The organism is Lapillicoccus jejuensis (assembly GCF_006715055.1).
Lineage (GTDB): Bacteria > Actinomycetota > Actinomycetes > Actinomycetales > Dermatophilaceae > Lapillicoccus > Lapillicoccus jejuensis.
On the sequence record NZ_VFMN01000001.1, the window covers coordinates 3,992,013 to 4,048,696 of the forward strand.

The 56,684-nt window shown below is 75.5% G+C and carries 53 protein-coding genes (2 of these 53 cut by a window edge); 18 read left to right on the forward strand and 35 right to left on the reverse strand.

Annotated elements, in window-relative coordinates:
• A protein-coding gene (locus FB458_RS18480) for a DUF4193 domain-containing protein (protein ID WP_141849794.1) crosses the window boundary here: on the reverse strand, window positions 1-212 show its 5' portion. It extends 88 nt beyond the left edge of the window; the window shows 212 of its 300 coding nt (coding positions 1-212); the start codon lies at window positions 210-212; its stop codon lies off the left edge, out of view.
• Window positions 213-673: 461 nt separating this feature from the next.
• Between FB458_RS18480 and FB458_RS18485 the strand changes: the two genes are divergently transcribed.
• Window positions 674-868 (forward strand): hypothetical protein, encoded by a 195-nt coding sequence (locus tag FB458_RS18485; RefSeq protein ID WP_141849795.1) that lies wholly within the window; start codon window positions 674-676, stop codon window positions 866-868.
• A 20-nt stretch (window positions 869-888) separates the two neighbouring features.
• On the opposite strand, the gene FB458_RS18490 is transcribed toward FB458_RS18485, so the two are convergent.
• Together FB458_RS18490 and FB458_RS18495 are read right to left on the reverse strand one after the other, a co-directional pair.
• Complete coding sequence (locus tag FB458_RS18490) at window positions 889-1,731, reverse strand: inositol monophosphatase family protein (protein ID WP_141849796.1); 843 nt, start codon at window positions 1,729-1,731, stop codon at window positions 889-891.
• Window positions 1,731-2,867 carry a ferrochelatase gene (locus tag FB458_RS18495; protein WP_141849797.1) on the reverse strand — a complete coding sequence of 379 codons (1,137 nt, stop codon included), beginning with the start codon at window positions 2,865-2,867 and terminating at the stop codon, window positions 1,731-1,733. The genes FB458_RS18490 and FB458_RS18495 overlap by 1 nt, the downstream gene beginning before the upstream one ends.
• Before the next feature lie 126 nt (window positions 2,868-2,993).
• On the opposite strand from FB458_RS18495, the gene sepH reads away from it, so the two are divergent.
• Window positions 2,994-4,253: a septation protein SepH gene (gene sepH / locus FB458_RS18500; protein ID WP_170185742.1), complete on the forward strand. Its 1,260-nt coding sequence runs from the start codon at window positions 2,994-2,996 to the stop codon at window positions 4,251-4,253.
• A gap of 60 nt (window positions 4,254-4,313) precedes the next feature.
• On the opposite strand, the gene FB458_RS18505 is transcribed toward sepH, so the two are convergent.
• From FB458_RS18505 to FB458_RS18515, 3 genes are read right to left on the reverse strand one after another with little or no spacing between them, the layout of a single operon-like run.
• Window positions 4,314-5,006 carry a thymidine kinase gene (locus FB458_RS18505; RefSeq protein ID WP_141849799.1) on the reverse strand — a complete coding sequence of 231 codons (693 nt, stop codon included), beginning with the start codon at window positions 5,004-5,006 and terminating at the stop codon, window positions 4,314-4,316.
• Window positions 5,007-5,015: 9 nt separating this feature from the next.
• On the reverse strand, window positions 5,016-6,212 hold the full coding sequence (locus FB458_RS18510) for an alkaline phosphatase family protein (protein WP_141849800.1): 1,197 nt from the start codon (window positions 6,210-6,212) through the stop codon (window positions 5,016-5,018).
• Between the two features lie 17 nt (window positions 6,213-6,229).
• Entirely contained in the window at window positions 6,230-6,847 is a 618-nt protein-coding gene (locus FB458_RS18515; protein ID WP_141849801.1) for a DUF5998 family protein, read from the reverse strand.
• Window positions 6,848-6,933: 86 nt separating this feature from the next.
• Between FB458_RS18515 and FB458_RS18520 the strand changes: the two genes are divergently transcribed.
• Both FB458_RS18520 and FB458_RS18525 read left to right on the forward strand, forming a co-directional pair.
• Window positions 6,934-7,797, forward strand: a complete 864-nt coding sequence (locus tag FB458_RS18520; RefSeq protein WP_170185743.1) for a glycosyltransferase family 2 protein — start codon at window positions 6,934-6,936, stop codon at window positions 7,795-7,797.
• Window positions 7,794-8,207 (forward strand): DUF2304 domain-containing protein, encoded by a 414-nt coding sequence (locus FB458_RS18525; RefSeq protein ID WP_141849802.1) that lies wholly within the window; start codon window positions 7,794-7,796, stop codon window positions 8,205-8,207. Before FB458_RS18520 ends, FB458_RS18525 begins: the two co-directional genes overlap by 4 nt.
• Before the next feature lie 4 nt (window positions 8,208-8,211).
• Here FB458_RS18525 and FB458_RS18530 read toward each other — a convergent pair whose 3' ends face one another.
• Window positions 8,212-10,911 (reverse strand): bifunctional acetate--CoA ligase family protein/GNAT family N-acetyltransferase, encoded by a 2,700-nt coding sequence (locus FB458_RS18530; protein WP_141849803.1) that lies wholly within the window; start codon window positions 10,909-10,911, stop codon window positions 8,212-8,214.
• 66 nt (window positions 10,912-10,977) lie between these two features.
• Here FB458_RS18530 and FB458_RS18535 point away from each other — a divergent pair, with 66 nt between their 5' ends.
• The 3 genes from FB458_RS18535 to FB458_RS18545 are packed head-to-tail and all read left to right on the forward strand — an operon-like array spanning window position 10,978 to window position 15,084.
• A complete protein-coding gene (locus tag FB458_RS18535) occupies window positions 10,978-11,586 on the forward strand; it encodes a nitroreductase family protein (protein WP_141849804.1) in 609 nt (202 codons plus the stop codon).
• A gap of 50 nt (window positions 11,587-11,636) precedes the next feature.
• On the forward strand, window positions 11,637-14,093 hold the full coding sequence (locus tag FB458_RS18540) for a DNA gyrase/topoisomerase IV subunit A (RefSeq protein ID WP_141849805.1): 2,457 nt from the start codon (window positions 11,637-11,639) through the stop codon (window positions 14,091-14,093).
• A gap of 43 nt (window positions 14,094-14,136) precedes the next feature.
• Complete coding sequence (locus FB458_RS18545) at window positions 14,137-15,084, forward strand: ferredoxin family protein (RefSeq protein ID WP_170185744.1); 948 nt, start codon at window positions 14,137-14,139, stop codon at window positions 15,082-15,084.
• 139 nt (window positions 15,085-15,223) lie between these two features.
• On the opposite strand, the gene FB458_RS18550 is transcribed toward FB458_RS18545, so the two are convergent.
• The 8 genes from FB458_RS18550 to FB458_RS18580 all read right to left on the reverse strand — a co-directional run bounded on the left by FB458_RS18550 (window position 15,224) and on the right by FB458_RS18580 (window position 23,730).
• Window positions 15,224-16,165 (reverse strand): aldo/keto reductase, encoded by a 942-nt coding sequence (locus tag FB458_RS18550; protein ID WP_141849807.1) that lies wholly within the window; start codon window positions 16,163-16,165, stop codon window positions 15,224-15,226.
• Between the two features lie 36 nt (window positions 16,166-16,201).
• Entirely contained in the window at window positions 16,202-16,999 is a 798-nt protein-coding gene (locus tag FB458_RS18555; protein WP_141849808.1) for a tetratricopeptide repeat protein, read from the reverse strand.
• Complete coding sequence (locus FB458_RS18560; protein ID WP_141849809.1) at window positions 16,996-18,054, reverse strand: VWA domain-containing protein; 1,059 nt, start codon at window positions 18,052-18,054, stop codon at window positions 16,996-16,998. Before FB458_RS18560 ends, FB458_RS18555 begins: the two co-directional genes overlap by 4 nt.
• Window positions 18,051-19,037 carry a VWA domain-containing protein gene (locus FB458_RS18565; protein ID WP_170185745.1) on the reverse strand — a complete coding sequence of 329 codons (987 nt, stop codon included), beginning with the start codon at window positions 19,035-19,037 and terminating at the stop codon, window positions 18,051-18,053. Before FB458_RS18565 ends, FB458_RS18560 begins: the two co-directional genes overlap by 4 nt.
• Window positions 19,028-19,501, reverse strand: coding sequence for a hypothetical protein (locus tag FB458_RS21470; protein ID WP_170185746.1), 474 nt, complete (start codon window positions 19,499-19,501; stop codon window positions 19,028-19,030). Before FB458_RS21470 ends, FB458_RS18565 begins: the two co-directional genes overlap by 10 nt.
• Complete coding sequence (locus FB458_RS18570; RefSeq protein WP_141849811.1) at window positions 19,491-20,375, reverse strand: DUF58 domain-containing protein; 885 nt, start codon at window positions 20,373-20,375, stop codon at window positions 19,491-19,493. The genes FB458_RS21470 and FB458_RS18570 overlap by 11 nt, the downstream gene beginning before the upstream one ends.
• A 37-nt stretch (window positions 20,376-20,412) precedes the next feature.
• Entirely contained in the window at window positions 20,413-21,498 is a 1,086-nt protein-coding gene (locus tag FB458_RS18575) for an AAA family ATPase (protein ID WP_141849812.1), read from the reverse strand.
• Between the two features lie 105 nt (window positions 21,499-21,603).
• A complete protein-coding gene (locus tag FB458_RS18580; RefSeq protein WP_141849813.1) occupies window positions 21,604-23,730 on the reverse strand; it encodes a DNA gyrase/topoisomerase IV subunit B in 2,127 nt (708 codons plus the stop codon).
• Window positions 23,731-24,069: 339 nt separating this feature from the next.
• Here FB458_RS18580 and FB458_RS18585 point away from each other — a divergent pair, with 339 nt between their 5' ends.
• Both FB458_RS18585 and FB458_RS18590 read left to right on the forward strand, forming a co-directional pair.
• Complete coding sequence (locus FB458_RS18585; RefSeq protein WP_141849814.1) at window positions 24,070-24,285, forward strand: DUF7455 domain-containing protein; 216 nt, start codon at window positions 24,070-24,072, stop codon at window positions 24,283-24,285.
• Between the two features lie 137 nt (window positions 24,286-24,422).
• Window positions 24,423-24,905 carry a DUF456 domain-containing protein gene (locus FB458_RS18590; RefSeq protein WP_246061365.1) on the forward strand — a complete coding sequence of 161 codons (483 nt, stop codon included), beginning with the start codon at window positions 24,423-24,425 and terminating at the stop codon, window positions 24,903-24,905.
• Window positions 24,906-24,992: 87 nt separating this feature from the next.
• On the opposite strand, the gene FB458_RS18595 is transcribed toward FB458_RS18590, so the two are convergent.
• From FB458_RS18595 to FB458_RS18625, 6 genes are all read right to left on the reverse strand, one after another.
• Window positions 24,993-25,403: a DUF3040 domain-containing protein gene (locus FB458_RS18595; protein ID WP_141849815.1), complete on the reverse strand. Its 411-nt coding sequence runs from the start codon at window positions 25,401-25,403 to the stop codon at window positions 24,993-24,995.
• A 159-nt stretch (window positions 25,404-25,562) separates the two neighbouring features.
• Window positions 25,563-26,825, reverse strand: coding sequence for a DNA polymerase IV (dinB, locus tag FB458_RS18600; RefSeq protein WP_141849816.1), 1,263 nt, complete (start codon window positions 26,823-26,825; stop codon window positions 25,563-25,565).
• Window positions 26,826-26,909: 84 nt separating this feature from the next.
• Window positions 26,910-27,749, reverse strand: coding sequence for a methyltransferase domain-containing protein (locus FB458_RS18605; protein WP_211356092.1), 840 nt, complete (start codon window positions 27,747-27,749; stop codon window positions 26,910-26,912).
• A 76-nt stretch (window positions 27,750-27,825) separates the two neighbouring features.
• A complete protein-coding gene (gene dnaE, locus FB458_RS21955; RefSeq protein WP_246061367.1) occupies window positions 27,826-32,931 on the reverse strand; it encodes a DNA polymerase III subunit alpha in 5,106 nt (1,701 codons plus the stop codon).
• A gap of 11 nt (window positions 32,932-32,942) precedes the next feature.
• Entirely contained in the window at window positions 32,943-33,536 is a 594-nt protein-coding gene (locus FB458_RS18620; RefSeq protein WP_170185747.1) for an SAV_6107 family HEPN domain-containing protein, read from the reverse strand.
• A 47-nt stretch (window positions 33,537-33,583) separates the two neighbouring features.
• Window positions 33,584-34,030, reverse strand: coding sequence for a DUF6504 family protein (locus FB458_RS18625; protein ID WP_246061369.1), 447 nt, complete (start codon window positions 34,028-34,030; stop codon window positions 33,584-33,586).
• Window positions 34,031-34,251: 221 nt separating this feature from the next.
• On the opposite strand from FB458_RS18625, the gene FB458_RS18630 reads away from it, so the two are divergent.
• The gene (locus tag FB458_RS18630; RefSeq protein WP_141849817.1) at window positions 34,252-34,785 is read left to right on the forward strand and encodes a YbaK/EbsC family protein; all 534 of its coding nucleotides are present in this window, start codon (window positions 34,252-34,254) and stop codon (window positions 34,783-34,785) included.
• A 30-nt stretch (window positions 34,786-34,815) separates the two neighbouring features.
• On the opposite strand, the gene FB458_RS18635 is transcribed toward FB458_RS18630, so the two are convergent.
• Both FB458_RS18635 and metF read right to left on the reverse strand, forming a co-directional pair.
• Window positions 34,816-35,127 carry a hypothetical protein gene (locus FB458_RS18635; RefSeq protein ID WP_141849818.1) on the reverse strand — a complete coding sequence of 104 codons (312 nt, stop codon included), beginning with the start codon at window positions 35,125-35,127 and terminating at the stop codon, window positions 34,816-34,818.
• A gap of 68 nt (window positions 35,128-35,195) precedes the next feature.
• On the reverse strand, window positions 35,196-36,137 hold the full coding sequence (metF, locus tag FB458_RS18640) for a methylenetetrahydrofolate reductase [NAD(P)H] (RefSeq protein WP_141849819.1): 942 nt from the start codon (window positions 36,135-36,137) through the stop codon (window positions 35,196-35,198).
• 138 nt (window positions 36,138-36,275) lie between these two features.
• Between metF and FB458_RS18645 the strand changes: the two genes are divergently transcribed.
• Window positions 36,276-37,373 carry a polyprenyl synthetase family protein gene (locus FB458_RS18645; protein ID WP_141850705.1) on the forward strand — a complete coding sequence of 366 codons (1,098 nt, stop codon included), beginning with the start codon at window positions 36,276-36,278 and terminating at the stop codon, window positions 37,371-37,373.
• Window positions 37,374-37,416: 43 nt separating this feature from the next.
• On the opposite strand, the gene FB458_RS18650 is transcribed toward FB458_RS18645, so the two are convergent.
• Genes FB458_RS18650 through FB458_RS18660 form a run of 3 tightly spaced genes read right to left on the reverse strand, consistent with a single transcriptional unit; the run spans window position 37,417 to window position 38,556 of the window.
• A complete protein-coding gene (locus FB458_RS18650) occupies window positions 37,417-37,758 on the reverse strand; it encodes a lycopene cyclase domain-containing protein (protein ID WP_141849820.1) in 342 nt (113 codons plus the stop codon).
• On the reverse strand, window positions 37,755-38,135 hold the full coding sequence (locus FB458_RS18655; protein WP_141849821.1) for a lycopene cyclase domain-containing protein: 381 nt from the start codon (window positions 38,133-38,135) through the stop codon (window positions 37,755-37,757). Before FB458_RS18655 ends, FB458_RS18650 begins: the two co-directional genes overlap by 4 nt.
• Before the next feature lie 7 nt (window positions 38,136-38,142).
• Window positions 38,143-38,556: an Rv2175c family DNA-binding protein gene (locus tag FB458_RS18660; RefSeq protein WP_246061371.1), complete on the reverse strand. Its 414-nt coding sequence runs from the start codon at window positions 38,554-38,556 to the stop codon at window positions 38,143-38,145.
• Between the two features lie 154 nt (window positions 38,557-38,710).
• On the opposite strand from FB458_RS18660, the gene FB458_RS18665 reads away from it, so the two are divergent.
• The 4 genes from FB458_RS18665 to FB458_RS18680 all read left to right on the forward strand — a co-directional run bounded on the left by FB458_RS18665 (window position 38,711) and on the right by FB458_RS18680 (window position 43,239).
• Window positions 38,711-39,673: a LysM peptidoglycan-binding domain-containing protein gene (locus tag FB458_RS18665; protein ID WP_170185749.1), complete on the forward strand. Its 963-nt coding sequence runs from the start codon at window positions 38,711-38,713 to the stop codon at window positions 39,671-39,673.
• 123 nt (window positions 39,674-39,796) lie between these two features.
• Window positions 39,797-41,758: a Stk1 family PASTA domain-containing Ser/Thr kinase gene (gene pknB, locus FB458_RS18670; protein WP_141849824.1), complete on the forward strand. Its 1,962-nt coding sequence runs from the start codon at window positions 39,797-39,799 to the stop codon at window positions 41,756-41,758.
• 27 nt (window positions 41,759-41,785) lie between these two features.
• Window positions 41,786-42,721 (forward strand): DMT family transporter, encoded by a 936-nt coding sequence (locus FB458_RS18675; protein ID WP_141849825.1) that lies wholly within the window; start codon window positions 41,786-41,788, stop codon window positions 42,719-42,721.
• 56 nt (window positions 42,722-42,777) lie between these two features.
• Window positions 42,778-43,239: a DUF4440 domain-containing protein gene (locus FB458_RS18680; RefSeq protein ID WP_141849826.1), complete on the forward strand. Its 462-nt coding sequence runs from the start codon at window positions 42,778-42,780 to the stop codon at window positions 43,237-43,239.
• A 3-nt stretch (window positions 43,240-43,242) separates the two neighbouring features.
• On the opposite strand, the gene FB458_RS21475 is transcribed toward FB458_RS18680, so the two are convergent.
• The 6 genes from FB458_RS21475 to FB458_RS18710 form a co-directional block, all read right to left on the reverse strand.
• Entirely contained in the window at window positions 43,243-46,458 is a 3,216-nt protein-coding gene (locus tag FB458_RS21475) for a molybdopterin-binding protein (RefSeq protein WP_170185750.1), read from the reverse strand.
• A gap of 159 nt (window positions 46,459-46,617) precedes the next feature.
• Entirely contained in the window at window positions 46,618-47,679 is a 1,062-nt protein-coding gene (locus FB458_RS18690; RefSeq protein ID WP_246061373.1) for a threonine aldolase family protein, read from the reverse strand.
• A 30-nt stretch (window positions 47,680-47,709) separates the two neighbouring features.
• Window positions 47,710-49,137: an acyl-CoA synthetase gene (locus FB458_RS18695; protein WP_141849827.1), complete on the reverse strand. Its 1,428-nt coding sequence runs from the start codon at window positions 49,135-49,137 to the stop codon at window positions 47,710-47,712.
• A 20-nt stretch (window positions 49,138-49,157) separates the two neighbouring features.
• Entirely contained in the window at window positions 49,158-49,991 is an 834-nt protein-coding gene (locus tag FB458_RS18700) for a DNA-formamidopyrimidine glycosylase family protein (protein WP_141849828.1), read from the reverse strand.
• Window positions 49,992-50,029: 38 nt separating this feature from the next.
• Window positions 50,030-50,770: a VOC family protein gene (locus tag FB458_RS18705; protein ID WP_141849829.1), complete on the reverse strand. Its 741-nt coding sequence runs from the start codon at window positions 50,768-50,770 to the stop codon at window positions 50,030-50,032.
• A gap of 43 nt (window positions 50,771-50,813) precedes the next feature.
• The gene (locus FB458_RS18710; protein ID WP_141849830.1) at window positions 50,814-52,169 is read right to left on the reverse strand and encodes a class II 3-deoxy-7-phosphoheptulonate synthase; all 1,356 of its coding nucleotides are present in this window, start codon (window positions 52,167-52,169) and stop codon (window positions 50,814-50,816) included.
• A gap of 180 nt (window positions 52,170-52,349) precedes the next feature.
• On the opposite strand from FB458_RS18710, the gene FB458_RS18715 reads away from it, so the two are divergent.
• The gene (locus FB458_RS18715; protein ID WP_141849831.1) at window positions 52,350-53,186 is read left to right on the forward strand and encodes a DUF1028 domain-containing protein; all 837 of its coding nucleotides are present in this window, start codon (window positions 52,350-52,352) and stop codon (window positions 53,184-53,186) included.
• Between the two features lie 10 nt (window positions 53,187-53,196).
• Here the strand turns inward: FB458_RS18715 and FB458_RS18720 are convergent, their stop codons facing one another.
• Window positions 53,197-54,105, reverse strand: a complete 909-nt coding sequence (locus FB458_RS18720) for a lysophospholipid acyltransferase family protein (protein ID WP_141849832.1) — start codon at window positions 54,103-54,105, stop codon at window positions 53,197-53,199.
• Between the two features lie 174 nt (window positions 54,106-54,279).
• Between FB458_RS18720 and FB458_RS18725 the strand changes: the two genes are divergently transcribed.
• Both FB458_RS18725 and FB458_RS18730 read left to right on the forward strand, forming a co-directional pair.
• Complete coding sequence (locus FB458_RS18725; RefSeq protein ID WP_246061635.1) at window positions 54,280-55,026, forward strand: alpha/beta hydrolase; 747 nt, start codon at window positions 54,280-54,282, stop codon at window positions 55,024-55,026.
• A 3-nt stretch (window positions 55,027-55,029) separates the two neighbouring features.
• Complete coding sequence (locus tag FB458_RS18730; RefSeq protein WP_141849834.1) at window positions 55,030-55,746, forward strand: hypothetical protein; 717 nt, start codon at window positions 55,030-55,032, stop codon at window positions 55,744-55,746.
• A gap of 4 nt (window positions 55,747-55,750) precedes the next feature.
• On the opposite strand, the gene FB458_RS18735 is transcribed toward FB458_RS18730, so the two are convergent.
• Both FB458_RS18735 and FB458_RS18740 read right to left on the reverse strand, forming a co-directional pair.
• Entirely contained in the window at window positions 55,751-56,446 is a 696-nt protein-coding gene (locus FB458_RS18735; RefSeq protein WP_141849835.1) for an endonuclease/exonuclease/phosphatase family protein, read from the reverse strand.
• Window positions 56,443-56,684 carry the final stretch of an ROK family glucokinase gene (locus FB458_RS18740; RefSeq protein ID WP_141849836.1) on the reverse strand. The gene runs 757 nt beyond the window's last position, so the window shows 242 of its 999 coding nt (coding positions 758-999); its start codon lies off the right edge, out of view; the stop codon is at window positions 56,443-56,445. The genes FB458_RS18735 and FB458_RS18740 overlap by 4 nt, the downstream gene beginning before the upstream one ends.

Below are 56,684 nucleotides of genomic sequence, written 5' to 3' on the forward strand. Positions count from 1 at the left end.
GTGAACTCGTCGGCCTGCCGGGGGATGACGGTGACCGACAGCTCCTCACCGGAGAGGTCGGCGCCGGGGAGCTCGAAGCCCTCGGCCTGCTCGGTCTCGTCGACGTCGACCGTCGAGGCCGACTTGTCGACGCGGCGGGACTTCAGCTCCTCGAGGGAGTCCTCGTTGAGGTCGTCGTCGGTCTTGCGCGGGGCGTCGTAGTCAGTCGCCATGGGTGGTTCGCTCCTCGGGAACGGTGGTGCGGAGGGTGGCTCGGAGGTCGGTGGGGGGTCGGACCGGGGCTCCGGCCGGCGCGTCCGGCCGGTAGGAGCCCGGGACGAATCGTGTCGTCCGGGGGTCTTCCGTCGGTCGGTGCGCCGTGGTAACGCAGGAGGTCGGTGGTTTGTGCCCAGCGGCGGCGATGGGCACACCTGCGCGCGAAGTGTGCCCTAGTTCGGCTCCCGCGTCACCTTCCGGGTCGAGCGGCGGCCGCCCCGGTGTGACCCGTCGCACACTCCGGGGCCGACGAGGCGCCGTCCGCCGCACGGACCTTCCCGGGCGTTGGGCTTCCGTTGACCGAGTGTTTACCCGCACCGGCGGGCGCAGGGCCCCGTGGGGGCCGTGCGACGCCTACAGTCGTCGCGGCGGCCCACCCCGCCGACACCGAGGACGACGCGACCCGGAGGTGCCCCCCATGACCGAGTTCCACGCCGGCCTGCACGAGCGGGCCCGAGAGGCCCTCACCGCCCTCACCGAGGCCGAGACCAGCGGCGACGACTTCTCCGTCGACATCCACACCGAGGAGCTGGGCTCGCTCCTGCGCCTCGCCGACGAGCACGGGGTGCGGTTGCCCGAGCTCGACGGCTGGCGCCGCGACCACGCGGCCTGACCGATCGCCGTACGGCGTCCTCAGTCGTCCAGGAGGGCGGCGAGCCCGGCGTGCACGGTGGCGTTGCCCGCCACGGTGAGGGCGGCCTGCGGTCCGCCGCCGCGGGGGCCGGTGACGACCCCGCCGGCCTCGGTGACGACGAGCCAGCCGCCGGCGAGGTCCCACGGGTTGAGGCCGACCTCGAAGTACCCGTCGAGACGTCCCTGCGCGATGGCGCACAGGTCGAGCGCGGCGCTGCCGATGCGACGGATGTCGCGGATCTCCGGCAGCACCCGCATCAGCAGCTCGCCCTGCTCGCGGCGGCGCTGCGCGGTGTAGCCGAAGCCGGTGCCGACGAGCGCGCGGTCCAGTCCGTCGGCCCGGCCGACCCGCAGCGTCGTGCTGCCGGCGGGCCCGGTGGTGCGCGCTCCCCCGCCGAGGTGGGCGTGGTGGACGGTGCCGTGGGCGGCGTCGGCGACCGCGGCGGCGAGGACGCCCCACGCGCCGGGGGTCCGCGGGTCGCCGTACGCGACGGCGACCGAGACCGCGTAGGCGGGGATCTCGTAGAGGTAGTTGACCGTCCCGTCGATGGGGTCGACGACCCAGGTGAGCCCGGACGTGCCGGGCTGGTCGTCCCCCTCCTCGCCGAGCACGGCGTCGTCGGGACGCGCCTCGTGCAGCCGCCGGCGGATGAGCTCCTCGGCGCGGGTGTCCATGACGGTGACGACGTCGGTCGGCGACGACTTGGTGGCCGAGGCGCCCAGGCCGTCGGGCCGCTCGTCGACGACGAGCCGGGCGGCCTCGGTGGCGATCTCGACGGCGAGCGCCTCGAGCGCGGCGAGGTCGAGACCCTCGGGGAGGCCCTCGGGCCGGGCGCCGGGCATCAGTCGCTCCCGCACAGCGCGGGTCGGGCCTGACGCAGGTTGGGGCAGCAGCCGGGGGCGCACACGGAGGGGCGCACCCACTCCCCCGTCGGCACCGGGCCGCCGCGGGCCTCCTCGGCGCGCTCGAGGAGCAGGTCGGCGAGGCCCGCCACCCACGCCGGGTCGACACCCACCGTCGGCACCCGGGTGAGGGTGAGGCCGAGCCGGTCGGCGGTCTCCTGCGCCTCGGTGTCGAGGTCGTAGACGACCTCCATGTGGTCCGAGACGAAGCCGACCGGGGCGACGACGACGGTCGTGACGCCGGCCGCGGCGAGCTCCTCGAGCCGGTCGTTGACGTCCGGCTCGAGCCAGGGCTGCGACGGCGGGCCGGAGCGGGAGCAGTAGACGACCTCGGGGGGCAGGTCGCGACCGGTCTCCTCGGCGACGCGGGCGACGACCCGGCGGGCCAGCTCGTGGTGCTGCGCGGAGTACAGGTTGCCCTCGCCGTCGCCCGGGCCGGACGTGTCGTCCATCGCCTCGGGGATCGAGTGCGTGCAGAACAGGAGCGCGAGCTGCCCGTCGGGGACGTCGGCGTGCCCGCGGACGGCGTCGAGCACGAGGGCGGCGTTCGGGTCGACGAAGGCCGGGCGCAGAGCGTACTGCGCGACCTTGTCGACCTCGAGGACGTGGCCGAGCTCGCGGACCTCGGCGACGGCATCCGCGAGGTTCTCGCGGTACTGCCGGCACGAGGAGTAGCAGGAGTAGGCGCTCGTCGTCACCGTGAGGAGGCGGTGCCGCCCCGCCTCGACGGCCTCGCGCAGGGTGTCGGCGAGGAACGGCTCGGAGTTGCGGTTGCCCCACAGCACGGGCACGTCGAGGCCGCGGCCGGCCAGCTCCTTCTCGAGGGCGGCGAGCAGCGCGCGGTTCTGGTCGTTGATCGGGCTGCGACCACCGAAGTGGTGGTAGTGCTCGGCGACCGACTCGAGCCGCTCGTCGGGGATCCCCCGACCCGCGGTCACGCGGCGCAGGAACGGCATGACCTCGTCGGGCGCCTCGGGGCCGCCGAAGGAGAGCAGCAGCACGGCGTCGTACGGCGCGAGCGCGTCGCTCGGCTCGCTGGTCACCTCGGTGGGGTCGGGGGTCGCGGCGGCGGTCATGGGAAAACGCTACCTCCCGGGCGTCCGCGCGGCGTGGGCGCTTCCTCCTGCGCCGCGCGGATGGCAGGCTCGTCCGGGAGGCGCCGGCGACGGCGTCGCACACGAGGCGGCCGCGAGGAGCGACACATGCAGGACCTTCGGCTCGTGGGGGTCCACGACGACGGCACCCACCTGCTGCTGGAGGGGAGCGACGGCGAGCGCTACCGCACCCCCTTGGACGACGCGCTGCGCGCGGCCGTGCGGCAGGACCGCTCCCGGCTCGGGCAGCTGCAGATCGAGCTGGACGGCGGCCCCCGGCCGCGCGACGTCCAGGCGATGGTCCGCGCCGGCGCGTCGGCGCACGACGTCGCCAGCCGCTCCGGGTGGCCGGTGGAGAAGGTGCGCCGGTACGAGGGCCCGATCCTCGCCGAGCGCGCGCACGTCGCCGAGCTCGCCCGCAAGGTCCGGCTGCGCAGCACCCGCGGCTCGGGGTCGGGGCAGTCGCTCGCCGCGCGGGTCGGGGACCGGATGCGCGTGCGCGACGTCGACCCGACGACGAGCGACTGGGACTCGTGGCGCGACCCCGAGGCCGCGCACTGGACGGTCGTCGTGCGCTTCACGGCGGGCGGTCGTGAGCGCCAGGCGCTGTGGTCGTTCGACCTCGCGACGCAGACGGTGTCCGCGCTCGACGACGAGGCTCGTTGGCTCAGCGAGGACGAGCCGGCCGCGACCGCCGACGGGCCGCTGCCCGCCCCCGCCCGGGTCACCACGGCGGTGTACGACGTCGAGGCCGAGGGCGGCGTCACGGCGGCCCGCACCCGCGGCGAGGGGCCGCTCGACCTCATGACCGCCATGCGCGAGCGGACCGCGGGTCGCGGTCGGCGCAAGCGTGGCCGGACCCCCACCGACGTCCCCGTGGAGGGGCCGCCCGCTGACGCGCTGCCGCTGGCCGGGCTCGGCTACGACCCCGACGTGCACGGCCTGCCCCCGGCCGCCCGCAGCCTGCCCGAGGAGCGCTCCCGTCGCGCCCGACCCGAGCCGGTCGCCGAGCCGGCCGTCGAGCCCGTCGCCGAATCGGTCGTCGAGCCGACGCAACCTGAGCCCGAGGCCGTCGTGGAGCCCCAGACGGTCGTCGAACCGGAGCCGGTCGTCGAACCCGAAGCCGTCGTCGAACCCGAAGCCGTCGTCGAACCGGAGACGGTCGACGAGCCGGAGACGGTCGACGAGCCGGAGACGACGGCCGCACCCGAGCCCGAGACGGCCGAGGCCGCGGACGAGCCGGAGCCGGAGCCCGAGCCGGTCGCCGAGACCCCCGTGCCCGAGCCGCCCAAGCCCGAGAAGCCGGCCCGCAAGGGCCGCCCGTCGGTCCCGTCCTGGGACGACATCATGTTCGGCGGCCGCCGCTGACCGAACCGTCTCGTCCGCATCGCTCAGGCACCGGTGCCTCGTCGGTGCGGACGCTGGGGGTCAGGCGGGCGGGACCGCGCAGACGTCGAGGTCGAACGGGAGCACCTCGGGGCTGATCGCGGCGGCGCGGGCGGCGTGCGCGGTCATTCGCCGCATGTAGTGCCGCCGGCACAGCACCTCGTACTCGACGCTCGCGCCGAGCGCGGCGGGCAGGGCCGGCAGCGGGTGGGTGTCGCCGACGACGACCTGCTCGCCCTGGACGACCATGGCGCCGCCGACGACGCGCGCGTTGTGGGTGGCGCGCTGGCCGCACCAGCACAGCGCCTCGACCTGGAGCACCTGGACCCGGTCGGCGAGCTCGATGAGCCGCTTGCTCCCGGGGAACAGCTCGGCGCGGAAGTCGGTCGTGATGCCGAAGGCGTAGACGTCGACGGACATCTCGTCGACGAGCCGGGCCAGCTGCTCGACCTGCGCGGGCGTGTAGAACTGCGCCTCGTCGCAGATGAGGTAGTCGACGCGACCCCCGGCGCTGGCCCGACCGACCACGGCCTCCCAGAAGTCGACCCGGTCGTCGACCTCGCGGGCGGGGGTCGACAGCCCGAGCCGCGAGGACAGGACCGACTGCCCGGCCCGGTCCAGCCGGGTGAAGATCAGCCCGGCCCGGCCGCGCGCCGCGTGGTTGTGGTCCATCTGCAGGGCGAGGGTCGACTTGCCGCAGTCCATCGTCCCGGAGAAGAAGACGAGCTCGGCCACGCAGGGACCCTACGCGGTGCGCGGCGGGATCCGCACCAGGGGGATCGACCGCTCGTCGGCGGTCACCGACCCGTGCAGACCGAGCAGCGCGAGCACCTCGGGGCGGGTGCGGCGCGAGTGGACGACGGCGAAGCTCTCGCGCATGAGGACGACGACGTCGCCGACGCGGGGCAGCACGTCCTCGCGCACCGGCCCGAACCAGCCGGCGGCCACCGCCTCCTCGCGCGAGAGCACCCAGGCCCGCGGCGCGAGGCGCTCGCGCCAGGTGGCGAGGACGTCGCCGGCGGCGCCGGGCTCGGCGTACAGCTGCGGGCTGCGCGGCTCGCCGCCGAGGTGACGCACCCCGCGCGACAGCTCCTCGTCGTGGGCGAGGTCGAGCCGCAGCGCGTGCGGTGCGTCGACCATGCCGTGGTCGGCGGTGACATAGACGGCGGTGTCGGACGGGACCCGACGGGCCAGCTCGGCCAGCGCGCCGTCGACCGCCTCGAGCTCGTCGCCCCACTCCCACGAGCCGCAGCCGTGGACGTGGCCGACCTTGTCCAGGTCGCCCCAGTAGAGGTAGACCAGCGACCGCGACGAGGCGCGGACCGCGGTGAGCGCGGCCTCGACCCGCTCGGGCAGGTGCCGGGCGGCGACGAAGCGCCCGCCCCGCAGGGCGGCCTCGGTCAGACCCGAGCCGTCGAAGTACGCCGGCCCGATCCGGGTCACGCGCACGTCGTCGGCCTCGAGCCGCTGGAAGACGGTGGGCGCCGGCTGCCAGGTGCGCGGGTCCGGCCCGCCCTCCCAGGACAGCTCGTTGACGGTGCGGTCCTCACCGGGGACGAGGACCTCGTAGCCGACCAGGCCGTGCGCGCCGGGCGGCAGCCCCGTGCCGAAGCTGCCCATCGACGTCGCCGTCGTCGAGGGGTAGCCGGAGTCGAGGCGGACGGCGCCGGGCAGGTGCGAGCGCAGGAACGGCGCGTGACCGCCGCGGCGACGCAGCAGCTCCAGGCCCAGCCCGTCGACGAGGACGACGACGGCCCGGCGGGCGGGGACGAGCCCGAACGGGTCCGCGTCGCCGTACGACGTCGCGCCGAGGCTCGCCGCGACGGCCGGCAGCACGGACGCGAGGGTGCCGCCGGCGTAGTCCGGCGGGGGCGGGAGCGAGGACGCGGCGGTGGAGGGGTCGTCCGGGTCGCCGGCCGCCACGGGTTCGAGCGGCCTCATGGGTGCGGGCGGCTCGCTCAGCGGGCGGCGGGCACCGGGCCGCCGATCGAGGAGGAGAGGACGCGGGCGAAGTCGAGCGCCTCGGCGAGCGCGGCGTCGCCCTCGGCGGCCGCGCTGATCCGCAGCGAGATGTCGTCGGAGGCGACGGTGCCCTCGAAGCCGTGGTCGGCGTCGCACTCGGGGTCGCCGCAGGTCGCCGGGACCAGGTCGAGGCGGCTGACCGCGCCCCAGCCGATGGTGAGGGTCAGCTCGCGGCCGAGGCGGCCGGCCTCGTACTCGTCGGGCGAGGCGACGACGTGGGTGAGCATGACGCCCCGGACGGCGTGCAGCGGCACGGTCTCGCTCGTCGCGGTGACGACGGCGCGGCCGGGCTCGTGCTCGTCGTGGTCGTCGGCGTGGGTGATGACGAGCGTCGAGCGGGTGACGACGAGGACGGTGAGGTGCCGGCGCACGGTCTCCTGGTCGAACGTGGTCTCCTGGTAGACCAGGTGGGCGACGACGTGCTCCGAGCCGAGCGCCGCCGCGACGACGTCGCCGACGAGGATCGGGTAGTAGCCGGCCTGGTCGATCGCCGTGGCGAGCCCCTCCGGGAGGGGGTGCTCGCGGGCGGCAGGAGGGGTGGGAGTCCGCGACATGCGGAGATTGTGGCACTGGTGCCGCATCGCCGCCGCACAGGCGCTGCGCGGGTCCCGCCCAGGGGTCGGCGGGCTACCCTCGGCGCGTGCCCCCTCGAGCGCCCGTGCGCCTGCTCGTCGTCGTTCCCGCGTGGAACGAGGAGGCCACGCTGCCCGGGGTGCTGGCCGAGCTGCGGGCCGCCCTCCCGCAGGCCGACGTCCTCGTCGTCGACGACGGCTCGACGGACGCGACGGCCGCGGTCGCCCGCTCCGCCGGGGTGCAGGTGGCGGTGCTCCCGGTCAACCTCGGGGTCGGCGCGGCGCTGCGGACGGGGTTCCGCCACGCCCGGCGGGCGTCGTACGACGTCCTCGTGCAGGTCGACGCCGACGGCCAGCACGACCCGGCCCAGGTGCCGGTGCTGCTCACCGGGCTGACCGACGGCGCCGACCTCGTCGTCGGCGCGCGCGGCCGCGGCGACGACGCGAAGCCCGGTCACGGCCCCCGCCGGTGGGCGATGGCCGTGCTGTCCCTCGTCCTGTCCCGGGTGGCCGGCACCCGGCTGACCGACACGACGTCCGGGTTCCGGGCCTTCAACGCGCGGGCCATCGAGCTGTTCGCGCAGTCGTTCCCGGCGGAGTACCTCGGCGACACCGTCGAGGCGCTCGTCGTCGCGGCCCGCGGAGGGCTCGTCGTGCGGGAGGTGCCGGTGACGATGCGCGCCCGGCTCGGCGGCGAGGCGTCGACCGGACCGTGGCGCTCGACCGTGTTCCTCACCCGGGCGCTCACGGCGCTGGGCTTCGCCCTGACCCGGCCCCGCACCCGGCCCAGCTCCCCCCCGCCGGACCTGCTCGACATCGTGCCCGCGGCGCCGCAGCCGCTCGAGACCGAGCCCCTCACAGCCGAGCCCCTCACGCCCGAGCCCCTCACGCCCGAGCCCCTCACGCCCGAGCCCCGGAAGGCGACGCGATGAGCCTGCACCACGTCAGCGGCTACCCCTTCGCCCTCGGGGTCTGCGTCGTCCTGCTCCTCGCGCTCGGGTGGCTGCTGCGCAGCCAGCGGCTGCGTGAGAAGTACGCCGTCGTGTGGGTGGTCCTCGTCCTCGGTCTCGTCGTGCTCGGGTTCGTCCCGCAGATCACGCTGTGGTTCGGGCACGTCACCGGGGTGACGACGCCGGTCAACCTCGTCTTCATCCTCGCGCTGCTGGCGCTGCTCGGCGTGTGCATCCAGCTGAGCCTGGCCGTGTCGCGCCTCGAGGAGACCGTGCGCACCGTCGCCGAGGAGGTCGCCCTGCTCCGGCTCGAGGTCGAGCAGCGCGACGCGATCCGGGAGGCCGAGCGGGACGCGCGCGACCGCGACCCGGGCCCGTCCGCGCTGCGCTGACCGGTCAGGTCATCGCCCGCCGCTCGCCGTCCTTGCGGGTCGCGGCCGGCCGCACGGTGATCTCGGCGTCGAGCACGTCGACGCCGCCGGACCAGGCGTTGACCGGGTTGAGGTGCACCCGCGCGAGCTCGGGGTGGCGGTCGGCGAGGCAGGAGAGCCGGGCGACGAGGTCGGCGAGGGCGCCGCGGTTCACCGGTGCGGCGCCGCGGTGGCCCTCGAGCAGCGGCGCCGCGCGCACGCCGCTCAGCAGGTCGGACACGTCGACGTCGGTGAGCGGCGGGATCCGGTGGGCGATGTCGCCGAGCAGCTCGGTGGGCGGCCCGGCGAGCGAGAAGGACACGACCGGCCCGAAGAGCGGGTCCTCCTGCGAGGTGAGCACGCAGATGACCCCGGGCAGCGCCATCTGCTGGACGACGATCCCCTCGGTGCCGAGGGTGCCGAGGGTGCCGAGACGCAGCCTCAGCGACTCGACGGCGCCGCGCACGGCCTCCGGCCCGTCGAGGTCGATCCGCACGCCCGTCGTCCCCGTCTGGTGGCGCAGCACGGGCGACAGCGTCTTGACCACGACCGGGTAGCCGAGCGCGTCGGCGGCGGCGACGGCCTCGTCGGCGGTGGCGGCGTGCCGCGCCGGCCACAGCCGCACGCCGTACGCCGCGAGGAGCTCGGTCGCCTCCTCGCGGGTGAGGTCGCGCCCGTCCGGCGCCTGCGCGAGGACGCGCTCGACGACGGCCTCGACGTCCTCGTCGTGCAGCCCGGGCGGGTGCACGAGCCGCCCCCGGTCGCGGCCGCGCCACTGCGCGTGGTTGGTCGCGGCGGCCAGCGCCCGCACGGCGTCCTCGGGCATCCCGTAGACCGGGACGGCACGCCGTACGGCGTCCTCCCCTGCCGCCTTCGCGGCCGCGGCGGCGGCGTACGACGACACGGCACCGGTCCCGACCCCCCGCAGCCCGAGGAACGTGGCGACGCAGGGCTTCTCGGAGCCGGCCGACGCCTGGTGGACGGCGTCGACGACGGTCGAGTCGACCGTGGCGAGGGGCGGGATGAAGCCGGTGACGACCGAGTCGACCGCGGGGTCGTCGAAGGCGGCGCGCAGCGCGGCGGTGTACGCCTCGGGGGCGGCCTCGGCGGGCAGCGAGACGGGACCGTGGGTGACCTCGAGCCCCCAGCTGAGCGCGGCCTGCGCCGACAGCGCGCCGAGCGCGTCGGAGTTGCCGACCACGGCGACCCGGCGACCGGCGGGCAGCGGCTGGTGCAGCAGCAGCTGGGCGACGTCGAAGAGCTGGTGGACGTTCTCGGTGCGGATGACGCCGGCCTGGCGCAGCATCGCGTCGAACGCCTCCGGCGGCACCTGGGTGGGCCGGGTGCGGTGGCCGGGCGGGGCGCCGTACGCCGAGACGCCGGAGGAGACGACGACGACCGGCTTGGCGCGCGAGAGCTGCCGGGCGATGCGGGAGAACTTGCGCGGGTTGCCCATCGACTCGAGGTAGAGACCGACGACGTCGGTGTCGTCGTCGTCGATCCAGTACTGCATGAGGTCGTTGCCCGAGACGTCGACGCGGTTGCCGGCCGAGGCGAAGGTCGAGACGCCGAGGCCGCGGCGCGAGGCGGACGCGAGGACGGCGATGCCGAGCGCGCCGCTCTGCGCGAACAGGCCGAGACGGCCGCGGCGCGGCACCTGGTTGGCCAGCGTCGCGTTGAGCAGCACGTCGGGGTGGGTGTTGATGAGGCCGAAGCTGTTGGGCCCGACGACCCGCATGCCGCTGGCCCGGGCGCGGCGGCGCAGCGCCTCCTGCCGCTCGACGCCCTCCGGCCCCGCCTCGGCGAACCCGGCCGACGCGACGAGCAGCGCGCGGACCCCCTTGCGGGCGCAGTCGTCGACGACGTCGAGGACCTTCTCGGCGGGGACGACGACGACGGCGAGGTCGACCTCGTGCGGCACCGCCTCCAGGGTCGGGTAGGCGGTGACGCCGAGGATCTCGTCGGCCTCGGGGTGCACGGCGACGAGCGTGCCGGTGTACTCGCTGACGAGGATGTTGCGCAGGAAACGATGCCCGATGGCGTCGGGGCGGCGGCTCGCCCCGACCACGGCGACCGAGCGCGGCGACAGCACCTGCCGCACGCTCATCGACTCCGCGCGGTGCTCGCGAGCCAGTCGCACGAGCACCGACCGCTCGGTCGGCGCGATGTCGAAGGACAGCGCGATGACGCCGTCCTCGTAGCGGTGCGTGACGTCGTACCCGGCCTCGCGGAAGACGTTGATCATCTTGCGGTTCTGCGGGAGGACCTCCGCGGTGAAGCGGTCGACGCCGACCTCCTGGCCGATCATGGCCAGGTGCTCGAGCAGGACCGAGCCGATGCCGCGGCCCTGGAAGTGGTCGCTGATGTTGAAGGCGACCTCCGCCTGGTGCTCGTCGATCCGGTCGAAGCGGCCCACCCCGACGATGTCGTCGCGGACCGTGGCGATGAGGGCGACCCGGTCGCGGTGGTCGACGTGGGTGAAGCGGTGCACGTCGCGGTCGCTCAGCTCGCGCAGCGGCGCGAAGAAGCGCAGGTAGATCGACTCGGGCGACTGGCGGCGGTGGAACTCGCGCAGCGCCTCGGCGTCGTCGGGGGTGATCGGGCGCACGTGCGCGACGGACCCGTCGCGCAGCACGACGTCGGCCTCCCAGCCGACGGGGTACGTCGTGCCGGGCTCGGTGGGCATGCCGTCATCGTCCCACGGCCCGGCGGCGGCGTACCGGCGCCGGGCCCGGCGTGCCAGCATCACGGCATGGAGCTCGCCGAGGTCGTCCGCCGCCGCCGCATGGTCCGCCGCTACGACCCGGACCGGCCGGTGCCGACCGACGTCCTCGACGCCTGCTTCGACGCGGCCGTCCGCGCCCCCAGCGCCGGCTTCAGCCAGGGCTGGGACTTCGTCCTGCTCACCTCGCCCGAGGAGCGCCGGGCGTTCTGGGAGGCCGCGAGCGAGGACCCGGACGACCCGGACGCGTGGCTGGCCGGGATGATGCAGGCGCCCGCGCTCGTGCTGTGCTGCTCGCACAAGGACGCCTACCTCGACCGGTACGCCGCCCCCGACAAGGGCTGGAGCGACCGCGACGAGGCCCGCTGGCCGGTGCCGTACTGGGACGTCGACACGGGCATGGCCTCGCTGCTCATCCTCCTCACCGCCGTCGACCACGGCCTCGGCGGGCTGTTCTTCGGCGTCGCCCCCGAGATGCACGACGACGTCCACGAGACGTTCGCCATCCCCCGGACCCGGACCATCGTCGGGGTGGTCGCGCTGGGTTACGAGGCGCCCGGGCCGCGCAGCCCGTCGCTCAAGCGGGGGCGTCGTCCCCCCGCCGAGGTCGTGCACCGGGGGCGCTTCGGCGACCACTGAGGCGGCGTGGCGGGTGCGACGCCCCGTCGGGGCTACGGGAGACTGGCCCCATGGCACGTGGCAAGACCCCTCCTCCGCCCCCCGAGGACATCGTCGAGCGCATCATCGACATCGACGTCGAGGAGGAGATGCGCTCCGCGTTCCTCGAGTACAGCTACTCGGTCATCTACTCGCGGGCGCTGCCCGACGCGCGCGACGGCCTCAAGCCGGTGCAGCGCCGGATCCTCTACGCGATGGACGAGCTGGGCCTGCGCCCCGACCGCGCGCACGTCAAGTGCACCCGCGTCATCGGCGAGGTCATGGGCCGCTACCACCCGCACGGCGACACGGCGATCTACGACGCCCTCGTCCGGCTCGCCCAGCCCTTCACGATGCGGCTGCCGCTCGTCGACGGGCACGGCAACTTCGGCTCGCTCGACGACGGCCCGGCCGCCGCGCGCTACACCGAGTGCCGGCTGGGCGCCGCGGCGATGCTCATGGTCGGCAGCCTCGACGAGGACGCCGTCGACTTCGTGCCCACGTACGACGACTCGGGCCGCCAGCCCGAGGTCCTCCCGGCCGCCTTCCCCAACCTGCTCGTCAACGGCGCCAGCGGGATCGCCGTCGGCATGGCGACGAACATGGCCCCGCACAACCTCGTCGAGGTCATCGGCGCCGCGCGCCACCTCATCGCCCACCCGGACTGCTCGCTCGACGACCTCATGAAGTTCGTCCCCGGCCCGGACCTGCCCGGTGGCGGCAAGATCGTCGGCCTCGAGGGGATCCGCGACGCCTACCTCACCGGCCGCGGTGGCTTCCGCACCCGCGCCACCGCCCGGATCGAGAGCGTCACGCCGCGCCGCAAGGGCATCGTCGTCACGGAGCTGCCCTATCTCGTCGGCCCCGAGAAGGTCATCGAGAAGATCAAGGACCAGGTCAACGCCAAGCGGCTGCAGGGCATCGCCGACGTCAAGGACCTCTCCGACCGCACCCACGGGCTGCAGCTCGTCATCGAGGTGAAGAACGGCTTCCACCCCGAGGCGGTGCTCGAGGAGCTCTACCGGCTGACGCCGATGGAGGACTCCTTCAACATCAACGCCGTCGCGCTCGTCGAGGGCCAGCCGCGCACGCTGGGCCTCAAGGAGCTGCTCAAGGTCTACGTCGACTTCCGCACCGACGTCGTGCGCCGGCGCACCCAGCACCGGCTCGACAGGGCGCTGGACCGGCTGCACCTCGTCGAGGGCCTGCTGCTGGCCATCCTCGACATCGACGAGGTCATCCAGCTCATCCGCGGCTCGGACGATGCCGGCGCCGCGCGCACCCGCCTCATGGAGGTCTTCGACCTGTCGGAGCGGCAGGCGACCTACATCCTCGAGCTCCAGCTGCGCCGCCTGACCAAGTTCTCCCGGATCGAGCTGGAGAAGGAGCAGGACGAGCTGCGCGCGACGATCGAGGGCCTGCGCGCGCTGCTCGAGGACGAGAAGCAGCTGCTGCGCACCGTCTCGAGCGAGCTGGCCGACGTCGCCAAGGCGCACGGCACCCCGCGCCGGACCGTCCTGCTCGAGTCGGCCGGCGGGGCCCCGCGCACCGGAGCCGCGGCCGCGGCCGTGCCGCTCGAGGTCGCCGACGACCCGTGCTGGGTGCTGCTGTCCTCGACCGGGCTGCTGGCCCGCACGAGCACCGACGAACCGCTGTCGGACGAGGGCGGGCGCAGCAAGCACGACGTCCTCGTCGGCGCCGTCCGGGCGACCGCGCGCGGCGAGGTCGGCCTCGTCACCTCCGCCGGGCGGATGGTGCGGCTGCCGGTCCTCGAGCTGCCGACGCTGCCGCCGACCGCGGGCGCGCCGGCCCTCTCGGGCGGGGCGCCGCTGGCGGCGTACGTCGACCTGCCCCGCGGCGAGGAGCCGCTCACCCTGGCCTCCCTCGACCCCGAGGCCCCCGGCCTCGCGCTCGGGACGGCCCAGGGCGTCGTCAAGCGGGTCGTGCCGGACTACCCCAAGGGCGACCGGTTCGAGCTCATCGGCCTCAAGCCCGGCGACAGCGTCGTCGGGGCGGCCGTCGTCACCGACGAGGCCCACGACCTGGTCCTCGTCAGCAGCGACGCGCAGCTGCTGCACTTCCCCGCCTCGGCGGTCCGGCCGCAGGGCCGCACCGCCGGCGGCATGGCCGGCATCAAGCTCGCCGCGGGGCAGAAGGTCGTCTTCTTCGGGGTCGTCGACCCGGCCCGCGACCCGGTCGTCGTCACGAGCAGCGGGTCGTCCGGCGCGCTGCCCGGCACCGAGGCCGGGAGCCTCAAGGTGACGCCGTACACCGAGTACCCGGCCAAGGGCCGCGCGACCGGTGGCGTGCGCTGCCACCGCTTCCTCAAGGGCGAGGACGCGCTCGTCCTCGCCTGGGCCGGCGGCACACCGGCGCGGGCGGCGGCCGCCAACGGCGTCGCCGTCGCGCTGCCCGAGGCGACCGGTCGACGCGATGGGTCCGGCGTCCCGGCGAGCGCGGTCATCGCCGCGATCAGCGGACCGCGCTGATCCCCCGTCGGGGCGCTCGGCGGCGCCGGATAGGTTCGCCCGTATGACGCCCCCCACCGCCCGCAGCGCGCCCGACGCGTGCTCGGTGGTGTGGGACGGCGCGGGCGACGCGACGGCGTACGGGACCGCGGCGCCGGCGACGTTCTGGGTCGGGCTCGAGCAGCCAGGCCCGTGGGGGCGTGCCGCGCTGACCCAGTCGCGGCTGCCCGCCGACGTCGGGGTGCGGCTCGGCACCGCCTGCACGTCGCGCGGTGGCCGGCTCGCGCTGCTGCGCGCCCCGGGTGACCACCCCGCGCACGGCGAGGGGCGGCCGCGGCAGGTGTACGTCGCCTGGACCGGCGCCCCGGGCGCGCCCGCCTTCCTCCTGGGGGCGCGGGTGGCACGGGCCGAGGACCTCGACGCGCTCGACGTCGACGCGCTGGCCCGCGGCGACGAGGCCGCCGTCCGGGCGTCGCTGCCCGGGCTCGCCCCGGCCGAGCCGGTGCTGCTGGTCTGCACCAACGGGCGGCGCGACGTGTGCTGCGCGGTGCGGGGCCGACCCGTCGCCCTCGCCGGGCACGCCGCCCACCCCGGCCGGGTGTGGGAGTGCTCGCACACCGGCGGTCACCGCTTCTCCCCCACCGGCGTCCTGCTTCCCTGGGGCCGCACCCTCGCCCGGCTCTCCCCCGACGACGTGACCACCGCCCTCCTCGCGGCCGACGCCGGGCGCCTGGCCCCCGCGCTGCTCGGCCCCTGGCACGACCGCGGCGCGAGCGGCCTGCCGCCGCAGGCCCAGGTCGCCGAGTCCGCCGTACGGGCGCAGCTCGGTGACGACGACCCGGCCTCGCTCGGCGTGGTCCTGACCGGTGACCGGCTCGCCGAGGTGACCCACCGCGACGGCCGCCGCTGGCGCGTCGCCCTGCGGGTCGAGGAGGGCGCGCCCAGGCGCAACTCGTGCGGCGAGGCCGCCGTCGGCGCCCGCACCTGGGCCGCCGACCTCACCCCCCTCTGACAGGAGACGGCCACACGCGTTCCCCCCACGTGCGGACACCCCACTTGTTGCCACTTTTCGACCGTCCCATGGACGGCTCGCCGAGCGCTTGAGCGTCGAAAAGTGGCAACAAGTGGGGTTCTGGGGGTGTGCGCGTCCGTCAGGCGGCGGCGGAGCCGGTGACGACGTCGGAGGCGCTGGTCAGGGCGTCGAGCTCGGTCCGGGACAGCTCGAGGGTCGCCGACTCCAGGAGCGGCGCGACCTGCTCCAGCGTCCGGGCGCTGGCGATCGGCGCGCCGACCGGGTCCTGCTCGCGCAGCCAGGCCAGGGCGACCGCGGCGACCGACACCCCGTGGGCGCCGGCGACGTCGTCGAGGGTGGTCAGCAGCTCGGTCGCGCCCTGCTTGGCCAGGTAGGCGCCGGCGCTCTCCGAGCGGGCCGAGTCCGGCGTCTGCCCGGGCCGGTACTTCCCGGTGAGGAACCCGGCCGCCAACGAGAAGTACGGCAGCTCGACGATCCCGCGCTCGCGCAGCGTCGGCACGAGGGTGTGCTCGAGCTCGCGCTCGACGAGGTTCCAGTGGTCCTGCGCCACCGTGAACGGCGTCCACCCGTGCTCGGCGGCGAGGTCCAGCGCCGACGAGAGCCGGCCTGCGGAGAAGTTCGAGGCCCCGACCTCGCGGACCTTGCCCGCCCGCACGAGGCGGTCGAACGCCTCGACGTACTCCTCCTGCGGCACGTCGTGGTCGTCGCGGTGCGCGTAGAGCAGGTCGACGTGGTCGGTGCGCAGCCGCTTCAGCGACTCGTCGACGGCGAGCGCGACGTTGCTCGCCGACAGCCCCGGCCGGTCGTGCTTGCTGAACACCTTGGTGTGCACCTGGACCCGGTCGCGCACCCCGCGCGACTCCAGCCACTCGCCGATGATCGTCTCGGACTCGCCGCCGGAGTTGCCCGGCGCGCGCTGCATGTAGGAGTCGGCGGTGTCGATCGCCACGCCGCCGCCCTCGAGGAAGGCGTCGAGGACCGCGAAGGACTCCTCGCGCGAGGCCGTCCAGCCGAAGACGTTGCCGCCGAGCACCACGGGACCGAAGGTCAGGTTCGTCATACCGGCGGCAACCCCGCCGGCCCGCCCGGGGATTCCCTACCAGGGCTTGTCGACGTGCGGCAGCCCGTCGCTGCCCGAGTCGCGCTGGCCCTGCGCGCCCTGGTCGCGCTGCTGCTGGTTCTCCTTGGTCTTCTGGTCCAGCTGCTGCTCCTTGCTCGGGTCCGGCTGCTGGCCCTGCTCGCCCTGCTGCTGGTCCTGCCCCGGCTGCGACGGCGTCGCCCGGCTCTTGTCGCGGGCCCGCTGCTGCGCCTGGTCCAGCTGCTGCCCCGTGCCCTGCCCGCCGGGCTGGAAGCAGCCGGGCGGGGCGGCGGCCGCGACCTCCTGCTCGCGGTCGTAGTAGGGCGTGGCCGCGGCCAGCCCGCCGGAGGAGGAGCGCGCCGCGTCACCGAGCTTCTCCAGCGCGGCCGCGAGGTTGACGCGGATCTGGCAGTTCTCCAGCCCGTCGGCGGGCGCCAGGCTCAGCGCCCGCTCGAACTGGGCCCGGGCGCCGTCGAGGTCGCCGGCGAGCACCTTCGCGTCGCCCCGCGCGAACGGCGCCTTGTGCCGCTCGATCAGGTCGAGGAACCCCAGCCGGTCGCCGGCGGACTGCAGCGAGGTGATGTTGCCCTGGTCCCACGCCGAGCGCGCCTGCTGCCCGAGCGCGACCATCGTCAGCAGCTTGAGCGCGACGGCGAGCACGACGAGGACGACCGGCAGCGACCACACGACGAGCCGTCGCCGGCGGGCCAGCCGCTCCGAGCGCGCCTGCGGCGTCTCGGGGGGCGGCCCGTCGTGGTCGGACCCGTCGGGCCCGTCGAGGAACGGGTCGGTCGGCGGGCTCGTGAGGGTGGTCACCGGCGTCCTCCTGCGTTCGCGGGTCGTGTCACGGGCGGCTGCTGCTCGGTCCCGCTCCGCGACCCCGTACGGCGTCGCGTGGTCCACACCCCGGCGAGGGTCGCCGCCGCCTCCCACGCCGCCAGCCCGGCGAGGCCGAGGAGGGCGACCCAGTACAGCTCGACCCGCCCGGCGACCGAGCGCTCGTCGGAGGCGGCGGAGCGGGCGCTGTCGTCGAGCCGGACCCGGGCGACGATGCCGGCGGCGCCGTCGGCGGCGGTGCGGTGCAGGTAGGGCACCTTCAGCTGCCGCGCGATGGCCTGCAGGTTGCTCTCGTCGAGCCGGGACAGGGCCGGCTCGCCGGTGGACGGGTCGTCGACGTAGCCGTCGGCCCCCTGGTCGGTCTGGCGCATCCGGCCGCCCGCGGCGGTGCCGTAGCCGAGGACGGCGCCGCCGCCGACGAGCGCCGGGTCGACCGCGAAGGGCTCCAGCGCGCCGTCGGCGGTCTGCTCCCCGTCGCCGAGGTAGAACACGACCCGCGCCCGCTCGGGGTGGGCGTCCTTCTCGCGCTGGAGCGCCGCGGCGACGTCGGGGCCGGCCACGGTGGTGCTCGACCCGCGCGAGTACGACGACGTCTCGAGGGTGAGGATGTCGAGCGCGGTCCCGAGGGCCTGGGCGTCGGACGTGAGCGGCAGCCGGGTCACCGCCTCGTGGTCGAAGGTGATGAGGGAGTAGTGCGCCCCCGGCAGCCGTGCGGCGATGGCCTCGGCGTCCTGCTTGGCCCCCTCGAAACGGGTCCGGCCCCCCTGCCAGTCCTCGGCGTTCATCGACACCGTCGTGTCCATGACGAGGAAGACGTCGAGGTCGCTGGTCCGCAGGTCGACCTGGCCCCCCGGCAGCCCCGGGCGGGTCGCCGCGACCAGCAGCAGCACGACGAGGCCGGAGCGTCGTACCCGCGCCGTGGTCGGCTGGGCCGGCTCGTCCCGGCCGGGGGGTGCCCAGACGAGCACCCCGGCGACGACGGCGACGAGCAGCAGCACCAGCCACGGCACGACGGGCAGGAAGGTGAGGCTCACGACGACCCCCGGCGCCAGCGCAGCCGCCGCACGAGGAGCAGGGCGAGCAGCGCCGCCCCCGCGAGCACGACCTGCGTGGTGGGCTGGTCGGTGGTGACGACCTGCGGGGTGGCCGGGATCCGGCTGCCCTCGCGCCGGGTCACCTGCTCGAGGATCTGCGGGACGGCGCCGTCGTCGCCGAGCGCGTAGTAGAGCCCGCCGGTGGCGGTGACGACCGAGCGCATCTCGCGCGCCGGCGAGGACGCCGGGCTGTCCGAGGGGTTGATCCCGTAGACCTGCACCTGCTCGCGCTGCGCCAGCTGGCCGGCCTCGGGGAGGCTGAAGAGCGAGCGGCCCGCGGCCTCGTTGTCGGTCGCGAGGACGATCGAGCGGGTCCGCTGCAGCTCGGGGTGGTCGAAGGAGCGGGCGCACGTGGCCAGGCCGTCGCCGATGAGCGAGCTGCCGTCGCCGTTGAGGGTGCCGGCGAAGAAGCTGTCCTCGGGGTCGAGGGTCTGCAGCGCGTCCCGCGCGCGGGCCAGCTGCGCGGTGACGAAGTCGTAGTCGTCGGTGAGCGGGAAGACGGGCACCGCGGTCGAGTTGAAGATGACGAGCGACAGGCGCTCCCCGCGGAAGCCCTCGGCGAGCCGGGAGAAGGTGTCGATGAGCTGCGCGTCGACGTCGATCATCGACCCGGACACGTCGAGGCACAGGACGATGTCGCGGTTGTCCTGGCTGCGCTGCAGCACCTGGCGCTCGACCGGGCGGGCGGCCCCGACGACCGCCGCCGCGGCGACCGCGAGGGCGAGGACGGCGACCGCCGTCTCGCGCAGCCGGTGGCGTCGGACGGCGGCCAGGAACTCGGGCAGCCGGCGCAGCAGCTCGGTGTTGGCGAGCGCGACGGTGCCCGTACGACGTCGTCGCCCCAGCACCAGCCACAGCACCCCGACCAGCACGAGGACGCCCGCGACGGCGGGGACGAGGACCCACGGCTGCCTCAGCTCCACGAGGTCACCGCCCGGCGGGCGCTCTCGGCGGCGTCGGCGACGCTGCCGTCGTGCGGCCCGAACTCGCCGGGGTAGAGCGCGAGGACGGTGTCGGTGAGCGGGCGCAGGCGGGGCTGGCCCGAGCGGCCCAGCTCGGTGAGGGTCATCGTCGTCACGCCGACCCCCGACGCGTCGCTGACGAACTGCCGCACGGTCGCGCTGAGCTCCTGGTGGGCGCGGCGCGGGGTGGAGCGGCCCTCCTGGACGTCGCGGACGATCTCGTCGATGCGGCGCAGCGCCCCCTCCCGCAGCCGGATGACGTGGACCCCCGGGGGGTCCGCCGGCGGGGGCGGGGGCGGAGGGGCCGGGCGGGTCCGCGCCCACACCAGCAGGTACCACCCCGCGACGGCCAGCAGCAGGACGAGACCGACGACGAGCCAGACGCCGGAGTAACCCATCGGGGCGTAGAACCCGTCACCGCCCACGACGTCGCTGCCTCTCCAGGAGCCGGAACACGGCGGCCAGGGCGGCGTCGCTCGAGCCGACCCGGACGTGGACGATGCCGAGCCGCTCGAGCGTGCGACCCAGCGTCTCGCGCCGCTCGGCGACGGCAAGGGCGTAGGCCTGCGCCAGCCGCCGGTCCAGGCGCAGCTGCGGCGGCAGGACGGCGGCGTCCGCGACGTCGTACGCCGTCGCGCCGCGCGCGGTGGTCGTGGGGTCGGCGTCCTCGACCCCGACCCAGAGGATCTCGTGCTGGGCGTGCAGCCGGCGCACGAGCGCGAGCTCCTCCTCGTCCACCTCGTGGTCGTCGGCGACGACGAGGACGAGCATCCGGCGCCGGTAGTGCTCGGCGACGTAGCGCAGCTGCTCGACCAAGCGGCTGTCCCCCGACTCGAGCGTCGTGCGCGTGGCGACGGCGCGCAGCAGCCGCTCGAGGTGCGCCTCGCCGGCCTTGACCGGGTGCGGGCGGGTGGAGCCGGCGTCGCCCTCGACGAGGCCGACGAGGTCACCGTGCCGCAGCGCGAGGTAGCCGAGCAGCCCGGCCGCGCTCACCGCGACCTGCCACTTCGCCTCACCCGACGCGGCCTGCGCGGCCATCCCCCGGCCGGTGTCGACGACGAGGAGCAGCTGGTGCTGGCGCGTGGCGACGTACCGCTTGACCAGCGGCGAGCCGTGCCGCGCGGTGGCCTTCCAGTCGATGTCGCGGACCTCGTCGCCGGGGACGTACTCGCGCAGGTCGTCGTAGTCGAGGCTGCGGCCGCGGAAGACCGAGGTGTACTCCCCGTCCAGCATCCCCCACGTCTTGCGGTGCGCGACGACGAAGAGCCTGCTCTTGACCTTCGTCAGCAGCGCCGTCATCCCGTCCCTCCCCGTGCTCGCCGGACCGTCGCGCCGGTCAGGGCGTGCGCACCGTCGCCACGAGGGCGTCGACGAGGGACTCGACCCGGACGTCCTCGGCCACGGCCTCGAAGCCGAGGACGACCCGGTGGCGCAGCACCCGGTGGGCCAGCGCCTTGACGTCGTCGGGCACGACGTGGTCGCGCCCGGCGAGGACGGCCCGGGCCCGGGCGGCCTGGACGAAGGCGATGCTGGCCCGCGGGCTGGCCCCGATGTCGATGTAGCGGGCCTGCGCCGGGTCGATGTACCGGTCCGCGTGGCGGGTGACGTAGACGACGCCGACGGCGTAGCGCACGATCGCCGGGTCGACGTACACCCGGCGGGTGAGGGCCTGCAGGCGGCGGACGTCGTCGAGGGCGACGACGGCCCGCTGCTCGCCGGTGAAGACGCCCTGGTCGATGCGGTGCAGGACCTCGGCCTCCTCCTCCAGCGTGGGGTAGTCGAGGACGTCCTTGAGCATGAACCGGTCGAGCTGGGCCTCGGGCAGCGGGTAGGTGCCCTCCTGCTCGATGGGGTTCTGCGTGGCCAGGACGAGGAACGGCTCGGGCAGCGGGTAGCCGCGGCCGCCGATCGAGGTCTGCCGCTCCTGCATCGCCTCGAGCATCGCCGACTGGGTCTTCGCGCTCGAGCGGTTGATCTCGTCGAGGAGGACGAAGTTGGCGTGCACGGGGCCGAGGTGGGTCTCGAAGACGGCCTTGCCGGCGTCGTACACCTGGGTGCCTACGATGTCGCTCGGCAGCAGGTCGGGGGTGCACTGGATGCGGCGGAACGAGCCGGACACGGCGTGGGCCAGCGTCGAGGCGGCCGTCGTCTTGGCCAGCCCGGGGACCGACTCGAGCAGGACGTGCCCGCCGGTCAGCAGCCCGATGAGCAGCGTCTCCTGCAGGCGGGCCTGCCCGACGACGCGTCCGCCGAAGGCCGCGGAGACCGAGCGGAGCGTCGTCTGCGCCCAGGCGACCTCGTCGGGGCGCAGCGGGCCGGAGGCCGGCGCAGCCCCCCGATAGGGGACGGCGTCGGCCGGCTCGACCGGGGTCTGCGGTGCCTGCGCGTCCGCGGTCGCCGGCTCCTGGGCGTGGTCGTCCATGGTGTGGCTGGTCCCCCGTCTGGTTCGCTGCTGGCCGACGTCGGCCTCATCGTAGGCACAGGACGCTGTCAGGCGCCCGACCGCCCGAGCGCGGTGCCGCGCTGCTCAGGCGTCGATGCGGGCGCGGTCCAGCGCCGCGGCGGAGTCGATGATGAAGTCCTTGCGCGGGGCGACGTCGTTGCCCATGAGCAGCTCGAAGACCGACTCGGCGCGCTCGGCCTCGGTGAGCGTCACCCGGCGCAGGGTGCGGTGGCGCGGGTCCATCGTCGTCTCGGCCAGCTGGTCGGCGTCCATCTCGCCGAGGCCCTTGTAACGCTGCGGCGGCTCCTTGACCCGCTTGCCGCGCTTCTCCAGCGACGCACGGGTGCGGCGCATCTCGGCCTCGTTGTAGGTGTAGACGTAGTCGTTGCGCTTGTTCTGGTTGATGACCTCGAGCCGGTGCAGCGGCGGCATCGCCGCGTAGACCCGGCCGGCCTCGACCAGCGGACGCATGTAGCGGAAGAACAGCGTCAGCAGCAGGGTGCGGATGTGCGCACCGTCGACGTCGGCGTCGCTCATGACGATGACCTTGCCGTAGCGCGCGGAGTCGAGGTCGAAGGTGCGTCCCGACCCGGCGCCGATGACCTGGATGATCGCGGCGCACTCGGCGTTCTTGAGCATCTCGGCGACGGACGCCTTCTGGACGTTGAGGATCTTGCCGCGGATCGGCAGCAGCGCCTGGTACTCGCTGTTGCGCGCCTCCTTGGCCGTGCCGAGCGCGCTGTCGCCCTCGACGATGAACAGCTCGGAGCGGCCGACCTCGTGGGTGCGGCAGTCCTTGAGCTTGCCCGGCAGCGACGAGGACTCGAGCGCGGTCTTGCGGCGCTGGGTCTCCTTGTGCAGCCGCGCGCTGATCCGCGACTTCATCTCGGAGACGACCTTCTCCAGCAGCAGGGCCGGGCCGCCCTTCTGCCCGCGCGGCGGGTTGGTGATCCGGTCGGTCAGCTCCTGCTCGATGACGCGCGAGACGATCGCCCGGACCGCGGAGGTGCCGAGGACCTCCTTGGTCTGCCCCTCGAACTGCGGCTCGGCGAGCCGGACGGTGACGACGGCGGTCAGGCCGGCGGCGATGTCGTCCTTCTCGACCTTGTCGGTGCCGACCTTGAGCCGGCGGGCGTTGAGCTCGAGCTGCTTGCGGAAGACCTTGAGCAGCGCCTGCTCGAAGCCCTGGACGTGGGTGCCGCCCTTGGGGGTGGTGATGATGTTGACGTAGGACTGCATCCGGGTGTCGTAGCCGGTGCCCCAGCGCAGCGCGACGTCGACGGTGCACTCGCGCTCGAGCTCGGTCGGGGTCATCTGCCCGGTCGCGTCGAGCACCGGCACCGTCTCGCGGAACGTGCCGGAGCCCTGCAGCCGCCACACGTCGGTGACGGGCGCGTCCGGGGCGAGGAACTCGACGAACTCGGTGATCCCGCCGTCGTGGTGGAAGACCTCCTCGCTCGGGCCGGACTCCCCCGGCGTGCCGGGAAGCCCGCGCTCGTCGCGGACGACGAGCTGGAGCCCGGGGATGAGGAACGAGGTCTGCCGGGCGCGGTCGGCCAGCGCGGCGTAGTCGAGCTCGGCGTCCTTCTCGAAGATCTGGTGGTCCGGCCAGAACCGGATGCGGGTGCCGGTGACGCCGCGGCGGGCCTTGCCGACCAGCCGCAGCTCGCTGCCCTTGACGTAGGGCGTGAAGGGCGCGTCGGGGCCGGGCGCACCGCCGGTCGCCGTGTCGTCGTACACCCCCGGCTCGCCGCGCCGGAAGCTCATCCCGTAGGTCTTCCCGGCCCGGTCGACCTCGACGTCGAGCCGCCCGGAGAGGGCATTGACCACCGAGGCGCCGACGCCGTGCAGACCGCCGGTGGCGGCGTACGACGACCCGCCGAACTTGCCGCCCGCGTGCAGCTTGGTGAAGACGACCTCGACGCCGGTCAGCCCGGTGCGCGGCTCGATGTCGACGGGGATGCCGCGGGCCCGGTCGCGGACCTCGACCGAGCGGTCGGGGTGCAGGACGACGTCGATCCGCTCGCCGTGGCCGGCGAGGGCCTCGTCGACCGCGTTGTCGATGATCTCCCACAGGCAGTGCATCAGCCCCTTGCTGTCGCGGGACCCGATGTACATCCCCGGGCGCTTGCGGACCGCCTCGAGGCCCTCGAGGACCTGCAGGTGGCGGGCGGTGTAGGCGCCGGGGTCGGTGCGGGCGACGGTGGACAAGCGGGGGTCCCTTCTGGCCTTGCGAGGTGCTGCACGTGCGTCGGCAGGGTATCCGGCGGCACCGACGCGCCTCCTCAGACTCGCCAGGACCCTGCCGATGGAGAAGGTGGCAGGGTCGTCCGCGCGGCGGCGCCATCGTCCGTCAGGTCACAGCCGGAGGACGGATGGGTCACATCGCGGCACCCTCCCTGCCGGGAAGAGCACGGCGTGTTTGACTGTTGCTACGGCAGTCCGGCGACGCGAACCAGCGGCGCAGGACGGACGTCATAGCGATATGACCCGACGGGGGTGACGGCCGACCACCGTCCCCTCGGAACCGACACCAGAGAGAAGGCAGACGTGAACACGACGCTGGCTCCCAGCCTCAGCGCGGCCGACCGGTGCGACCGTTGCGGCGCCCAGGCCTACATTCGCGCCCGCCTCACGACCGGCGGCGAGCTGCTGTTCTGCGCGCACCACGGGCGGCAGCACCTCCCGCAGCTCCAGTCCCAGGCGAGCGAGATCCAGGACGAGACCGACCGTCTCGGCCGTGACCAGGAGGACGCCGTCCGCTGACGGCCGTCCTCCCCCCGACGATCCGGGGGCGGTTCGGTGACCGCCCCTCCTCCGGCCCCGGCCGGCCCGCACCAGCGGGCCGCGACCGGGGCCTCGTCGTCGGTGGCGGCGGCGGGTCCGCGTGGGAGGGTGGGCGCGTGGGCGTGACGCTGACGGTGCTCCTCATGCTCGTGGGCATGGTCGGCATCGTCGTGCCCGTCCTGCCGGGCCTGGCGCTCGTGGCGGCGTCGACGGCGGTGTGGGCCGGGCTGCACCACGACCGCCGGGCGTGGGTCGTGGTCGGGGTGTGCGCCGTCGTCTACCTCGTCGGCCTCGTCGTGCGGTACCTCGTGCCCGGCCGGCGGCTGCGGGGCGCGGGGGTGGGCTCGTGGACGCTGGCGCTGTCCGTCGTCGTCGCCCTCGTCGCCGGGGTCCTGCTGCCCGTCGTCGGCGCGCCCGTGGGGTTCGTCGGCGCGATCTTCCTCGTCGAGGCGGGCCGGCACCGCGACGCCGCGCGGGCGTGGCGGGTGACCCGGTCCGCCCTGGCCGCCGTCGGGGTGTCCGTCCTCGTCGAGCTGACGGCGGCGTGGGTCGTCGCCAGCACCTGGGCCGCGGGCGTGCTCCTGCTCGGCGCCGCGTAGGCGGCGTCGGACGACGCCGTACGGCGCCCCGCCGGTCAGGTGCGCGGCCCCGCCGGTGAGGGGCGCTGGCTGCTCAGCCGACCGCGGTCACCAGGTGTTGTCGTCGCGACGACGGTCCCAGCGCTCCTCGAGGCGCTGCATGAACGTCGCGCCGCGTCGCTTGGTCGGCCGCGCCGGGCGGCCGCCGGTCGAGGCCCGGCGCACGGTGCCGTCGGCGTCGACGGTGCCGAGGGCGGCCTTCTTGGCCGGGGTGAAGGCGAACGCGCCTCCGGCGACCATGAGGGCAAAGCCGACCGCGCCGAGCCAGATGAGGCCGTTGAGTGCGGAGAGGACCACGAGGGCCAGACCGGCGACGACGCCGACGACGCCGAGGATGAGGCGGCGGCGGTTGCGACCGAGTCCGTGGTTCGTGATGTGCGACGCGAATCGCGGATCCTCGGCATAGAGGGCTTGCTCCATCTGCTGGAGCACCTTCTGCTCATGTTCCGAGAGCGGCACCGCGACCTCCCAACGCACCGGGGCATTCATCAGTAGGACGACTGACGGCCCGGCTGAGTTCGCCGTCTGACTCGTCTACTCGTGCTGCTGTCACTGTAAGTCCTCGGGCTGGGAGCCCGCGACAGAAGTCCCACGGTTGTCTCACGACTGTCGCGGGTGTCACGCCCGTCGGGGCCCGGCGGGGACCGTGCGGCGGCCGGGGACGCCGGGGTCCTTGACCAGGGAGGCCGGGCGGACCGCACCGGCGCCGAACCGGGCGCTGGCCCGGTCGACCGCCCGGTCGGCGTCGCGCCAGCCCTGCTCGGGCTCGTCGAGGGTGGGCTGGATCGGGGCGCCGGCCGCCTCGAGGAGCCCCTCCATCCGGACCCCGACCAGCCGCAGCCGGGCCCGCTGCAGCCCGAGGCCGTCGAAGAGCGAGCGCGCCGTCGCGTAGACGTCGCGGGAGACGTCGGTGGGGTCGCGCAGCGTGCGCGAGCGGGTGATCGTCGTGAAGTCGGAGAAGCGGACCTTGAGGGTGACGGTGCGGCCCACGAGCCCGGCGGCGCGCACCCGCGCCGCCACCCGGTCGCTGAGGCGCAGCAGCTCGCGGTGGATGACGACGGGGTCGTCGACGTCCTGCCCGAAGGTCTCGTCCGAGCCGATGCTCTTCTCTCGCTGGGTGCGCACCACCACCCGTTCGTCGCGGCCCCAGGCCAGGTGGTGCAGGTGGGTGCCGGTGGCGTCGCCGAGCGCGGCGCGCAGCGTCTCGACGGGGACGTGGGCGAGGTCGGCCACGGTCCGCAGCCCGAGCCGCTCGAGGGTCTCCTCGGTGCGCTCCCCCACCCCCCACAGCGCGCCGACGGGCAGCTGGTGGAGGAAGCCGAGCACCTCGGCGACGGGGACGACGATCATCCCGTCGGGCTTGGCCAGGCCGGAGGCGAGCTTGGCGACGAACTTCGTCGAGGCCACCCCGACCGAGCAGGTGATGCCCTGCTCGTCGGCGATGGTGTCGCGCAGCAGCTGGGCGATCCGGGTCGGCGGCCCGAGCCGGCGGGTCGCGCCGGCCACGTCGAGGAACGCCTCGTCGAGCGACATCGGCTCGACGAGGTCGGTGACCGAGCGGAACGTCGCCATGATCGCGTCGGAGATCTGCGCGTACCGGGTGAAGTCCGGGGCGACGACGACCCCCTGCGGGCACAGCCGGCGGGCGCGCGACATCGGCATCGCCGCGGTGACGCCGTAGCGGCGCGCCTCGTACGTCGCCGACAGGACCACCGAGCGGGCGCCGCCGCCGATGATGACGGGCAGACCGCGCAGCTCCGGCCGGTCGATGAGCGAGGCCGAGGCGTAGAAGGCGTCCATGTCGACGTGCAGGACGGTGCACCCGGTGTCGTCGGGCTCCCCCGCCGGGCGGCGCGGCGCGGCGTACTGCCGCCGGCTCACGGCCCGCCCCCCTCGGGACGAGCCCGTACGGCGCCCCGCGGGTCGGGTGCGGTGGGCGTCGGGTCGGTCGCGGTGGGACGCCGGTCAGGCGCGGCGGGCGACGGCGTGCAGGTGCGCGCCGAGACCGCCGAGGACGGCGGCGTGCTCCGGGTGCGTCGTCGCGGCCTCCTCGAGGGCGAGGTAGGCCTCGCGCCGGCGCGGGTCGTCGAGGATGGCCGCGGGGACGAGGTCGCCGAGGACGCGGACGCCCTGGAGGTGGTCCACGGCGAGGCCGGCGCCGTCGAGCAGGCGCTGCAGGCCGGGGAGGTCGAACCGGCGCGGCAGCGGGTCGGCGCTCCCGGCGCGACCGTCGTCGCTGGTGAGGACGGCGAGCGCGGCGTCGAGGTCCCCGACCAGGGCGCGGGCGAGGACGGCGGCCAGCCGGCCGGCCACGGTGACCGACAGCCGTCCCCCGGGCTCGAGGACGCCGGCCAGCGCGGCGAGCGTCGCCGCCGGGTCGTCGACGACCTCGAGGACGCCGTGGCAGCAGACGAGGTCGTAGGGGCCGTCCAGGGCGGCGTCGCTCGTCCCGTCGCTCGTCCCGTCGCTCGTCCCGTCGCTCGTCCCGTCGCTCGTCCCGGCGTGGCCCAGCGAGTCGGCGTCGCCCTGGACCGCGGTGACCCGGTCGGCCACCCCGGCCTCGGCGGCCCGGCGGGTGAGCGCCGCGAGGGCGTCGGGGCTGGGGTCGAGGACGGTGACCGCGTGCCCGAGGCCGGCGAGGTGGACGGCGAGGCCGCCGGTCCCGCCGCCGAGGTCGAGGACGCGCAGCGGGCGCCCGAGCCGCGCCTGCTCGTCGACCAGGAGCCGGTCGAGCGTGGCGCCGACGGCGTGGGTCCGCAGGGCCGCGGCCCCGGCCCGTGCGGCCGGACGTCGTTCCTCGGCCACCGGGACCGCCCTCCGTCCTCCAGCCCGTCGTCACCCGGGCTCCGGGACGGCCCGCTCGCGTACTGGTCCCTCAACACTAGTGCCCCGAGCTTCCCGGGCTGGAGTGCCACAGCTTGCGCGGCGGGACGGCGAGGACGTCGACGTCGTCGTGGCTCTCGCGGCCCTCGTAGCCCTCGCGGCTCTCATGGCTCTCGTGGTTCTCGTGGCTCTCCCCCTCGGGACGTCCGGGGCGGTCGGGCCAGGACGGCGCGACGGCGTCGGGCACGACGTGGGCGCCCGCCATCGCGCGCGAGCCACGGGTGTCGCCGCCGGCCGGGCGCACGTCGGCGTACGGCGACTGCTTGAACCCGGAGGCGTGCAGCAGCACCCGTCGGGTGTGGACCCCGTCGACCTGGTGGCCGACCCCGCCCGACGCCGCCCCGGAGGGCGCCGCGTCGCGAGGTCCGGCGGACGCGGCGGACGCGGCGGGGGGCAGGTGGTCGAGCCGGCCACCGCCCATGCCCCCGGCCCGGCCGGTGCGGCCGACGCCACCGGGACCGACGTCGCCGTACGGCTGCTCCGGCACCCACGCCGCCCCGGCGCGGCGGTCGTCGACCTGGCCGGTGACCCGGTCGCCGCCGGGGGCACCGCGGGTCTCGTCGGTGCGGTCGCCGCCGCGCTCGCGCCCTCCTCCGGCCCGGGTCCGGGCGGCCGGGGTGGTCTGCTCGGGGGCGACGCTGCCGATGCCGGCCGCGGACGCGACCCCGGCGGCGCTGCGGGCGCGGGCCTCGTCGTCGGCGGCCCGGACGGCGCGGTGGACGCCGTCGAGGCCACCGCGGGTCCAGGCCTCCCACAGCGCGGACAGCTCCCACGCACCCGTGGCGCGGACCGACACCCCGCGCGGCCCGGTCCGGCGCACGACCCCGCGGACGAGGAGCATCCAGGAGTGGAAGACGGTGCCGGCGTACGGGCCCTGGACGTCCTCGAAGAACGTCGCGTCCGACGGGCCGGTGGCGTCGTCGAGGGTGAGGAAGACGACCCGGCGACCCGAGCGCACCGGCGGGGTCTGGGTGGCGACCTTGACGCCGGCGATCCACACCTCGCTGCGGCTGCGGGCCCGGAGCAGGTCGCGCGAGCGGGTGACCCCGAGGGCGTCGAGCATCGGCGCGTAGAAGTCGACGACGTGCGCGCTGGCGTCGAGGCCGAGGATGTCGAGCTCGGCGCGCACCCGCTCGGGCCCGGTCATCTCCGGCAGGCCGGTGCCGCGCTCGAGCCGTGGGGTGTCGCCGAGGTCGAGGGTGAGCTGGGCCGCCTGGCGGTCGGCGGGCACGGCCGGGCGGGCGGAGCGCGACTGCGACGCCGCCAGCCGGGCGACGTCGACGTCGCCGCCCCAGCGGGCGCTGCCCCGGCCGGTCCCCGAGCCCGACGGCCCGCCCTCCCGGGCGATGCGCAGGGCGTCGGCGACCGCCGTCCGCGACCCGGGGGTCCCGGGGTCGGGCGCCTCGCCCGACGGGGCGACGCGCTCACCGGGACCCGCACCGGGACGGGCCCCGGCACCGGTCCCGGGGCGCGTCGCGGCCCAGTCGGCGGGACGGGGGCCGGCGCTGGGGTCGCCGTCGGGCACCCGGCTGGTGACGACCGTGCGGGCCGAGGAGGTCGCGGCGGCGACCCGGGACCGTGACCCGCCCCGGCCGCTCCCCGCGGCACGTGACCACCGGTCGAGCTCGGCCACGTGCAGCAGCAGGTCGCGCCGGGTCACCCGGCCGCGGCGACCCGGACCCGTCGCCGACGGGACGGCGGCGACGAGGTCGTCGGCCGCCCGCGGCGCGGGGTCGGTCGCGGGGTCGGTCGCGGGGTCGGTCGCGGGGTCGGTCGCGGGGTCGGTCGCGGGGTCGGTCGCGGGGTCGGTCGCGGGGTCGGTCGCCGGGTCGGTCGCCGGGTCGGTCGCCGGGTCGGGCGCCGGGTCGAGCGAGCCGGCGGAACCGTCCGCGGACGTGGCGGCCGGGAAGGGCGAGACCCGCGGACGGTGGGCGCGCCGGGTCGCCGCCCCGATCCCGTAGACGGCGTCGAACGCCCCGGCGAGGACGAGCCGCTCGGCGACGGGTCGCGAGACCCGGGCGCGGCGCCAGAAGTCGGCGAGGGTGGCGTACGGCCGGCCGGCGACGATCCGCTCGACCTCGGCGGCGCTGATCCCCTTGACGTCGGCCAGCGACAGCCGGATCCCGTAGGCGCTGCCGTCGGGCAGGTCGGGGTTCTCCGGCGCCCGGGGACCACGACGCTCCCCCGCAGCGCCCCGACCACCTCGACCGGCGAGGTCACCGGCGTCGTCGAGGTCGTCGGCGAGCCGCTCGACGACGTACTGACCGCAGGAGGCGTTGACGTCGAGCCCGAGGACGGTGATCCCGAGGCTGCGGGCGTCGTCGAGGATGAGCCGCTTGGGGTACATCCCCGGGTCGTGGGTGAGGACGCCGGACAGGAAGGCCGCCGGGTGGTGGGTCTTGAGCCAGGCCGACTGGTAGGTGGGCAGCGCGAAGGCGGCGGCGTGGGCCTTGCAGAACCCGAACGACGCGAACGCCTTGAGGACCTCCCAGATCCGGTCGGCCACCTCGGTCGGGTAGCCGCGGGCCAGGGCCGCCGGGCGCCACCACGCGAGGACCTGGGCCTGCCCCTGGGGCGAGCCCATGGCCCGCCGGACCTCGTCGGCCTCGGCGAGGGTGACCCCGGTCGTCTCGGCGACGATGAGCAGGACCTGCTCGTGGAAGACGACGACGCCCTCGGTCTCCTGCAACGCCGGGATGAGGGTGGGGTGGAGGAACTCCGGCTGCGCCCACCCCTGCCGGGCGTTGAGGAAGGGCACGATCATGTCCGACTTCACCGGTCCGGGCCGGAAGAGCGAGATGTCGGTGACGATGTCCTCGAACGACTCGGGGCCGAACTTGCCGATGAGCTCGCGCTGGCCGGGGCTCTCGATCTGGAAGCACCCGAGGGTGTGCGTCGTGCGGATCATCCGGAAGGTCGCCTCGTCGTCGAGCGGCACCTGGGCGCGGTCGTCGAGGTCGACGTCCACCTCGTCGACGAGCCGGATCTGCTCGACGGCGTGGGCCATCGCCGACTGCATCCGGATGCCGAGGACGTCGAGCTTGAGCAGCCCGAGCGCCTCGACGTCGTCCTTGTCGAACTGGCTCATGGGGAAACCGATGAAGCTGGCCTCGACCGGGGTGCGGTCGAGCAGACCGGAGTCGGACAGGATCACCCCGCACGGGTGCAGGGCGATGTGCCGGGGCAGGCCGTCGAGCCGCTCGACGAGGTCGAGCATGAGCTGCAGCCGGGGCGCGTCGAAGCCGCTGGCCCGCAGCTCGGGCAGGTCGGCGATGGCGTGCCGGACGTTGCGGGCGGAGATGTGCGGGAAGGCCTTGGCCATCGCGTCGACCTCGGCGGGGGCCATCCCGAGCGCGGCGCCGACGTCGCGGATGGCGTGCCGCACCCGGTAGCTGTCCATCATCGAGACGCAGGTGACCCGGTCGCCGCCGAAGCGCTCGAGGACCCGCTCGTAGATCTCGGTGCGGCGGGCGGACTCGACGTCGACGTCGATGTCGGGCAGCTGCGCCCGCAGCGGGGAGCAGAACCGCTCCATGAGCAGGCCGTAGCGCATCGGGTCGACCCCGGAGATCCCGAGCAGGTAGTTGACGAGCGACCCGGCCCCCGACCCGCGCGCGGCGACCCGGACCCCCATCTCCTTGACGAGGTCGACGACGGTGGCGACGGTGAGGAAGTAGGTGGGGTAGCCCAGACCGCCGATGACACCCAGCTCGTCGTCGAGCCGGGTCTCGACGGCAGCGAGCTCGGACGCCGTCGCCCCGGGGTAGCGGCCCCCGACGGCGGCCCGGCAGCGCTCGGCGAGGACGGCCTGCGGGTCCTGGTCGGGGCGCAGCCCGAGGACCTGCGGCTCGGGCAGGTGCACCCCGCCGATCCCGAGGTCGAGCGCGGGGTCGAGGACGCACTCCATCGCCAGGTCGACCGTCGAGGCGAGCAGCCGCCGGGCGCCCTCGCGGACCCGGGTCGTGCCACCGGCGAGACCCGGGCCGGAGGCCTGGACGACGTCGCAGGCGACGGCGAGCATCGCCGGGGTCGGGCTGAGGTGCCCGGCCGTCGTCACCCGGTCGAGGTGGCGCACGTCGAGGGCGACGAGACGGCGGGCGGCGTCGAGGACGTCGACGGTCGCCGCCTCGTCCGGGTCGGCGTGCCGGACGGCGGCGGACAGGACGACCCGCACGCCCTGCTCGTGGGCGAGGGCGAGCATCCGCGCCGCGTGCCCGAGGTTGCCGGGGGTGCCCTCCGGCCCGCCGTGGCAGACCACCTCGAGGGCGAGGGCGTCGGGGGGCAGCAGCGCCCGCCAGCGCGCGAGCGCCTCGCGGGCCAGGTCGCGGCGACGGGCCAGGGCGGCCCGGCCGACGTCGGAGTCGGGACCGAGCAGGACGACGAGCGGGCTCGGTCCGAGGTCGGTCGGGCCCGTCCCGGACCGGCGGCCGGTCGCGCCGCCGTCCACGTCCCCCGGTGCCCAGCCGGGTGGCGCGGCGTGGTCGAGCAGCAGCTCGGGGGTGGTCACCGGCTCGCCCCGCTCACCGGCGAGGTGGGTGCGGGTGACGAGCCGGCACAGCCGGGCCCAGCCGACCCCCGCCTCGAGCCCCAGCCGCCGCCCCCGGGCGAGGACGGTGACCCGGGGCCAGCGGGCGTCGACGGCCGCGCCGCCGCGGACGGGGGTGCGAGGGGTCGCGCTGCGCCGGGACGTCGTCCGCGACGCCGGCGGCGGGACCCGGCCCGACCGCTCGCCCCAGCCGGGCACCTCGCCCGCCCCGCCGGCGACGCGCGTCCCCGGTCCGCCCTCGAGCCCGGTCCACAGCCCCCGCTCGCTCCAGTCGGCCGGCCCTCCGGCGCGCCCCCAGCGGCCGCTCCCGCCCTCGGGTCGGCGGGGTCGGCCCGAGGGGACCCGCACCGCGAGGTCGACCCCGAGGATCGGTGCGACCCCGGACTCGGTGCAGGCCTGGACGAAGCGCACGGCGCCGTACAGGCCGTCGCGGTCGGTGAGCGCGAGCGCGGGCTGGCCCCACGCGGCCGCGCGCTCGACGAGCGCGGCCGGGGTCGAGGCGCCGTACTGCATCGAGTAGCCGGAGGCCACGTGCAGGTGGACGAAGGTGTCGAGCACGGCTCCCCCGGTCAGGTCGGGAGACCCGGCCGGCGGCCGGAGGGGGTGGCGGAGGTGGTGGGTGCGGTGTGCCCGCCGTGGGCCGCGCGGCCGCCCGTGCGGGCCGGGAGCGGGGCGAGCGCGAGGGGGGCGAGGTAGTCCGGCAGCGGCTGGGCCCGGGGCAGGCCGAGGACGTCCTGGACGATCTCGAGGAAGGTCTCGGCCTGGCGCAGCAGGTCGTCGGACTCGCGGGCGCTCGGGGCGCCGCCGCGCTCGACGACGACCCGTCGGCGCGCCGACCCGGCGAAGAAGGCCGCCCACTCGGCCAGGTCGGGGGCCACGGCCGGCAGCACCTCCCAGACGCTGCGCGGGCGCGAGCGCCCGGTCGGCGCGCTGCGCGCGGCGAGCAGGGCCGCCGCGGCCCGCAGCGCCCCGAGGTGCGCCTCGATGTAGCGCTCGGCCGAGTCGCCGGTGCGGCAGGCCAGCAGCAGGCTGGCCCGGGACCGGTCGAGCAGGTCGAGGACCGGGGTGGCCACCGGCGGACGCCGCCCGTCGCCGAGGGTCGCGGTGCCCACCCGGGCCGGCCGCGGCGCGGCCGCCCGGGGACTGGTGTGGTGGGTGCTCATCGCTCTCCTCGGTCGGGGTGGGGTGGGTGGGTCGGCCGGGGTGGTGGTCAGTCGGAGACGCCGACGAGCACCCACTCCGGCTCACCGGGCTGCGGCGCGTCGTCGTGGACGAGGTCGAAGACCCCCACCCCGGCGAGCCGGCCGGGCCCGGCCTCGACGCGCCACACGTGCTGCTCCCGCGACGCGACGGCGATGCCGGTGGCCTGCCCGGGGCGCGGGTCGAGCGCGTCGCGCCACCAGGCACGGCGCTGTCGCCATCGGCCGAGGACGCGACGGACGACGTACAGCCGGTCGTGCCAGATGAAGGCCTGCGGGGCGAGGACCGGCTCGGCCTCGGACCCGGCCGGGGTGCCGGGCGGGGCGTCCACGCCGATGACGACCGGCTCGACGGGCTCGACGGGCCCGACGCCCTGCTCGTCCTGCTCGCCGGGCTCGGTGGCCGGCGCGGTGACGCGCACCGACCGGACGTCGACGGGATCGTGGTACCGGCGCATGACGGCATCGCCCCTTCCGCGGGCAGCTCTCGGGCATGGTGGGATGAGGGCGGGGACCCGGTCCTGCGACCGGGGGGACCCGCCGTGCGAACGCTCCTCGACCCACCGGGGTCGAACACCTGTTCGATGTCTCCACGGTACAGCCGCCCTCGGACAGCGTGTCAAGCGACGACGGGGACCGTTCTCCTTCCTGCGACCCGCGCGCCCACTACCGTCGGGCCATGACGCCGCCGGAGCCCCTCGCGACGGCGGACGACGACGCCGCGGTGCGCGCCAGCGCCTCGGTCCAGCGGGTCGTCACCGCCCTGCACGAGCTGCTCGTCGACCGCGACGTCACGGTGCTCACGGGTTCGGCCCGGACGGCCGCCGAGGCGGCCGAGCAGCTCGGCGTCGAGGTCGGCCAGATCGCCAGCTCGCTCGTGTTCGCCCTGCGCGAGGAGCCCGGCTCGGAGCCGGTCCCCGTGCTCGTCCTCACCTCCGGCGCGCACCGGGTCGACACCGTCAAGGTCGCCGACGTCCTCGAGGTCGCCGCGCTCGACCGCGCCGACCCGGCGACCGTGCGCGAGGCGACCGGCTTCGCCATCGGCGGCGTCGCCCCCGTCGGCCACCTGCACCCGATGCGGACCTTCGTCGACATCGCCCTGTCCCGCTGGCCCACCGTCTGGGCGGCGGCCGGGCACCCGCGGGCGGTCTTCGCGACGTCGTACGACGAGCTGCTGCGCCTGACCGGCGGCCAGTCCGTCGAGGTCGTCTGATCATTCAGGACGCCTCTTCGTCCCGACGGGCTAGATCGGGGAGTCGGACTCCGCGGGGCTGAGGCGCAGCCACCCACCGGGGTCGGTGAACGCGCCCAGGACGCCTCCCACGATCCGGCACTCGAGGTCGACGTCGTGCTCTCCGGCAGTGATGTCGAACGCCGGGCTGGACATGAAGCTCATGCGCACCTGGACGGCGTGCGCCCCGGGGGACACCTCGATGTCGACGGTCCGACCGTTACGCAGCTTCGCTCTTCGCTCACCGTCGACGAGGACCGTGAACGTCCGTACGGCGGAGTTGTAGGCGTTCTGCCGGTGGACCCGGACTCGTCGGACGCTCACCCGGGCCTCCTTTCGTCGGTCGGCACCCGGTCGCCATCCGCCCCGGGCCGCTGCTCAGTGAACCACCGTCAGTGCGCGGCGGTGACCCCGAGGTTCTCCCACACCTGCAGGGTCGCGGGCGAGCGGTTCATCGTGATGAGGTGCAGCCCCGGTGCGCCCTCGGCGAGCAGTCGCTGCGCGAGCTCGGTCGTGATCTCGACGCCGACCTCGCGGACGGCCTCGGGGTCGTCGCCCGCCGCCTCGAGCCGGTCGGTCACCGACCGCGGGACGGGCTGACCGGACAGCTCGGTCATCCGGGCGAGCTGGCGCACCGAGGTGACCGGCATGAGCCCGGGGACGATCGGCAGGTCGCGGCCTCGGGCGGCGACCCGGTCGCGCAGGGCCAGGTAGGCCTCGACGGTGAAGAAGAACTGCGTGATGGCGAACTCCGCGCCCGCGTCGGCCTTGCGCACGAGCACGTCGGCGTCGTGGTCGAGGTCCGGGCTCTCCGGGTGCCGGTCGGGGAACGCGGCGACACCGACGGTGAACGGCCCGAGCGAGCGGGTCAGGGCGACGAGCTCCTCGGCGTGGTCGAGCCCCTCTGGGTGGCGCACCCACTCCTCCCCCGGGCCGCCCGGCGGGTCGCCGCGCAGCGCGAGGAGGTTGGTGATGCCGGCGGCCGAGAACGCGCCGACGACCGAGCGCAGCTCGGTCATCGAGTGCCCGACGCAGGTGAGGTGCGCGAGCGGCAGCAGGGTCGTCTCGCGGGCGATCCGCTCGGTTACCCGGACGGTGCGATCGCGGGTCGAGCCCCCCGCGCCGTAGGTCACCGACACGAACGACGGGTGCCGCTTCTCCAGCCGGCGCACCGTGTCCCACAGCGTGGCCTCGGCCTCGTCGGTCCTCGGCGGGAAGAACTCGACGCTGATGCTCGGCTCGGGCGCCGCGAGCGCCTGCGGGATCGACCGGGTCGTCGGGGCCGACGTCGGGGCGGTCGTCGGGGCGGTCGTCGTGGCGGTGGGGACCGACATGACGACCAGCCTAGGTGCGCGCCGGGACGCCGTACGGTGCACCGCCGGTCCGGCTGTCAGCGGTGAGCCGTACGCTGGGGGCTCGCCGCCGACCGGGTCCTGACCCCCGGCCCGACGACCGGAGGACCTGTGCCCGTGCTGCCCGACCCGCTGGACCGGTCCGACCTGCGCGCGCGCGTCCAGGCCGTCGTCGACGCCGAGATCGCCCACCAGCGCTCGGTGCTCGCCCCGGTGGGGGCCGACCTCGACCCGCTCGTCGACGCCGTGGCCCACCTGCTCGTCGGCGGCAAGCGGCTGCGCGCGGGCTTCCTCTACTGGGGCTACCGCCTCGCCGGGCGGCCCGACTCCGACGCGCTGGTCCGGATGGCGACGGCCATGGAGCTGTTCCAGGCCGCGGCCCTGCTGCACGACGACGTCATGGACCGCAGCGACACCCGCCGCGGCCGTCCGACCGCCCACCGGGCGCTCGCCGCGCGGCACCGCGAGGCCGGGTGGTCCGGCCCGAGCGACCGCTTCGGCGAGGGCGGCGCCATCCTCGCCGGCGACCTGTGCCTGCAGTGGACCGACGAGCTCGTCGCCACCTGCGGCCTGCCCCCGCAGGACGTGGCCCGGGCCCGGACCACCTTCGACACGATGCGCACCCAGCTGATGGGCGGGCAGTACCTCGACCTGCTCGAGTCGGCCCGCGGCTGGGACGGCCTCGACCTCGACGCCCGGATCGCCTCGGTGCGCCGGGTCGTGCGCTTCAAGAGCGCGAAGTACACGATCGAGCACCCGCTGCTCATCGGCGCCACCGCCGGCGGGCTCCCGGCCCCGGTCCTCGACGCGCTCTCCCGCTACGGCCTGGCCCTCGGCGAGGCGTTCCAGCTGCGCGACGACGTGCTCGGGGTCTTCGGCGACCCCGCCCGCACCGGCAAGCCCGCCGGCGACGACCTGCGCGAGGGCAAGCGCACGCTGCTCGTGGCCCACGCCCTCGACCGCGCCGACACCGACCAGGCCGCCCTCGTCGACAAGCTGCTCGGCCGCCCCGACCTCGACGACGCGGGCGTCGCCGAGCTGCGCGACGTGCTGCGCGCGACCGGCGCCGTCGACGCCGTCGAGGCGGACATCACCGACCTCGCCGCGCAGGCGGCCGCGGTTGTCGACGAGCTGCGCCAGGGCCCGGCGGCCCTGGACGACGAGGCGCTGCAGGTGCTGCGCGACCTCGTCGCGGTCTGCACCGCCCGCGACACCTGAGCGACACCTGAGCGACGACTCAGTTGATGCGGACCGACGCGCGTCAGCCGTCGCGGTCGCCGTCCCGCTCGCGCCGGCCCCACCAGGTCCACAGCACGCAGGTCAGCAGCACGAGCGCGAAGCCGAAGCCGAGGTCCTCGACGGGGGCGTAGGCGATCCGGCCGTGCCCGAGCAGGACGACCTGCCCGTCGCCGATCGTCGCGGCCGGGTCGTAGGTGACGATCCGCCGGCCGGTCAGCCAGCCGTTGGTCAGCAGCTGGAAGACGACGACGATGACGTAGGACAGCCACCACCGGCGCGTCGTCACCAGGCGCGTGCGCAGGACGGCGAGGTCGACGACGAGCGCGACGACGACCCCGAGCAGCGACGCGGTCGTGTAGGTCACGACCGGCCCCCGCGGGTCGGGCGGCGCAGCAGCCGGTCGACCGCCGGCGCCCAGCGGCGCGGGACGAGACCGTCGCGCAGGACGGTGCCGACGGCCTCGTACGTGATGAGACCGGCGAGCGGGACGACGAGGAAGAAGCCGAGCTCCTCCAGCGGCAGCCCCGCGACCCGCGGCGCGAGGACCTGCGCGGCGTCGAAGGCCCAGTGCCCGGCGTGGGTCGCCACGACGTCCCAGGCGACGAAGACGACCGCCACCGGCAGGATCGACAGCGCGAGGCGCCGCGGACGGGTGAAGAGCCTCAGCCGGTACGCCCGGACGAGGGGCAGGACGCAGACGAGGACCGCGACGAGCATCGCCGCGTAGGCGAGATGGCGCACGGGCCGGTCAGAACGCGAGGATCTGGGCCCGGCGACGGACCTCCGTCTTGAACCCCGCCTCCAGCGCGTCCATCGGCGCACCGTCCACCGACAGCGCGTCGTCGGGCGTGAACAGCCAGCGGATGACCTCGAGGTCGTTCATCCCGCCGTCCGCGAGCAGGGTGAAGGTGCCGCGCAGCTCGGGTCGCGGTCCCTCGTCGCCGACGAACCGGGCGGGGATCGAGGCGACGCCGCGCTCGCCGAAGCGCAGCGTCAGCAGCTCGCGGTCGGCCACCCACTGGCGCACCCGCGAGAGCGGCACGCCGCAGCGCTCGGCGACGTCGGGGACGGTCGTCCACGCGCCCACGAGGTCGACGACCTCTTGCACCTCGGACGGGTCGGGCGGCGGCGGGGCGGCGGACGGGCGGGACGGAGGGACCACGCACGACAGCGTAGGCCGTGGCCCCATCCCGTCCCGCGCTCGCCTCGCCACCTCCGCGCGGTTCTCGGTATGGTCGACGGCGGCCCATCCGTCACACCAGCCCCGCCCGCCCCATCCGTCACCCCTCGATCGCCCCCGACCCGAAGGACCCCGCGTGGCCCCCGCCCTCCCCGCCCAGCCGCCCTCCGCCGTCGCGGCCGTCACCAGCGTCGCGAGCGCCGTCCCGTCCGCCGTCCCCACCGGCTGGCAGCAGTACACCGTCCGCTCGGGCGACACGCTCTGGGACATCGCCCGCCGCGCGCACACGACGACCAGCGCGGTCGTCACGGCCAACCGGCTGCCGGCCGGCGGTCGCCTGCTCCAGCCCGGCCAGGTCGTCCTCGTCCCCACCGCCGCCGGCCCGGTCGTGGCCCGCCCCGCCGCGCCCGCGGCGTCACCGAGCCCCGCGCCGGCGACCACGCCCGCCACCACGACGACGTACGTCGTCCGCCCGGGCGACACGCTCTCGACGATCGCGACCCACCTCGGTGTCAGCCAGGCGTCGCTGGCCAAGGCGAACGGCCTGCGGGCGCCGTACCTGCTCGTCACCGGGCGCACCCTCACCGTCGTGCGCGCGGTGTCCGCCGCGCCGGTCCCCGGGCCGACGAGCCTGGCCGGGCGCACCTACCCCGCCGACACCGTCGCGGCCGCCGACCGCTCGCGCGGCCTGCTGGCCGCCGCCCCGGCCCCCAGCCGCACGCAGGTGCGGGCGATCATCGAGGCCACGGCCCGCCAGTACGGCGTCGACCCGCGCCTGGCCCTCGCCGTCGGCTACCTCGAGTCGGGGTGGAACCAGCGGATGGTCTCCCCCGCCAACGCCGTCGGCGCGATGCAGGTCATCCCCGACGCCGGCCAGTGGGCCTCGCAGCTCGCGGGGCGCCCCCTGAACCTGCTCGACGCGCACGACAACGCGGTCGCCGGGGTCGTCATCCTGCGCGCGCTCACGCGCTCGGCCGACTCGCTCGACCAGGCCGTGGCCGGGTACTACCAGGGGCTGGCCTCGGTGCGCGCCCACGGGATGTACGACGACACGAAGGCCTACGTCGCGCACGTCACGGCCCTCATGCCCCGCGTCTGACCGATCCCGTCCCCTCCCGGCGTGACCGACGGGGGCGGGCGATCCCTGTGACGCGTGTGACGCGTGGGATCGCTGGGGCCAGCCTGCACGGGATCCCCGGCCGGCCCGCCTAGACTCGCCCCCATGTCGACGGGCACCTGGCCGGGCGTGCAGCCGGTCGTCGGGCGTCTGCTCGACGGCCGCTACCGCGTGCTCGAGCACCTCGCCGACGGCGGGATGGCCTCGGTCTGGCTCGCCGTCGACGAGCGCCTCGACCGCGAGGTCGCGGTCAAGCTGCCCCGTCGCGACCTCGTCTCCGACCCGACGTTCGCCAGCCGCTTCCGCCGCGAGGCCCGCTCCGCGGCGCGGCTCGGGCACCCGCACGTCGTGTCGGTCCACGACCAGGGCGAGGACGACGGCGACCTCTTCCTCGTCATGGAGTACGTCCCCGGCCGCACCCTGCGCGAGCTCGTCACCGCCGAGGGCCCGCTGCCGGCCCGCCGCGCGCTCGACCTGCTCGACGGGCTCCTGCAGGCCCTCGACGCGGCCCACGCCACCGGTCTGATCCACCGTGACGTCAAGCCCGAGAACGTCCTCATCCGCCCCGACGGGCTGGTCAAGGTCGCCGACTTCGGGCTGGCCCGCGCCGTCACGGCGGCCACGACGACGAACGCGTCGGGCACCCTCATGGGCACCGTCGCCTACCTGTCCCCCGAGCAGGTCGAGCGCGGCATCGCCGACGCCCGCTCCGACGTCTACGCCGCCGGCCTCGTCCTGTTCGAGCTGCTGACCGGGCGCAAGGCCTTCGAGGGCGACTCCCCCATCTCGATCGCCTACCAGCACGTGCACGGCTCGGTCCCCGCCCCGTCGAGCCTGGTCCCCTCGGTCCCCGCGGAGCTCGACGCGCTCGTCGCGCTCGGCACCGCCCGCGACCCCGACCAGCGCCCGACGGGCGCCGGTGACTACCTCGTCGAGCTGCGCCGGGTCCGTCGCGACCTCGGGACCGCCGAGCTCGACGTCCGCCCCGTCCGGCGCGCGCTCGCCGCCCCGACGACCGCGGTCCCGACCGCCCGCCCGACCACCGACCAGGGCGGCGCGACCGGGCCGGTCGGCCACCCGACGACCCGCCTGCCGCGCACCGGGCACGACGGCGACACCGACGCCATGACGCCGTACGGCGACCCGGCGCACCCCGGCGAGCACCCCGGCGGGCGCCCCGCCCGCCGTCGCTGGCCCGCGGTCGCCGCCCTGCTCGCCCTGCTCGTCGCCGCCGGCGGCGGCGCCGGGTGGTGGTTCACCCTCGGCCCCGGCGGGATGACCCAGGTCCCGCGGGTCGCGACGCTCGACCAGGGCGCGGCCACGGCGGCGCTGGCCTCCGCCGACCTCGGCGTGACGACGGAGGAGACGTTCAGCGAGACGGTCGCCGCGGGCACCGTCGTCGCGAGCGTCCCCGCGGTCGGTGCCGAGGTGCACAAGCACAGCAGCGTGCGGCTCGTCGTCTCCCGCGGCACCGAGCGGTACGGCGCCCCGGGACTGGTCGGCACCGCGGCCTCCGCGGCGCAGGGCACCCTCGAAGCCGGCCACCTGCGGCTCGGCGCGGTGACGCAGACCTGGAGCGAGACCGTCGCCGCCGGCACGATCGTCTCGCAGGACCCCCCGCCCGGCGGCCAGCTCAAGCCGGGCACGCCCGTCGCGGTCGTCGTCAGCCAGGGCCGCCAGCCGATCCAGGTCGCCGACTGGACCGGCAAGCCCGCCGACGACGCCACCTCCGCGCTCACGCAGGCCGGCATCAAGGTCGTCACCGGCACCGCGGTCAACTCCGACACCGTCGCGCAGGGCTCGGTCGTCAGCCAGACCCCCGGTGCCTCGACGCTGCACAAGGGCGACACGGTGACGATCGTCGTGTCCAAGGGCCCCGTCATGGTCGCGGTCCCCCAGGTCGTCGGCAAGCAGCGCGACGAGGCGACGCAGCTGCTCAAGGCGGCCGGCTTCCAGGTCGCCTACCAGGAGATCCTCGGCGGCTTCTTCGGCACCGTGCGCGGCTCCGACCCCGGCGCGGGGACGATGGTGCGCAAGGGGTCCACGGTGACCCTCACCATCGTCTGACCCGGCCCGTCTGACAGGCTCGGGAGCGTGACCGCCGCCGCCCCGACCGACACCGGGCGTCGTACCCGCCTGCTTGCCACCGTCCTGCTCGTCGCCCTCACGGCCGTGTGGGGCTCGACGTTCTTCCTCATCCGCGACCTCGTCAGGACCGTGCCGCCGCTGGACTTCCTCGCGCTGCGGTTCACCATCGCCGCGGTCCTCATGGTCGTCGTCTTCTGGCGGCCGCTGCGCGCGCTCGGACGGCGCGAGTGGGCGGCCGGAGCGGCGCTCGGGCTCCTGTACGGCGTCGCGCAGGTCCTGCAGACCATCGGCCTGGCCCACACCGACGCCTCGGTCTCGGGCTTCATCACCGGCCTGTACGTCGTCCTCACCCCCGTCCTGTCGGCGCTGCTGCTGCGCGAGCGGGTCGGGGCGCCGACCTGGGTGGCCGTGCTCCTGTCGACGGGCGGCCTGGCGGTGCTGTCGCTGCGCGGCGTGTCGGTGGGCACCGGGGAGGCCCTCACGCTGGCGTGCGCGGTCGTCTACGCGCTGCACATCATCGGTCTCGGCCGCTGGTCGACCCCGCGGCACGCCACCGGGATGTCGGCGGTGCAGATGATCGTCATCGCCGCGGTGAGCCTCGTCGGCGCCGTCCCCGGCGGGATCACCTGGCCGCAGGGGGGCGGGCAGTGGGCGTCGGTGCTCTACATGGCGACGGCGGCCGGGGTGCTCGCGCTGTGGGCGCAGACCTGGGCGCAGGCCCGGCTGACCGCGACCCGCGCGGCCATCGTCATGACCCTCGAGCCGGTCTTCGCCGCGCTCTTCGCGGTGCTCTTCGGCGGTGAGGACCTCACCGCACGGCTGCTGCTCGGCGGCGTCCTCGTCGTCGCCGCGATGTACGTCGTCGAGCTCGGCGGCCGGTGGACGCCGCGGCGCGGGCGCGAGCCGGTCGCCGTCGAGGCGCTGCACCACGAGGCGGGCTGACCGGTCAGGGTCCTCGGTCCCCTCCCCGGCGGCGCAGGACGCCGTACGGTGCCTGCGTGAGCCTTACCGGGACCCCGCTCGTCACCGATCCCGACCCGGTCGACGTCACCGCCGTCGAGCACGTCGTCGGCGTGTTCTTCGCCGCCTTCACCTCCGGGCCCGACCTCGACGACCGGCTCGACGACCTGCGCTCGGTGCTGCACCCGCGGGCCGTCGTCGTGCGCACCTGCGGGCAGCCGGTGGAGGTGTACGACGTCGAGTCGTTCCTCGCGCCGCGCCGGACCCTGCTCGCCTCGGGCCGGCTGCGCGACTTCCGCGAGTGGCCGACCGGCGGCCGGGTCGACGTCGTCGGCGACCTGGCTCAGTGGTTCGGCACCTACGAGAAGGCGTGGGTCGAGGGCGGTGTGGAGTACGCCGGCCGCGGCGCCAAGTCCGTGCAGCTCGCCCGGCTGCCCGAGGGCTGGCGGATCACCGCGGCCATCTGGGACGACGAGCGCGAGGGCGTGGCGCTGCCCTGAGCGTCAGGGCGCGTAGTACCCCTGCAGGTCGAGGACGATGTCGAGCGTGCCGGCGGAGCCGTTGGTCACCGTGAGCCGGCCCTGCCCGTCGACCTTGACGATCGTCGCCCCGGCCGTGGCCCGCCCCGCGACGAAGTTGACCGACGACGTCCCCGGACGGGGCAGGCCGGTCGGGTAGGCGACAAGGTAGCCCGAGGTGGACGGCGCGACCGCCGTGAGGTTGACCGCGACCGCGGTCGTGCCGAGCGGCAGCCCCGGGACCGTGACGGTGACCGACTGCCCGGCGGCCAGCCGTCCGAGCGGGGCACCGAGCCCGGTCCGGCTGTCCAGCACGCGGGTGGGGGTCACCGCCGTGAGCCGTGCTCCGTCCGGGCCGTAGTAGCCGAGCAGGTCGGCGACGGCGTCGACCGTGCCGGGGCCGCCGTGCCAGAGCTGGAGCCGCGAGAGCGTCGAGGAGGGGAGGTCGACGACGGCGAGGTTCGCGACGTTCCGCCCGGCCGGGAAGTTGACGTTGGAGGTCGTCGGCCGGGTGGCCGTGTCGTCCGTGGTGAGCGACAGGTAGCCGGGCGCGGTCGCGCGGGTCGCCACCACGCCGAGGGCGAGGGAACGGACCGGTCGCTCCGGTCCGCTCAGCTCCGACGGCAGCAGCGTCCACAGGGAGGAGCTGACACCGGCGTCCACGCCGATGGGCCCCCGGACGCCACCGGTCCCCGTGCGGCTGTCGACGAGCCGCACCGGGTCCGTCGGGGTGAAGCAATCTCCCGCCGACGGCGTGAACCACCCCTGGAGGTCCGCGACGACGTCGACGCTGCCCGCGGCGTCGTACACCGCGACCCGGCCGCCGGGGGCGACCCGCACCGTGACGAGGTTGGCCAGCGGGAGCGCGTCGGTGACGTTGAGGTTGGAGACGGTGGGGCGGACGGCGTCGGCCGGGTGCACGGTGAGGTACGTCGGTGAGGTGGCGCCGACGGCGGTGAGGTTGAGGGTGACGGCCGTCGCGTCGGCCGGGAGCCCCGGGACGGTGAGGACCAGGCTGCGCCCACCCGTGAGCCGGCCCCGGGGGGCGCCGACGCCGGTGCGGGTGTCGAGGACCCGCCGGGTCGGGGTGCTGACGAACTGCCCGGTGGACGCCGTCCAGCCGCGGACCGCGGTGCTGGTCGTGCCGTCGGGGGCGGTGGCGGTGACCACGAGGGTGTGTCGACCGGACACGCCGGCGGGGGCGGTCCACGAGGAGCCGCACGGCAGTGGCGCACCCGCGTCCGAGGCGCAGGTCGCCGTCGTCCCCGCGGGGAGGTTCGTCAGGTCCACCCCGTAGGTGGGCCGGTCGCTCGGCCCGGAGGCGGAGAGGACCGGGCCAGGGCCGGTCACGACCGTGTGGTCGGCGGAGCGCGGACCAGGGGTGCTGAGTGCGTAGCCCGACGAGGTGCCGTCCGCGGCCACGGTGACCTCGTGGGCGCCGTACAGGTCGGGGGCGAGCACGAGGTGGCGCGCGTCGCGGAAGACCACGTCGGGCGACGTCGTCGGCAGGTCGTGCGGCGCGCCGAAGTGCAGCGTGCGCGGGTCGAACGACCGCAGCTGCGTCGGGGCGCCGGTGTCGGGCGAGAAGGAGCCGACCGCCACGAGCCGGGCGTCGGGCGACAGGGTGAACCGGGCCGCGTTGATCCCGGTGTGCACGAGCGGCCCGCCGAGCAGGTCGACGAGGACCAGCTCGACGCCGTTGAGCTGTGCAACGAGCAGGGTGCGGCCGTCGGGCAGGAGGGCCGCGTCGCCGAAGCCGACGAACCCGATGTTGCGGCACCGCACCGGGCCGGTAGCCAGCGCCGAGGCCCAGCAGACGTCGCCGATCTGGCTGCCCTTCCAGACGACGGTCGCGCCGTCGGCGGAGACGGCCAGGGGCACGCCGACGGACCGGTAGAGCACCGGTGGGGCGACGGTGCCCGACGCGCGGGTGACCCGAGCGACGTCGACGCCGCCGGTGCCCGGTCGGGACACGAGGACCGTGGACCCGTCCGCGGCGGCGACCGCCGAGGTGATCCCGGGCAGCACCGCGATCGACCCGGTCGCGAGGTCCTGCGCGGCGATGCCTGGCGACGTACTGTCCCACCAGGCCCGCAGCAGGTAGCTGCGGCCGCCCCAGGAGACGGGCGACGTCGTGGCTACCGGGCTGGTGAAGCCGGCCGCCGTGGTGAGGCTGGCCCGCACGAGGAGGGTGGGGCTGCCCGCCGGCCACGGGACCGTGACCGAGTCCGTGGCGCGGGGCGCGGCCACCGACGTGACGACCGACCAGGTGCGGCCCCCGTCTGTGCTCCGCGAGACGTCCACTCTCTGCGGGAGGGCGCCCCCGTCGTCGGCGGACAGCGTCCAGGTGAGGACGGCGCCGAGGACGGTCGAGGCCGCCGAGACGGTCGGGGCCCCCGGCGTGCCGACCCCGTTGGAGCGGAGGGGGGCGACGACCGGGCTACCGCGGTCGCCCAGGTACAGCAGGGCGGCGGACAGCATGGTGTGCCGCGGCGTGAAGACGAGGTCGACGGTGCAGGTGGCGCCCGGGTCGAGAGGGGTCGTGGCCAAGCACGTCGTCGAGTCGGCGACGGCGTAGTCGACCGGCTGCCCGCCCATCGACCGCAGCGAGAGGGTGACGAGAGCCGGCGTCGGCCCGGCGTTGCGCACCGTGACCGCGGGAACGGTCCTCGACTGCCCGACGACGGTGCTCCCGGTGGGCAGGGTCGTGGCCACCAGACCCGACCAGGGCACGTCGCTGGCGATGCGGACGAAGCCCGCGCGCTGCCCGCCGTCGGCCAGCTCGACGTCCCAGGCGGCGGCCAGACTGGTCATGGTGCCGCCGCCGTCCCGGGTCAGCGCGAGGATCGACAGGGTCCCGCCGACGACGGGCGGGGCGGCGGAACCCATCGTGAGGTTCACCCGGCCCACGGCCGGGACGTCACCCACGGTCCACGCGTCGACCCCCTGCAGCGCGACGCCGACGACCGAGCCGCTGAGCCACAGCGAGTGCGAGTCCGGCCCGGTGGCGGCGCTCGTCCCCGGCTTGTCCCAGAACGAGGCGGCGGGGTCGACGCCGGTGAACCAGCCGCCGTCGATCGTCCGCGACGCTCCGAGGACCACGACCGGCGGCGCCGCCGACGCGGCCGTGGCGGGCAGCGTCGTCGCCAGGAGCGCCAGGACGACGACCCACACCAGACCGGCCAGACGTCGCGCGGACATCGTCCCCCTGCTCCCCCGCCGACCGAGCGGTGACACGACACGCACCGGCCTCCCCGGTGGGCCCGACGAGGTGTCGGGCCGCACCACTGTGCACGACGACGGCACGGGTCGCGGCACGCTGCGGTGGATCCGCAGGAAGTCCGACCGAACGGCCGAGGGTCAGTCGCCCTTCGGTCCCTCGCCCAGCAGCGACCCCACGACGTCGATCGCCGCGTCGGTGCCGGCGTCGTCGACGTCGAGGTGCCAGACCAGCCGGACCGCACTCGGGCCGACGGCGTAGATCCGCACGCCCTGCTCCAGCGCCGCGGCGACGAGGTCGGCGGCCCGCCAGCCGGCGACGCCGACGTCCATGACGAGGATGTTGGTCTCGACGGTGTCCGGGTCGAGGCAGCCCGGGGCGGCCTCGGCGAAGACGGCGGCCGCGCGCTTCGCACGGGCGTGGTCCTCCGCGAGCCGCTCGACGTGGTGCGCGAGCGCGTGCCGCCCCGCCGCGGCGAGGATGCCGACCTGGCGCATCCCGCCGCCGTACCGCTTGCGCCAGATCCGGGCCTCGGCGATGCGCTCTCGCGACGAGACCAGCACCGACCCCACCGGGGCGCCGAGCCCCTTGCTCAGGCACACCGACACGGTGTCGAACTCCCGGCCCCAGTCGTCGAGGGCGTCACCGGACGCGACGTGGGCGTTCCAGAGCCGGGCCCCGTCGAGGTGCATCCGGACGCCGACCTCCTGCGTCGCGGCGCGCAGCCGACGCACCTCGTCGAGCGACTGGACGGTGCCGCCCCCGAAGTTGTGGGTGTTCTCGACGACGACCAGCGCCGTGTTGACCTGGTACGCACCGGCGCCCGTCACCATGAGGTCGAGCGGCTGCTGCGCGTCGAGCCGCCCGCGCTGCGAGACCCAGGTGCGCGAGGTGATCGCGGAGAAGACGGCCGCGGCCCCCAGCTCGGCGCGCACGACGTGGGCCAGCGAGTCGCAGACCAGCTCCTGCCCCGGCGCGACGTGCAGCCGCAGCCCGAGCTGGTTGGCCATCGACCCGGTCGGCGTGAAGAGGCCGGCCTCGTGGCCGAGCAGCCCGGCGACCTCCTCCTCGAGCGCGTTGACGGTCGGGTCCTCGCCGAAGACGTCGTCGCCGACCTCGGCGTCCGCCATCGCCCGTCGCATCGCGTCGGTCGGCTTCGTCAGGGTGTCGGACAGCAGGTCGGCGCGCAGGGTGGCGGTCACGTCGCCAACCTACGCCCGCCGGGGGGCGGGTCAGCCGCCGGGGAGCAGCGTCTTCTGCACCTTGCCCATCGCATTCCGGGGAAGCGAGTCGACGAAGCGGACCGCACGCGGTCGCTTGTGGGCCGACAGCTGCTCACCCACGTGGGCGGTCAGCTCCGCCGCAGTGGATTCCTGGTCATCGACCGGGCCGGCCGGCACGACGTAGGCGACGATCCGTTGGCCGAGGTCGTCGTCGGCCTCGCCCACGACGGCGCACTCGCGCACCGCGTCGTGCCCGAGCAGGACGGTCTCGACCTCGCCCGCCCCGATGCGGTAGCCCCCGGACTTGATGAGGTCGGTCGACTCGCGTCCGACGATGCGGTGCCACCCGTGCTCGTCGACGACGGCGACGTCCCCCGTGCGGAACCAGCCGTCGTCGGTCCACGACCGCGCCGTGGCGTCCGGGTTGCCGAGGTAGCCGTCGAACAGGGTGGCGCCGCGCACCTCGAGCCGGCCGACCGAGTCGCCGTCGTGCGGCACGTCGTCACCGTCCTCGGTGCGCAGCCGCGTCTCGACCCCGGCGACGGGCACGCCCACCCACCCGGCGCGCGGCTGCGCGTCCGCGCGCGTGGCGACGGTGATGAGGGTCTCGCTCATGCCGTAGCGCTCGACGACGTGGTGCCCGGTCAGCTCGGCGACCCGCTCGAAGACCGGCACCGGCAGGGCCGCGCTGCCGGAGACGAGCAGCCGCGCCGAGCGCAGCGCCCGCGCGTCGTCGGGCGACTCGGCGATCCGCGACCACACCGTCGGCACCCCGAAGAACAGCGTCGCGCCGTCGCGGGCGGCGGTCGCGTAGGCCTCCGGCCGGGGCCGGCCGACGTGGTGCAGCCCGCTGCCCCGGCGCAGCACCCCGAGCACCCCGAGGACGAGCCCGTGCACGTGGAAGAGCGGCAGCCCGTGGGCGAGGACGTCGTCGGCGGTCCAGGCCCACGCGTCGGCGAGGGCGTCGAGGCCGGCGACGACCGCGGCCCGCGAGAGGACGACACCCTTGGGCAGGCCCGTCGTCCCGGACGTGTAGAGCAGCAGCGCCGTCGCGGACGGGTCGACCACCGCCGGCTCGGTGTCGGCGCGGGCGGCGAGGTCGACGGGGACGACCGGCAGACCGCCGTCGTCGTCCGGCGCCGGACCCAGCCAGGCCTGGGCGCCGGAGTCGGTGAGCAGGTGGGCGCGCTCGCGCACCCCCGAGTCGGGCGGGACCGGCACGACGGCGACGCCCGCCCGCAGCGCCCCGACGACGGCGACGACCGTCGACAGCGTCGGCTCGGCGTGCACGGCCACCCGGGTCAGGCCGGTGAGCGTCGGCGCCACTGCGGCGGCCGCCCCGCGCAGGTCGCCGTACGTCGTCCCGTCGGCGCCGACGCGCACGCGCGTCGGCCCGCCGGCCTCCAGACCGGTCAGCAGGTGCAGCGCGCCGTCCACGCCCGTGAACCTACCCGCGCCTACTCCTGCTCCTGCGCGCACCACCACGTCGTGCGGCCGCCGACGGTGGCCCGGCGCATCTCGGCGCCGCACCGCGGGCAGCGGGCGCCGGCGTGCCGGAAGGGGATGATCTCGCCGGTGTGGACGCCGCCGTGGCGGATGGCGAGGCGCACGCCCTTGCGCAGCTGGCGCCGCAGCTCGTCGAGCTCGTCCTCGTCGAGGCTGCCGCACAGCCGCTTCGGGGACAGGTGCGCCTGCCAGAGCACCTCGTCGGCGAGCAGGTTGCCGACGCCGGCGATCTTGCCCTGGTCGAGCAGTCGCGCCTTGAGCGGCGCCTTCCCCGTGCCGACCACCTCGCGGAACTCCTCGCGGCCGATCTGCGCCGCGTCGGGGCCGACGGCGTCGAGGTCGGGCTCGAGCCGGGCCCGGCCGAGCCGGCGCGGGTCGAGCAGCCGCAGCGAGCCGCCGTCCTCGAACCACAGCGTGAAGCGGAACCACACCTCCTTGCGCTGCCTCCCGCGGGAGGGACCGGAGCCGACGTAGTCGCCGCCCTCGTGCGCCTCGCCGCCGGAGCTCGGCGGGGCGACGAGGATGCGTCCGCTCATCCCGAGGTGCAGGCCGAGCCGGGGGCCGGCGCCGCGGGCGCCGTCCTCGCCCGACGTCTCGCACCACATCGTCTTGCCGCGGCGGTGCGCCGACGTCAGGTGGCGGCCGACGAGCGCGTCCCGGATCTCCCCCGGCTGGTGCGGCCGGCACTCGTAGGTGTCGGTGTCGTCGACGTCGGCGATCCTGCGCCGCAACGCCGCTCGCTCGATGACGGACCGCGCGGACTCGACCTCGGGCAGCTCGGGCACAGGTCGATCCTCGCCCGGCGGCGCGGGCTTCGCCGCCGTCACTGCTGGTCGGCGACCTCGTGGGCCAGCAGGCACACCTCGTTGCCGGACGGGTCCTGCAGCACGGTCCAGGGCAGGTCGTCCGCGGTGCCGGGGGCGGGTCGACCGCCGAGGTCGAGCAGCCGTGCCAGGACCTCGTCGCGGTCGTCGCCGTCGGTGGGACGCACGTCGAGGTGCACCCGGTTCTTGCCGTCGGCCGCCTTCGGGGACGGCTCGGGGCACAGCTCGAGAAGCGGCCCGACCCCGAGCGGGTGGCGCAGCACGCGCCCGTCGCCGTCGGCCGGCTGGACCACCCACCCGCTGGCCGTCGCCCAGAAGGCCGCGTCCCGCACCGGGTCGGCGCTGTCGAGGGGCAGGGCCGCGATCGGGGCGGCCGCGGCGTCGTACGCCGGCCGCTCCTCCATGACGCAGAACGGGTTGCCCTCGACGTCGGCGAGGACCACCCACGGCGCGTCGCGCTGCCCGATGTCGACCCGCCGGGCGCCCAGCGCCTCGGCCCGGGCGACGACGGCGGCCTGCCGCGCCCCGCCGGCGAGGTCGAGGTGCAGCCGGCGCGGACCCGTCCACGGGTCCGGCACCCGGACCAGGCACAGGTCGAGGAACACGCCGTCCGCCAGGGGCATCCGCGCCTCGACGAGGTCGGGGGACGCGAACAGCGGCTCGGCACCGAGCAACCCGGCCCAGAAGGCGCCGAGCACGGACGGGTCGTGGGCGTCGAGGACGACGTTCTCCAGGCGCATGCCCCAGTCCTACCAGCGAGCGGCGACAGCCGGCCCGCGCACGTCACTCCGCGCTGAGCATCTCCGCGACGAGGAAGGCCAGCTCGAGGCTCTGCTGGTGGTTCAGCCGCGGGTCGCACAGCGTCTCGTAGCGCGTCGCGAGGTCGGCGTCCTCGATGTGCATCGTGCCGCCGAGGCACTCGGTGACGTCGTTGCCGGTCAGCTCGACGTGGATCCCTCCGGGGACGGTCCCCAGCGCGCGGTGCACCTCGAAGAAGCCGCGGACCTCGTCGACGACGTCGTCGAAGCGCCGCGTCTTGTAGCCGCTGGCCGACTCGAACGTGTTGCCGTGCATGGGGTCGCAGATCCACGTCACCTCGGCGCCGGCCGCGGTGACCGCCTCGACGACCGCCGGCAGCGCGTCGCGCACGGTGCCGCAGCCCATCCGGGTGATGAGCGTGACCCGACCCGGCTCGTGCTGCGGGTCGACCTTGTCGATGATCTTCAGCAGCTCGGCCGGGTCGGCCTTGGCCGAGACCTTGATGCCGACCGGGTTGCTGATCCGCGAGACGAAGTCGATGTGCGCGCTGTCGAGGTCTCGGGTGCGCTCCCCGACCCACACGAAGTGCGCCGAGGTGTCGTAGGCCTTGCCGGTGCGCGAGTCGACGCGGGTGAGCGGGCGCTCGTAGTCCAGCAGCAGCGCCTCGTGGGCGGAGTAGAACTCCGTCGCGCTCATCGCGTCGACGTCGACGCCGCAGGCGACCATGAAGCGCATCGCCTTGTCGATGTCGTGGGCGATCCGCTCGTAGTGCACGTTCGCCGAGGTCGCGACGAAGCCCTTGTTCCAGTCGTGGACGTGCTGCAGACCGCCGAAACCGCCGGTGGTGAACGCCCGCACGAGGTTCAGGGTGGCGCTGGCCGTGTGGTACGCCCGGACCAGCCGCTGCGGGTCGGGCCGGCGCGCGGTCTCCTCGAAGGCGAAGTCGTTGATCATGTCGCCGCGGTAGGCCGGCAGCGTCACGCCGTCACGGGTCTCCGAGCCCGAGCTGCGCGGCTTGGCGTACTGCCCCGCCATCCGGCCCATCTTCACGACCGGCACCGAGGCGCCGTAGGTCAGCACGGCCGCCATCTGCAGGACGGTCTTGACCCGGTCGCGGATGTTGTCGGCCGTCGCGTCGGCGAAGGTCTCGGCGCAGTCGCCGCCCTGGAGCACGAAGGCCTCGCCGCGGGCCGCCGCGGCCAGCCGCGTGCGCAGCTGGTCGCACTCGCCGGCGAAGACGAGCGGGGGGTACGACGACAGGGTCGCCACCGCCGCCCGCAGGGCCTCGGCGTCGGGCCACTCGGGCTGCTGGCGGGCGACGAGGGAGCCGGCCGCCTTCTCGAGGTCGGCCTGGAGGAGCGCGCTGTCCTGCGGTGTCACCCCAGGAGTCTAGGAGCGTCCGGCATCCGGACGGTCCGAGGTCCGCATCGCGAACCCGCCGGTCCCGGCCCCTGGCGTCACCCGCGGGGACGACGTGGCCGGACGCTGCCACCGGCCACCCCCGGACTGCGCCCGGAAGTCCTCTTCAGGACATCGTTGCGCCCCACTACCGTCCGGGCCATGACCTTCTCCATCGTGGCCCGGCAGGGTGGCTCGGTCGGCGTCGCCGTCGCGAGCAAGTTCATCGCCGTCGGCGCCGTCGTGCCCCAGACCCGGCTCGGCGTCGGGGCGGTCGCGACCCAGTCCTTCGCCCGGGTCGCCTACCGCGAGGAGGTCCTCGCGCTGCTCGACCAAGGGGTCTCCCCCGCCGACGCGCTGGCCCGCACGACCGCGGCCGACGAGGACCGCGACCGCCGCCAGCTGGGGGCCGTGTCCGCCGAGGGCCAGGCCACCTTCACCGGCGCCGGCTGCATGGACTGGGCCGGCGGCGTGACCGGGGAGCTCGCGGAGGACGGCGGGACCACCCGCTACGCCATCCAGGGCAACATCCTCGTCGGCGAGCAGGTCGTCCTCGAGATGGAGCGCGCCTTCCGCGCGGGCGCCGGGCGGCCGCTCGCGCACCGGCTCGTCGAGGCGCTGCTGGCCGGCGACGCCGCCGGCGGGGACGCGCGCGGCCGGCAGGGCGCCGCCGTCGTCGTCGCCACCCCCGGCGCGGGGTACGACCACGCCGGCACCGAGGTCGACCTGCGCGTCGACGACCACCCGCAGGCCCCGACCGAGCTGGCCCGGCTGCTCGACCTCAACGACCTGTACTTCTCCGGACCCGAGGACGTCGTCCCGCTCGAGGGCGACGTCGCCGACGAGGTCGCGACCCGCCTGCGCACCCTGGGGTACGACGCCCCGCAGGTCGAGGCCGCGCTCGGGGAGTGGGCCGGCGTGGAGAACTACGAGATGCGCCTGGTCCCCGGCGGCATCGACACCAAGGTGCTGCAGCGGCTGCGGGACCTCACCGCCTGAGGCCCGCGGGTCAGCTCGCGGCCTGGCGTCCGGCGGCGTCCTCGGGGTCCTTCGCGTGCCCACCCTCACCGTGGGCGAGGTCGCGCACGTGGTCCAGGGCGGCGGCCGGGTCGGTCGTCAGGCCGTCGTACCCCTCGCCCTCGCCCTCGCCCTCGGCGGCGGCCAGCGCCGCCTCCAGCTCGGGGGCGGCGGAGCCGGGCCGGGCCGCGTCCTGCAGCTCGCGGGCCTTGACCCGCGCCGCCTTGAGCAGCCGCTCCTTCGCCGACGTCGCGTACTCGTCGACGTACTCCTGCCCCGACAGCAGCATCAGCTCGTACATGATCTCGTCGGTGATAGCGCGCAGGACGAAGCGGTCGTTCTCCATCCCCTCGTAGCGGGAGAAGTCGAGCGGGGGCCCGATGCGGATGCCGATCCGCATGATCTTGGGGACCTTCTTGCCCGTGGGCTGCGCCTTGTCGGTCCCGATCATCGCGACGGGCAGCACCGGCGCGCCGCTCTCCAGCGACATCCGGGCGATCCCCGTGCGGCCGCGGTAGAGCCGGCCGTCGGGCGAGCGGGTGCCCTCGGGGTAGATGCCGAGCAGGTCGCCGCGGCGCAGCACCCGCAGGCCGGAGCGCAGGGCCGCGTCGCTGGCCTTGCCGCCGGTCCGGTCGATCGGCAGCTGCCCGACGCCCCGGAAGAACCCGGCCGTCAGCCAGCCCTTGACCCCGCGCCCGGTGAAGTAGTCGGACTTGGCGAGGAACGTCATGCGGCGCGGCACGGTGAGCGGCAGGAAGATCGAGTCCGAGAAGGACAGGTGGTTGCTGGCGAAGATCGCCGCCCCCTCCTCGGGGATGTGCTCGGCACCCTCGACCCACGGGCGGAACAGCACGCGCAGCACCGGGCCGAGCACGATCCTCTTCAGGAACCAGTAGAACACCGTCGTCCTCCTCCACGTCCCCGTCCACGTGCTCGGGGTGCCGGGCCTCGGACTCTACGGCACGCGCGGGGCCCTACCGGGCGCCGTACGGGCCGTGCGACGATGGGCCGCCCCACCCCGTCCCGTCCCTGCCCGTCCCGTCAGACCCCGTCGGAGGACCCCAGCGTGTCGGTGATGCCCGGTGCCGAGCCGTACAGCCACGACGGGGGTGAGATCGGTGTCGTCGTGTGCCACGGGTACACCGGCACCCCCCAGGGGCTGCGACCGTGGGCGGAGCACCTGGCCGCCGCCGGGTACACCGTGCGACTGCCCCGCCTGCCCGGTCACGGGACGACGTGGCGGCAGCTGGCCGGCACCCGGTGGCCGGACTGGTACGCCGCCGTCGACAGCGAGTTCCGCGAGCTGCACGAGACGTGCCGCGAGGTGTTCGTCGCCGGGCTGTCGATGGGCGGGCTGCTCGCGACGAAGCTGGCCATCGAGCACGGCCCGCGGGTGGCCGGGCTCCTGCTCGTCAACCCGGTCTTCGCGCACGACAACCGGCTGCTGCCGCTGCTGCCCGCGCTGCGGCACGTCGTCCCGAGCCTGCCCGGGGTCGTCGGCGACATCAAGAAGCCCGGGGTGCGCGAGCTGGGGTACGACCGCAACCCGCTGCAGGCCATGCACTCGCAGCGCCGGCTGTGGGCGGAGGTCGTGCGCGACCTGCCCGAGGTGACGCAACCGGTGCTGCTCCTGCACTCCCGCGAGGACCATGTCGTGCCCCCGATGAGCTCGGCGCTGCTGCTGTCGCGGATCTCCAGCGACGACGTCACCGAGATCTGGCTCGAGAACTCCTTCCACGTGGCTACCCTCGACAACGACGCTCCCCTCATCCACGATGAGTCGGTGCGGTTCATCGAGCGGTTGACCGCCGGGAGAGGCTGAGGCGTGCCCGACAAGGACGTGGACGAGCAGTTCGCCGCGATCATGGCGCACTGGCACGAGGACGCGCTCGGACTGGACCCGTACGGCGACCCGGACCGCGACGAGCGGCCCGAGCGGCCCGAGCGGCCCGAGGGCCGCGACGGACGGGACGTCCGGGACGGCGACGAGGGCCACGACGACCGGGCGCCGGGGTCGGCGACCGCCCACCTGGACGAGCTCGACGCGCTGTCGGCGCGCGACCTCGACGACCTGCGCGACCTCGACGCCCCCTCGCCCGACGCGGCCGCCCCGGCCGCCCCGGCCGCCCCGGTGGTGCCGTCGGCACCGGTGGTGAACCCCGTCAACCCCGCGCCCGCCGTCACGCCGCCCCCGGTCCGCCCCGCCGAGCCGGACGGCGACGAGTCCCGTGCCGGGTCGACGAGCGGCCCCCGCCCCGGCACGGCCTGGCGCGCGCACGTGCCCGTCGAGGACCCGGCGGACGAGCACTACGTCCCGCCGCCGCCGCAGCCGCTCCCCTCGTCCGAGGACAAGCACTTCTGGCTGATGATGCTCGGTCTCGTGGGCGGACCGCTGCTGTTCCTGTGGCTCATCCTCTTCGACCGCGACGGCAACGGCTGGTGGATGGTCGGCGCCATCGGCATGACCGTCGCCGGGTTCGTGCTGCTCGTCCTGCGCCAGCCGTTCGAGCGCGACGAGGACGACGACGGGGTGCGGCTCTAGCCGCTCAGACCTCGACCTCGACCCATACGGGTCGGTGGTCGCTGGCGGCGCGCACGTCGTCCTCGTCGAGGTCGACCGGGTCGCCGGGGCGGACGAGCAGGTCCGGCGTCGCCAGGACGACGTCGAGGGCCTTGTCCGGCGCCCACACCGGGAAGGTGGGGGTGCCGTCGGTCGCGGCGCGGTGGCGCGTCGAGAGGACCCCGTACGCCGCCCCGTCGGGACCCTCGTTGAGGTCGCCGGCGACGAGGGTCCGGGTCGCGGACCCGTCCGGCTCGACGACGCCGAGCAGGCGGTGCACGTGCCGCACCCGCTGGGCGGGCGAGAGGCTGAGGTGGACGCTGACGACGGTGAGCGGGGGTCGGTCGCCGAGGGCGACCCGGGCGACGGCGTACCCCCGGGTGCGCACCCCGGGCAGGACCGGGAGCCGGTGGTGCTCGAGCGCCAGCCGGGTCACCCGCGGGCCGGTGAGGACCGTGGTGCCGCCGCTGCCGCGGTGACCGCCGCCCCACCCCATCCCGCCCTCGGCGGCGAAGGCGCGCACCCGCCGGCCGCCGAGCAGCCGGCGCGGCACCTCCTGCAGGCACAGGACGTCGGGGGCGAGCGCGCGCACGACGCGCGCCGCCGCGTGCCGGTCGTCGAGGAAGTCGCGGGTGTTGTACGACGCCAGCCGCAGCGTCGCGGGTCCCCGCTCCCCGGTCACGGCAGCTCGAGACCGGCCGAGTCCATCCGGGCCAGGTCGGCCGCGCCGATGAGCCCGGCCTCGTTGCCGAGCTCCGCGGCGACGACGCGGGCCATCGGGCGGTAGCCGCGGCCGGTCAGCTGGCGCCGGAACGTCTCGCGAGCCGGGTCGAGCAGGAGGGGGCCGGCCGCGCTGACCCCGCCGCCGACGACGAAGGTGCCGGGGTCGAAGGCGGCGGCGAGGTTGGCGATGCCGACCC

Coding starts and splice junctions, on each gene's coding strand:
- FB458_RS18485 (WP_141849795.1), top strand. CDS start 674: ATGACCGAGTTCCACGCCGGCCTGCACGAGCGGGCCCGAGAGGCCCTC.
- FB458_RS18490 (WP_141849796.1), bottom strand. CDS start 1,731: ATGCCCGGCGCCCGGCCCGAGGGCCTCCCCGAGGGTCTCGACCTCGCC.
- FB458_RS18495 (WP_141849797.1), bottom strand. CDS start 2,867: ATGACCGCCGCCGCGACCCCCGACCCCACCGAGGTGACCAGCGAGCCG.
- sepH (WP_170185742.1), top strand. CDS start 2,994: ATGCAGGACCTTCGGCTCGTGGGGGTCCACGACGACGGCACCCACCTG.
- FB458_RS18510 (WP_141849800.1), bottom strand. CDS start 6,212: ATGAGGCCGCTCGAACCCGTGGCGGCCGGCGACCCGGACGACCCCTCC.
- FB458_RS18515 (WP_141849801.1), bottom strand. CDS start 6,847: ATGTCGCGGACTCCCACCCCTCCTGCCGCCCGCGAGCACCCCCTCCCG.
- FB458_RS18525 (WP_141849802.1), top strand. CDS start 7,794: ATGAGCCTGCACCACGTCAGCGGCTACCCCTTCGCCCTCGGGGTCTGC.
- FB458_RS18530 (WP_141849803.1), bottom strand. CDS start 10,911: ATGCCCACCGAGCCCGGCACGACGTACCCCGTCGGCTGGGAGGCCGAC.
- FB458_RS18535 (WP_141849804.1), top strand. CDS start 10,978: ATGGAGCTCGCCGAGGTCGTCCGCCGCCGCCGCATGGTCCGCCGCTAC.
- FB458_RS18540 (WP_141849805.1), top strand. CDS start 11,637: ATGGCACGTGGCAAGACCCCTCCTCCGCCCCCCGAGGACATCGTCGAG.
- FB458_RS18545 (WP_170185744.1), top strand. CDS start 14,137: ATGACGCCCCCCACCGCCCGCAGCGCGCCCGACGCGTGCTCGGTGGTG.
- FB458_RS18550 (WP_141849807.1), bottom strand. CDS start 16,165: ATGACGAACCTGACCTTCGGTCCCGTGGTGCTCGGCGGCAACGTCTTC.
- FB458_RS18570 (WP_141849811.1), bottom strand. CDS start 20,375: ATGACGGCGCTGCTGACGAAGGTCAAGAGCAGGCTCTTCGTCGTCGCG.
- FB458_RS18575 (WP_141849812.1), bottom strand. CDS start 21,498: ATGGACGACCACGCCCAGGAGCCGGCGACCGCGGACGCGCAGGCACCG.
- FB458_RS18620 (WP_170185747.1), bottom strand. CDS start 33,536: ATGAGCACCCACCACACCAGTCCCCGGGCGGCCGCGCCGCGGCCGGCC.
- FB458_RS18625 (WP_246061369.1), bottom strand. CDS start 34,030: ATGCGCCGGTACCACGATCCCGTCGACGTCCGGTCGGTGCGCGTCACC.
- FB458_RS18630 (WP_141849817.1), top strand. CDS start 34,252: ATGACGCCGCCGGAGCCCCTCGCGACGGCGGACGACGACGCCGCGGTG.
- metF (WP_141849819.1), bottom strand. CDS start 36,137: ATGTCGGTCCCCACCGCCACGACGACCGCCCCGACGACCGCCCCGACG.
- pknB (WP_141849824.1), top strand. CDS start 39,797: ATGTCGACGGGCACCTGGCCGGGCGTGCAGCCGGTCGTCGGGCGTCTG.
- FB458_RS21475 (WP_170185750.1), bottom strand. CDS start 46,458: ATGTCCGCGCGACGTCTGGCCGGTCTGGTGTGGGTCGTCGTCCTGGCG.
- FB458_RS18705 (WP_141849829.1), bottom strand. CDS start 50,770: ATGCGCCTGGAGAACGTCGTCCTCGACGCCCACGACCCGTCCGTGCTC.
- FB458_RS18715 (WP_141849831.1), top strand. CDS start 52,350: ATGACCTTCTCCATCGTGGCCCGGCAGGGTGGCTCGGTCGGCGTCGCC.
- FB458_RS18725 (WP_246061635.1), top strand. CDS start 54,280: ATGCCCGGTGCCGAGCCGTACAGCCACGACGGGGGTGAGATCGGTGTC.